This is a genomic window from Peribacillus aracenensis, from assembly GCF_025175645.1.
GTDB lineage: Bacteria > Bacillota > Bacilli > Bacillales > DSM-1321 > Peribacillus > Peribacillus aracenensis.
Genome location: NZ_JANZMJ010000033.1, coordinates 1 through 57,671, shown reverse-complemented (window position 1 = coordinate 57,671; position 57,671 = coordinate 1). Strand labels below are relative to the sequence as shown.

60 protein-coding genes, 1 pseudogene and 2 riboswitches (1 of these 63 running past the window's edge) are annotated in these 57,671 nt (G+C 40.5%); of the genes and pseudogenes, 52 read left to right on the top strand and 9 right to left on the bottom strand.

Features of this window, described 5'->3' with window-relative positions; all coding sequences use genetic code 11:
- The 5 genes from N0M92_RS23745 to N0M92_RS23725 all read left to right on the top strand — a co-directional run.
- Nucleotides 1-933: the final stretch of an ABC-F family ATP-binding cassette domain-containing protein gene (locus N0M92_RS23745; RefSeq protein ID WP_260288167.1), read on the top strand. The gene continues 945 nt to the left of window position 1, outside the view; 933 of the gene's 1,878 nt are visible here — the last part of the coding sequence; its start codon lies beyond the left edge, outside the window; it ends in the stop codon at nucleotides 931-933.
- Between the two features lie 130 nt (nucleotides 934-1,063).
- Entirely contained in the window at nucleotides 1,064-2,200 is a 1,137-nt protein-coding gene (locus N0M92_RS23740; RefSeq protein WP_260288166.1) for a conserved virulence factor C family protein, read from the top strand.
- 358 nt (nucleotides 2,201-2,558) lie between these two features.
- Nucleotides 2,559-4,229 (top strand): dihydroxy-acid dehydratase, encoded by a 1,671-nt coding sequence (gene ilvD, locus N0M92_RS23735; RefSeq protein ID WP_260288177.1) that lies wholly within the window; start codon nucleotides 2,559-2,561, stop codon nucleotides 4,227-4,229.
- Nucleotides 4,230-4,404: 175 nt separating this feature from the next.
- Nucleotides 4,405-4,833 (top strand): BrxA/BrxB family bacilliredoxin, encoded by a 429-nt coding sequence (locus N0M92_RS23730; protein WP_260288165.1) that lies wholly within the window; start codon nucleotides 4,405-4,407, stop codon nucleotides 4,831-4,833.
- Between the two features lie 75 nt (nucleotides 4,834-4,908).
- A complete protein-coding gene (locus N0M92_RS23725; RefSeq protein ID WP_260288164.1) occupies nucleotides 4,909-5,700 on the top strand; it encodes a class I SAM-dependent methyltransferase in 792 nt (263 codons plus the stop codon).
- Here the strand turns inward: N0M92_RS23725 and ggt are convergent.
- On the bottom strand, nucleotides 5,688-7,376 hold the full coding sequence (ggt, locus tag N0M92_RS23720; RefSeq protein WP_260288163.1) for a gamma-glutamyltransferase: 1,689 nt from the start codon (nucleotides 7,374-7,376) through the stop codon (nucleotides 5,688-5,690). The genes N0M92_RS23725 and ggt overlap by 13 nt on opposite strands.
- Nucleotides 7,377-7,813: 437 nt before the next feature.
- On the opposite strand from ggt, the gene N0M92_RS23715 reads away from it, so the two are divergent.
- Together N0M92_RS23715 and N0M92_RS23710 are read left to right on the top strand one after the other, a co-directional pair.
- The gene (locus tag N0M92_RS23715) at nucleotides 7,814-8,431 is read left to right on the top strand and encodes a YpjP family protein (protein WP_260288162.1); all 618 of its coding nucleotides are present in this window, start codon (nucleotides 7,814-7,816) and stop codon (nucleotides 8,429-8,431) included.
- 204 nt (nucleotides 8,432-8,635) lie between these two features.
- A complete protein-coding gene (locus tag N0M92_RS23710) occupies nucleotides 8,636-9,403 on the top strand; it encodes a TerC family protein (RefSeq protein ID WP_260288161.1) in 768 nt (255 codons plus the stop codon).
- 34 nt (nucleotides 9,404-9,437) lie between these two features.
- On the opposite strand, the gene N0M92_RS23705 is transcribed toward N0M92_RS23710, so the two are convergent.
- Entirely contained in the window at nucleotides 9,438-9,680 is a 243-nt protein-coding gene (locus N0M92_RS23705) for a hypothetical protein (protein ID WP_260288160.1), read from the bottom strand.
- A gap of 223 nt (nucleotides 9,681-9,903) precedes the next feature.
- Between N0M92_RS23705 and N0M92_RS23700 the strand changes: the two genes are divergently transcribed.
- The 12 genes and pseudogenes from N0M92_RS23700 (at nucleotide 9,904) to N0M92_RS23645 (ending at nucleotide 20,067) form a co-directional block, all read left to right on the top strand.
- Complete coding sequence (locus N0M92_RS23700; RefSeq protein WP_260288159.1) at nucleotides 9,904-10,614, top strand: anthrax toxin lethal factor-related metalloendopeptidase; 711 nt, start codon at nucleotides 9,904-9,906, stop codon at nucleotides 10,612-10,614.
- Between the two features lie 57 nt (nucleotides 10,615-10,671).
- Nucleotides 10,672-11,466, top strand: coding sequence for a thymidylate synthase (locus N0M92_RS23695; RefSeq protein WP_260288158.1), 795 nt, complete (start codon nucleotides 10,672-10,674; stop codon nucleotides 11,464-11,466).
- Nucleotides 11,463-11,948 carry a dihydrofolate reductase gene (locus N0M92_RS23690; RefSeq protein ID WP_260288157.1) on the top strand — a complete coding sequence of 162 codons (486 nt, stop codon included), beginning with the start codon at nucleotides 11,463-11,465 and terminating at the stop codon, nucleotides 11,946-11,948. Before N0M92_RS23695 ends, N0M92_RS23690 begins: the two co-directional genes overlap by 4 nt.
- A 151-nt stretch (nucleotides 11,949-12,099) precedes the next feature.
- Nucleotides 12,100-13,368, top strand: a complete 1,269-nt coding sequence (gene ilvA, locus N0M92_RS23685) for a threonine ammonia-lyase IlvA (protein WP_141994643.1) — start codon at nucleotides 12,100-12,102, stop codon at nucleotides 13,366-13,368.
- A 195-nt stretch (nucleotides 13,369-13,563) separates the two neighbouring features.
- Nucleotides 13,564-13,755, top strand: a complete 192-nt coding sequence (gene tatA, locus N0M92_RS23680) for a twin-arginine translocase TatA/TatE family subunit (protein ID WP_192205184.1) — start codon at nucleotides 13,564-13,566, stop codon at nucleotides 13,753-13,755.
- A gap of 85 nt (nucleotides 13,756-13,840) precedes the next feature.
- Entirely contained in the window at nucleotides 13,841-14,587 is a 747-nt protein-coding gene (tatC, locus tag N0M92_RS23675; RefSeq protein ID WP_260288156.1) for a twin-arginine translocase subunit TatC, read from the top strand.
- A gap of 361 nt (nucleotides 14,588-14,948) precedes the next feature.
- The gene (locus N0M92_RS23670) at nucleotides 14,949-15,212 is read left to right on the top strand and encodes a DUF2535 family protein (RefSeq protein ID WP_306804680.1); all 264 of its coding nucleotides are present in this window, start codon (nucleotides 14,949-14,951) and stop codon (nucleotides 15,210-15,212) included.
- 225 nt (nucleotides 15,213-15,437) lie between these two features.
- Entirely contained in the window at nucleotides 15,438-16,280 is an 843-nt protein-coding gene (locus N0M92_RS23665; RefSeq protein WP_260288155.1) for a DegV family protein, read from the top strand.
- Nucleotides 16,281-16,432: 152 nt separating this feature from the next.
- The gene (locus N0M92_RS23660) at nucleotides 16,433-17,023 is read left to right on the top strand and encodes an SCO family protein (protein WP_260288154.1); all 591 of its coding nucleotides are present in this window, start codon (nucleotides 16,433-16,435) and stop codon (nucleotides 17,021-17,023) included.
- A gap of 296 nt (nucleotides 17,024-17,319) precedes the next feature.
- Nucleotides 17,320-18,162 carry an SGNH/GDSL hydrolase family protein gene (locus N0M92_RS23655; RefSeq protein WP_260288153.1) on the top strand — a complete coding sequence of 281 codons (843 nt, stop codon included), beginning with the start codon at nucleotides 17,320-17,322 and terminating at the stop codon, nucleotides 18,160-18,162.
- Nucleotides 18,159-18,743 (top strand): YpmS family protein, encoded by a 585-nt coding sequence (locus N0M92_RS23650; protein ID WP_260288152.1) that lies wholly within the window; start codon nucleotides 18,159-18,161, stop codon nucleotides 18,741-18,743. Before N0M92_RS23655 ends, N0M92_RS23650 begins: the two co-directional genes overlap by 4 nt.
- 254 nt (nucleotides 18,744-18,997) lie before the next feature.
- A pseudogene (locus N0M92_RS23645) lies at nucleotides 18,998-20,067 on the top strand (helix-turn-helix domain-containing protein).
- 672 nt (nucleotides 20,068-20,739) lie between these two features.
- Here the strand turns inward: N0M92_RS23645 and N0M92_RS23640 are convergent.
- A complete protein-coding gene (locus N0M92_RS23640) occupies nucleotides 20,740-21,489 on the bottom strand; it encodes a DUF4397 domain-containing protein (protein WP_260288151.1) in 750 nt (249 codons plus the stop codon).
- A gap of 237 nt (nucleotides 21,490-21,726) precedes the next feature.
- Here N0M92_RS23640 and msrA point away from each other — a divergent pair, with 237 nt between their 5' ends.
- Together msrA and msrB are read left to right on the top strand one after the other, a co-directional pair.
- Nucleotides 21,727-22,218: a peptide-methionine (S)-S-oxide reductase MsrA gene (msrA, locus tag N0M92_RS23635; protein WP_397443918.1), complete on the top strand. Its 492-nt coding sequence runs from the start codon at nucleotides 21,727-21,729 to the stop codon at nucleotides 22,216-22,218.
- On the top strand, nucleotides 22,208-22,636 hold the full coding sequence (gene msrB / locus N0M92_RS23630; protein ID WP_260288149.1) for a peptide-methionine (R)-S-oxide reductase MsrB: 429 nt from the start codon (nucleotides 22,208-22,210) through the stop codon (nucleotides 22,634-22,636). The genes msrA and msrB overlap by 11 nt, the downstream gene beginning before the upstream one ends.
- A gap of 55 nt (nucleotides 22,637-22,691) precedes the next feature.
- On the opposite strand, the gene N0M92_RS23625 is transcribed toward msrB, so the two are convergent.
- The gene (locus N0M92_RS23625; protein ID WP_260288148.1) at nucleotides 22,692-23,780 is read right to left on the bottom strand and encodes an SGNH/GDSL hydrolase family protein; all 1,089 of its coding nucleotides are present in this window, start codon (nucleotides 23,778-23,780) and stop codon (nucleotides 22,692-22,694) included.
- A 307-nt stretch (nucleotides 23,781-24,087) separates the two neighbouring features.
- Here N0M92_RS23625 and N0M92_RS23620 point away from each other — a divergent pair, with 307 nt between their 5' ends.
- From N0M92_RS23620 to N0M92_RS23510, 23 genes are all read left to right on the top strand, one after another.
- Nucleotides 24,088-24,261 carry a YjcZ family sporulation protein gene (locus N0M92_RS23620; RefSeq protein ID WP_260288147.1) on the top strand — a complete coding sequence of 58 codons (174 nt, stop codon included), beginning with the start codon at nucleotides 24,088-24,090 and terminating at the stop codon, nucleotides 24,259-24,261.
- A gap of 321 nt (nucleotides 24,262-24,582) precedes the next feature.
- Nucleotides 24,583-25,557, top strand: a complete 975-nt coding sequence (locus N0M92_RS23615) for a S66 family peptidase (protein WP_260288145.1) — start codon at nucleotides 24,583-24,585, stop codon at nucleotides 25,555-25,557.
- A 221-nt stretch (nucleotides 25,558-25,778) separates the two neighbouring features.
- A complete protein-coding gene (locus N0M92_RS23610) occupies nucleotides 25,779-26,108 on the top strand; it encodes a hypothetical protein (protein ID WP_076366028.1) in 330 nt (109 codons plus the stop codon).
- A 181-nt stretch (nucleotides 26,109-26,289) separates the two neighbouring features.
- On the top strand, nucleotides 26,290-27,654 hold the full coding sequence (locus tag N0M92_RS23605; protein ID WP_260288143.1) for an aspartate aminotransferase family protein: 1,365 nt from the start codon (nucleotides 26,290-26,292) through the stop codon (nucleotides 27,652-27,654).
- A gap of 2 nt (nucleotides 27,655-27,656) precedes the next feature.
- On the top strand, nucleotides 27,657-28,367 hold the full coding sequence (locus tag N0M92_RS23600; RefSeq protein WP_260288176.1) for a CoA transferase subunit A: 711 nt from the start codon (nucleotides 27,657-27,659) through the stop codon (nucleotides 28,365-28,367).
- The gene (locus N0M92_RS23595) at nucleotides 28,334-28,999 is read left to right on the top strand and encodes a 3-oxoacid CoA-transferase subunit B (protein WP_260288142.1); all 666 of its coding nucleotides are present in this window, start codon (nucleotides 28,334-28,336) and stop codon (nucleotides 28,997-28,999) included. The genes N0M92_RS23600 and N0M92_RS23595 overlap by 34 nt, the downstream gene beginning before the upstream one ends.
- A 9-nt stretch (nucleotides 29,000-29,008) precedes the next feature.
- Nucleotides 29,009-30,280, top strand: a complete 1,272-nt coding sequence (locus tag N0M92_RS23590) for a peptidase (protein WP_260288141.1) — start codon at nucleotides 29,009-29,011, stop codon at nucleotides 30,278-30,280.
- Between the two features lie 78 nt (nucleotides 30,281-30,358).
- A complete protein-coding gene (ablB, locus tag N0M92_RS23585; RefSeq protein ID WP_260288140.1) occupies nucleotides 30,359-31,207 on the top strand; it encodes a putative beta-lysine N-acetyltransferase in 849 nt (282 codons plus the stop codon).
- Between the two features lie 83 nt (nucleotides 31,208-31,290).
- Nucleotides 31,291-32,670 (top strand): sigma-54 interaction domain-containing protein, encoded by a 1,380-nt coding sequence (locus N0M92_RS23580; RefSeq protein WP_260288139.1) that lies wholly within the window; start codon nucleotides 31,291-31,293, stop codon nucleotides 32,668-32,670.
- 118 nt (nucleotides 32,671-32,788) lie between these two features.
- Nucleotides 32,789-34,192 carry a lysine 2,3-aminomutase gene (gene kamA, locus N0M92_RS23575; protein WP_260288138.1) on the top strand — a complete coding sequence of 468 codons (1,404 nt, stop codon included), beginning with the start codon at nucleotides 32,789-32,791 and terminating at the stop codon, nucleotides 34,190-34,192.
- Between the two features lies 1 nt (nucleotide 34,193).
- Nucleotides 34,194-34,475: a YokU family protein gene (locus N0M92_RS23570; RefSeq protein WP_260288137.1), complete on the top strand. Its 282-nt coding sequence runs from the start codon at nucleotides 34,194-34,196 to the stop codon at nucleotides 34,473-34,475.
- Nucleotides 34,476-34,800: 325 nt separating this feature from the next.
- Nucleotides 34,801-35,742, top strand: a complete 942-nt coding sequence (gene qoxA, locus N0M92_RS23565) for a cytochrome aa3 quinol oxidase subunit II (RefSeq protein WP_260288136.1) — start codon at nucleotides 34,801-34,803, stop codon at nucleotides 35,740-35,742.
- Between the two features lie 50 nt (nucleotides 35,743-35,792).
- A complete protein-coding gene (gene qoxB, locus N0M92_RS23560; protein ID WP_260288134.1) occupies nucleotides 35,793-37,748 on the top strand; it encodes a cytochrome aa3 quinol oxidase subunit I in 1,956 nt (651 codons plus the stop codon).
- Entirely contained in the window at nucleotides 37,739-38,335 is a 597-nt protein-coding gene (qoxC, locus tag N0M92_RS23555; RefSeq protein WP_098369342.1) for a cytochrome aa3 quinol oxidase subunit III, read from the top strand. The genes qoxB and qoxC overlap by 10 nt, the downstream gene beginning before the upstream one ends.
- 2 nt (nucleotides 38,336-38,337) lie before the next feature.
- Nucleotides 38,338-38,622 carry a cytochrome aa3 quinol oxidase subunit IV gene (gene qoxD / locus N0M92_RS23550; protein WP_192205165.1) on the top strand — a complete coding sequence of 95 codons (285 nt, stop codon included), beginning with the start codon at nucleotides 38,338-38,340 and terminating at the stop codon, nucleotides 38,620-38,622.
- A 335-nt stretch (nucleotides 38,623-38,957) separates the two neighbouring features.
- Entirely contained in the window at nucleotides 38,958-39,158 is a 201-nt protein-coding gene (locus N0M92_RS23545; protein ID WP_260288133.1) for a hypothetical protein, read from the top strand.
- Between the two features lie 873 nt (nucleotides 39,159-40,031).
- Complete coding sequence (locus N0M92_RS23540) at nucleotides 40,032-40,274, top strand: YozE family protein (protein WP_260288131.1); 243 nt, start codon at nucleotides 40,032-40,034, stop codon at nucleotides 40,272-40,274.
- A gap of 14 nt (nucleotides 40,275-40,288) precedes the next feature.
- Nucleotides 40,289-42,055, top strand: a complete 1,767-nt coding sequence (locus tag N0M92_RS23535) for an ATP-binding protein (protein ID WP_260288129.1) — start codon at nucleotides 40,289-40,291, stop codon at nucleotides 42,053-42,055.
- 135 nt (nucleotides 42,056-42,190) lie between these two features.
- Nucleotides 42,191-42,898, top strand: coding sequence for a hypothetical protein (locus N0M92_RS23530; RefSeq protein WP_260288127.1), 708 nt, complete (start codon nucleotides 42,191-42,193; stop codon nucleotides 42,896-42,898).
- Nucleotides 42,899-43,073: 175 nt separating this feature from the next.
- Entirely contained in the window at nucleotides 43,074-43,244 is a 171-nt protein-coding gene (locus N0M92_RS23525) for a YozD family protein (RefSeq protein ID WP_192205160.1), read from the top strand.
- Nucleotides 43,245-43,477: 233 nt separating this feature from the next.
- Nucleotides 43,478-44,182 carry a purine-nucleoside phosphorylase gene (gene deoD, locus N0M92_RS23520; protein WP_076366058.1) on the top strand — a complete coding sequence of 235 codons (705 nt, stop codon included), beginning with the start codon at nucleotides 43,478-43,480 and terminating at the stop codon, nucleotides 44,180-44,182.
- Nucleotides 44,183-44,456: 274 nt separating this feature from the next.
- Entirely contained in the window at nucleotides 44,457-45,914 is a 1,458-nt protein-coding gene (locus N0M92_RS23515) for a lmo1851 family serine protease (RefSeq protein WP_260288126.1), read from the top strand.
- A gap of 117 nt (nucleotides 45,915-46,031) precedes the next feature.
- On the top strand, nucleotides 46,032-46,919 hold the full coding sequence (locus N0M92_RS23510) for an LCP family protein (RefSeq protein WP_260288125.1): 888 nt from the start codon (nucleotides 46,032-46,034) through the stop codon (nucleotides 46,917-46,919).
- Between the two features lie 157 nt (nucleotides 46,920-47,076).
- Here N0M92_RS23510 and mtnA read toward each other — a convergent pair whose 3' ends face one another.
- The 3 genes from mtnA to N0M92_RS23495 form a co-directional block, all read right to left on the bottom strand.
- Nucleotides 47,077-48,123, bottom strand: a complete 1,047-nt coding sequence (mtnA, locus tag N0M92_RS23505) for an S-methyl-5-thioribose-1-phosphate isomerase (protein WP_260288124.1) — start codon at nucleotides 48,121-48,123, stop codon at nucleotides 47,077-47,079.
- 14 nt (nucleotides 48,124-48,137) lie between these two features.
- Nucleotides 48,138-49,340 (bottom strand): S-methyl-5-thioribose kinase, encoded by a 1,203-nt coding sequence (mtnK, locus tag N0M92_RS23500; RefSeq protein ID WP_260288123.1) that lies wholly within the window; start codon nucleotides 49,338-49,340, stop codon nucleotides 48,138-48,140.
- Between the two features lie 77 nt (nucleotides 49,341-49,417).
- Nucleotides 49,418-49,571, bottom strand: a riboswitch (SAM riboswitch).
- 71 nt (nucleotides 49,572-49,642) lie between these two features.
- Nucleotides 49,643-50,425: a carbon-nitrogen family hydrolase gene (locus N0M92_RS23495; RefSeq protein ID WP_260288122.1), complete on the bottom strand. Its 783-nt coding sequence runs from the start codon at nucleotides 50,423-50,425 to the stop codon at nucleotides 49,643-49,645.
- 99 nt (nucleotides 50,426-50,524) lie between these two features.
- On the opposite strand from N0M92_RS23495, the gene N0M92_RS23490 reads away from it, so the two are divergent.
- The 7 genes from N0M92_RS23490 (at nucleotide 50,525) to N0M92_RS23460 (ending at nucleotide 56,767) form a co-directional block, all read left to right on the top strand.
- The gene (locus N0M92_RS23490; RefSeq protein WP_311202595.1) at nucleotides 50,525-51,697 is read left to right on the top strand and encodes a pyridoxal phosphate-dependent aminotransferase; all 1,173 of its coding nucleotides are present in this window, start codon (nucleotides 50,525-50,527) and stop codon (nucleotides 51,695-51,697) included.
- A gap of 133 nt (nucleotides 51,698-51,830) precedes the next feature.
- Nucleotides 51,831-51,982: riboswitch (SAM riboswitch) on the top strand.
- A gap of 105 nt (nucleotides 51,983-52,087) precedes the next feature.
- Nucleotides 52,088-53,320: a 2,3-diketo-5-methylthiopentyl-1-phosphate enolase gene (gene mtnW, locus N0M92_RS23485; protein ID WP_260288121.1), complete on the top strand. Its 1,233-nt coding sequence runs from the start codon at nucleotides 52,088-52,090 to the stop codon at nucleotides 53,318-53,320.
- Between the two features lie 5 nt (nucleotides 53,321-53,325).
- A complete protein-coding gene (locus N0M92_RS23480; RefSeq protein ID WP_260288120.1) occupies nucleotides 53,326-53,985 on the top strand; it encodes a 2-hydroxy-3-keto-5-methylthiopentenyl-1-phosphate phosphatase in 660 nt (219 codons plus the stop codon).
- Nucleotides 53,982-54,611, top strand: coding sequence for a methylthioribulose 1-phosphate dehydratase (locus N0M92_RS23475; RefSeq protein WP_260288119.1), 630 nt, complete (start codon nucleotides 53,982-53,984; stop codon nucleotides 54,609-54,611). Before N0M92_RS23480 ends, N0M92_RS23475 begins: the two co-directional genes overlap by 4 nt.
- A 24-nt stretch (nucleotides 54,612-54,635) precedes the next feature.
- Nucleotides 54,636-55,169: a cupin domain-containing protein gene (locus N0M92_RS23470; protein WP_260288118.1), complete on the top strand. Its 534-nt coding sequence runs from the start codon at nucleotides 54,636-54,638 to the stop codon at nucleotides 55,167-55,169.
- 437 nt (nucleotides 55,170-55,606) lie between these two features.
- Complete coding sequence (locus tag N0M92_RS23465) at nucleotides 55,607-56,533, top strand: CobW family GTP-binding protein (RefSeq protein WP_260288117.1); 927 nt, start codon at nucleotides 55,607-55,609, stop codon at nucleotides 56,531-56,533.
- Between the two features lie 66 nt (nucleotides 56,534-56,599).
- Entirely contained in the window at nucleotides 56,600-56,767 is a 168-nt protein-coding gene (locus N0M92_RS23460; protein ID WP_260288178.1) for a DUF2188 domain-containing protein, read from the top strand.
- 36 nt (nucleotides 56,768-56,803) lie between these two features.
- On the opposite strand, the gene N0M92_RS23455 is transcribed toward N0M92_RS23460, so the two are convergent.
- Nucleotides 56,804-57,046: a DNA alkylation repair protein gene (locus N0M92_RS23455; RefSeq protein ID WP_260288116.1), complete on the bottom strand. Its 243-nt coding sequence runs from the start codon at nucleotides 57,044-57,046 to the stop codon at nucleotides 56,804-56,806.
- Between the two features lie 109 nt (nucleotides 57,047-57,155).
- Between N0M92_RS23455 and N0M92_RS23450 the strand changes: the two genes are divergently transcribed.
- Entirely contained in the window at nucleotides 57,156-57,422 is a 267-nt protein-coding gene (locus tag N0M92_RS23450; protein ID WP_260288115.1) for a hypothetical protein, read from the top strand.
- An 11-nt stretch (nucleotides 57,423-57,433) separates the two neighbouring features.
- Here the strand turns inward: N0M92_RS23450 and N0M92_RS23445 are convergent.
- The coding region (locus N0M92_RS23445; RefSeq protein ID WP_260288114.1) for a hypothetical protein at nucleotides 57,434-57,671 on the bottom strand (238 nt) is incomplete at its 5' end.

Genomic DNA, 57,671 nt, shown 5'->3' with positions numbered 1-57,671 from the left:
GGGAAAAAGGTCCTCGAGATGCAGGATGTTTCTAAATCCTTCGGTGATAAAACCATCATCAACCATTTTTCCTTCCTCTTCAAACCGGGTGATCGAATTGGGATCGTCGGTAATAATGGCAGTGGAAAATCAACCTTGTTAAATATCCTGGCCGGACGGGAATCGATTGATGAAGGAAACCTGGAAAAAGGGCAAACCGTGAAAATAGGGTACTATACGCAAGAAAGCGTCGATATGGATGAGAATTTGCGCATGATCGAGTATATTCGGGAAACGGCGGATTCAATCGCCCTTAAAGATGGTAGTTTCATATCGGCTGCACAGATGCTTGAAAGGTTCTTGTTTCCAATGGGTTCTCATGGGACGCCTATTCGCAAGCTTTCCGGTGGGGAGAAAAGGCGTTTATATCTTCTTAACATTTTGATGTCGGCACCTAATGTCCTGCTTTTGGATGAACCGACGAATGATCTGGACACGCAAACCTTGACCGTTCTGGAGGATTATTTAGAAACGTTTTCAGGTGTAGTCATTACTGTTTCACATGATAGGTATTTCCTGGATAAGACGTGCCATCAGCTTCTTGTTTTCAAGAATAAAGCTGAAATTGATTTCTATTACGGCAGTTATTCAGAGTTCTTGGAAGAAAAGACTGAAGAGTCCGTGACAGTAAAAGCACCAGAACCTCAGATGAACCGGACCGAAAAGAAAAAGAAAAAACTAACTTATGCGGAAAGTAAGGAATGGGAAGAGATAGAAGGGAACATGGAAAGGGTCGAGTTGCGCCTGAAAGACATAACATCAGAAATGTCTGCAGCGGGAAGCGACTTTGAAAAAGTCCGCCTGCTGCTTGAAGAAGAAAAGGAACTAACGGATAAATTAGACCATTTGATGGAAAGATGGACGTATTTAGCGGAAAAATTGGAAGAGGAATGAGCGGGATGACCGGTCCAAGGGAACAAACCTGGACCGGTCTTTTTTTTGCCAATCTCAATTGCATGAGAATCTGTTCCCGATGTGATAATATCTAGTACATGGAAACGTCTTGTTAAAGGAGAGAAATGCATTGAAAATTAAGTCGATAGAACCTACACCAAGTCCGAATACAATGAAAATCAATTTAACTGAAGAGCTATTAGCTGGTAAAAGCAATAATTATAAGAAAGATCAAGCTGACCAAGCACCCCAGCTGATTAGAGATTTATTTACGATCGAGGGAGTGAAAGGGGTATATCATGTTGCGGACTTCTTAGCCGTTGAGCGAAATGCGAAATATGATTGGAAAGATATCTTGGTCCAAATCCGTCAGGTTTTCGGGGAAAAAACCGAAGAACAAAATCAACAAACGGCATTAAATGAACATTACGGTGAAGTAACAGTTGCCATTCAACAATTCAAGGGCATTCCGATGCAAATTAAAGCAAGTGATAGCCAACACGAAAAACGTTTTGCCTTACCGGATTATTTCTTAAAGGGCATTTCAGCGGCCCAAAAAGAAGATGACAATGTAGTCCTGCTTCGAAAATGGAAGGATTATGGCGTAAGATATGGTGATATGGAAGATATCGTGAAGGAAGTATCCGATGAGTTGATTGCAGCTTACCCGGAAGAACGAATTAATCGGCTGGTAGCCGCTGCAAAAGAAATGGTGGATGCGAAGGAAGCAATTTTGAAACGACCAAAAATTAAACTGACTGCAGAAATGCTGAATGACGAAAGCTGGGAAAAGCGATACCAGGCTTTAGAACAAATGGAAGATCCAACGGTTGATGATATACCCGTATTGGACATGGCACTCTCCGATGGTAAGGTCTCGATTCGACGGCTCGCGGTAGTATACTTGGGTATGATTGAAGATAGAAAAGTGCTTCCGAGCTTGTATAAAGCCTTGAAAGATAAAAGTGCAGCCGTAAGACGTACGGCTGGGGATTGTTTATCCGATCTTGGCTTTGAAGAAGCGATGGGAGAAATGTCTCAATCACTTTCGGATAAAAATAAATTGGTTAGATGGAGGGCGGCGATGTTTTTATATGAAGTGGGAAATGAAACGACCCTCCCTTATCTTAAGCAAGCGGAACAGGACCCTGAATTCGAAGTGGCCCTGCAGGTCAAGATGGCCATTGACCGTATAGAAAATGGGGAAGAAGCAAAAGGTTCGGTTTGGAAGCAAATGACAGAATCAAGACAAGTGAATGACAAGTGAGATTTAATGGGGAATAACTTAATGGAACCTGTAAAGGTTACAGGCAAAAGGCATGCGGATGATTTAATCCGTATGCCTTTTTATTATTGAAGCGGATCTTCAAGTCACTTGACAATCGTTCCCCTAGGTCGAAATCCAAAGCATTCAAAATGGCTAATATCTCGTTATACAGAAGTTTTTCTGATATAAATTTGATCGCTATTATTTTAGAAAAATGATTTTTGTAGATTTTTTGTATTGAATGGTTGCATTTGGATGTAAATATGTTAGAATTTTTAGAGTATACTAAAAATTATATTATATTGAATCATTAAACATTTAGTGGAAATTGGGGGTACAACAAATGTCTACATCAAATATGAGAAGTGACATGATTACAAAAGGGGTCGATCGAGCTCCACATAGAAGTCTGCTGCGGGCAGCAGGGGTTAAAGAAGAAGATTTCGGTAAACCGTTCATCGCGGTTTGTAATTCTTACATCGACATCGTTCCAGGTCATGTCCACCTTCAGGAATTCGGAAAAATAGTGAAGGAAGCGATTCGCGAGGCTGGCGGTGTTCCTTTCGAATTTAATACGATTGGGGTGGATGATGGAATTGCAATGGGTCATATTGGTATGCGCTATTCTTTGCCAAGTCGTGAAATCATCGCGGATTCCGTGGAAACTGTTGTATCAGCACATTGGTTTGACGGGATGGTTTGCATTCCAAACTGTGACAAGATAACGCCGGGAATGATGATGGCAGCACTTCGTGTCAATATTCCAACAATATTCGTAAGTGGCGGACCCATGAAAGCAGGTAAAGACAAAAACGGTAAATCTCTTTCACTAACATCCGTGTTTGAAGGTGTGGGCGCTTATCAAGCAGGTAATATCAATGAAGAAGATTTGCAGGAAATCGAGCAAGTTGCTTGCCCTACTTGCGGTTCTTGTTCAGGAATGTTCACGGCGAACTCCATGAACTGCCTGGCGGAAGGCTTAGGACTTGCACTTCCGGGAAATGGAACGATTTTGGCGGTAGCCGAAGAACGTAAGGAATTCGTTAAGAAATCCGCTAAACAGTTGATGGAGTTAATCAAACAGGATATCAAGCCTCGTGATATCGTAACGATTGATGCTATTGATAATGCCTTTGCCTTGGATATGGCGATGGGCGGTTCGACCAACACCGTTCTTCATACACTTGCATTGGCACATGAAGCAGGTTTTGAATATCCAATGGAACGCATAAATGAAATAGCTAACCGAGTACCGCATCTAGCGAAAATCGCACCGGCATCCGATTATCATATTGAAGATGTACATAATGCCGGTGGTGTAAGTGCCGTCATTAATGAGTTACTCAAAAAACCAGGTGCCTTTAATGGGGACTGCCTTTCTGTCTCAGGCAAAACGCTCCGTGAAAATGTTGCCGGTTGTGAAATATTGGACAAGGACGTTATCCATCCGTTAGATAATCCGCATTCTGAGCGTGGCGGGCTTGCGGTATTATTTGGTAACCTTGCTCCACAAGGCTCCATCGTAAAAGTAGGGGCGGTTGACGAATCAGTTGGTGGCTACCACAGGGGACCTGCCATTTGTTTCGATTCCCAGGAAGATGCACTTTCAGGAATCATTACTGGAAAAGTAAAAGAGGGGAATGTAGTGGTCATTCGTTACGAAGGACCTAAAGGAGGGCCGGGTATGCCGGAAATGTTGGCACCTACTTCTCAAATCGTCGGGAGGGGACTTGGAGCGAAAGTCGGTTTGATTACCGACGGCCGTTTTTCAGGCGCATCTCGAGGCATCAGCATTGGTCATATATCCCCCGAAGCAGCTGAGGGAGGCCCGATTGCCTTTGTTGAAGATGGAGATATCATCGAATTGGATTTGAATAATCGTAAAATAGAATTGGAAATTTCCGATGAAGAATTCGAAAAACGCAAAGCCAAATGGAAAGGCTTCGAATCAAAAGTCAGGACAGGCTATTTAGCACGTTATTCCAAGCTTGTGACGAATGCCAGCTCAGGCGGCGTGATGAAAGTTTAAGTTAAAAGGAAGATTAAAACAACATGGAGGCAGAATGAAAGTGGATTCTGTCACCATGTTGTTTTTTTGAAGAACAATGAAATTTTACAAAGCTTTAAGCGTCATTTTTGCATATGCGCTCAAGAATATAGTATGATTATACTAATTGAAGAATTGTAACCAAGGAGGTTTTTTTATGTCGATGGCATATGATGAATATATGAAACAAATGGTGAAACCAATGCGCGCGGAACTGGTGCAAGCAGGTTTTGATGAGCTGGAATCCGCTGAAGCGGTTGAAAGCTTTATGGAATCGGTAGATGGTACGACACTTGTGGTCGTGAATTCAGTGTGCGGCTGTGCAGCCGGGTTAGCTCGTCCAGCTGCTACTCAAGCCGTACTCCAAGCAGAGAATAAGCCAGATCATTTGGTAACTGTTTTTGCCGGTCAAGATAAGGAAGCGACAGCTAAAATGCGGGAATACTTCGATGGAATAGAACCTTCTTCACCATCCATGGCTCTTTTAAAGGGCAAAGAGGTCGTACATTTCATTCCACGCCATGATATAGAAGGACAGCCAATGGAAGCTATCATGGAAAATTTATTGGCAGCGTTCAGCAAATAAATAAGTGATGAAGCGGAATGCCCTGGAAACAGGGCATTCTTTTCAAATTTTAGAGAGTATGAAGGGGTAGGATACATGTTTGTCACAACAGTAGGAAGAGCCGGTAAAGAAACGATGATATTAGCCAAAAGTTTAGCTGAAGAATTAAAAATCCCCTTTATAGCCAGAAGAAAAAGATCGGTCAGAGATATCCAAGCGGAACAGAATGAAGATGATTGCCTTGTTTTTGGGAATAAGCGGATGGAGTTATATCGATACCAGGAAAAAGAACCATTCTTTTTTCATCCGAACCTGGCGATGATCCGTATAAAAAGAATAATGCGCGGCGAGAGTGACCCATTTCTCGTTGCCGGAGATATAAATGAAGGGAACGCTGTGCTTGATTGTACAATGGGCTTGGGCTCGGATGCGATAGTCTCAAGTTTCGCAGTGGGTGAACATGGACAGGTTGTCGCATTGGAAGGAAATCAATATTTGGCATTGCTCGTGGGACATGGGATGAAGACATGGGAGAATGCAGAAGAAAAGATGGTTTCTGCGATGCGAAGAGTTGAGGTCATGCACGGTGATCATTACGAAATATTGAAAACATTGCCGGATAATCATTTTGATGTCGTATATTTCGATCCCATGTTTGAAGAAACGATTCAGGAATCGAATGGAATCAGGGGACTTACTCATTTTGCGGTAGGTAAGGAGTTATCTGTGGAAATAATGGATGAAGCCAAGCGGGTTGCACGCAAGAGAGTCGTGTTGAAAGACCATTTTCGCAGCTCCCGCTTTGAGGAATTTGGATTTGAGGTAATAAAGAGAAAAACATCCAAATTCCATTTTGGCTTCATTCAATCCAGTGATTACGATTTATAATCTGTTTCATCAAGACCAATGGCACAGCCTTCTCGGCTTGAATCGGCAGCACCATAGTTCGAGCCATCAGGGTTGATTTGAATCGCTTGGACATTCCCTATAGAGTGGGGAACTTCATTAAAGGCGAAGCCCATCGCTTCCAAGTGGCCTTTGCTAGTAATATCCATTCCAGGCTCCCATTCAATATGAGGGCCCATTGGAGTGAAAATTCTAGGTTCCTCGATGGCTGCTTTCAAATCCATTTTTAAATCGAGTACATTAATGATCGTTTGTACGACTGAACTGATGATGGTCGGTCCACCTGGTGAACCTAACGTCAAGATCGGCTCGCCATCTTTAAAGATGATGGTCGGGCTTTTACAGCTGACGGGGCGTTTATTGGGCTGCACTTCATTCATGCCGCCTGGAATGGAATCGAAATCAGTCAGTTCGTTATTCAGCATGAAACCATAATCGGAAACCATGATCCCTGATCCGAATGGATGTTCCACTGTAGAAGTGCATGCTGCGATATTCCCCCATCTGTCACGGACAGTGAAGTGTGTCGTTTCACTGATATCTTCTTCATTAGGCTGCGGAACGACTTCCCTTTGTTTTACGGAATCATAAATCCAAGGGTTTCCAAAGTCAATGGAATTATTTCTTGTTTTGAAATTAATGAATGAGCGGCGTTTAGCTATATACTCATCATGCATGAGACCCGCCAATGGCAATTCGGCAAATTCAGGATCAGCGAGGAATGCCTTTTTATCTGTAAATGCCAGCCGCATCGCTTCTGCTATTAAATAATATTTTTCCCAAGAACGGACATCATATTGTTCTATATGGAAGCTCTCCAATATTTTCAGGATTTGGATGACAGTGAATCCGCCAGCACTTGGGGCATTCGATGATGCAATTTGATAATCCTTATAAGTCCCATATATGGGAACATCGATGGTAGCTTTATAGTCCTTTAAATCAGAAAGCTCCATGAACCCTCCAAGTTCCTGTATGCAGGAAATGATGCCTTCTCCGATTTCACCTTCATAAAAAGCGGAAATGCCTTCACGCTGTAATATCCGATAGGTATTCGCCAGTTTTTCTTTTTTGAGCAGATCGCCATCTTGATACGCTTTTCCGTTTGGCATAAAGAACTTACGCGCTTCATCACCCAATCGATATTCAAAATTTTTAAGTGCATCGCAAAGAACCCAATTGACGGGAACTCCTTTTTCAGCAAATTCAATGGATGGCTCGATGAGGTCCGCTAATGGCTTGCTGCCATTTTCGGCGAGTGCTTCATCCATAGCTTTCAGGATTCCGGGAATGCCAACCGCTGTAGCTTTGATTGACCTTTCTTTAAAAGGGATGACTTCCCCTTTATCATCAAGAAACATGTCTCGATGTGCGGCTTTAGGTGCCCTTACATGGCCATCGTATATTTTCGTTTCTTTATGTTTAGCGTTATATACCATAAGGAAACCACTTCCGCCGATACCAGTCATCATGGGTTCCACAATATTTAAGGCAAATTGGATGGCAACAGCCGCATCGACAGCATTTCCACCTTCACGTAATATTTTTTCCCCGATGGAAGTGGCTACAGGATGGGCTGTAACGACCATTCCAGCGTTCCCTTTATCTGTTTCCCTTTTGTAATCCTTATCTTTAATGATTTCATTGTTGTTTTCCAAAATGATTCCTCCATTATTCAGTCCTTTTATCTGCCAAAAGGTTAGGCTTATGTTTGATTGAAAAGAAAACCTTGTCATTGAAGAAAAATGACAAGGAGATTTTTCGTAGGTATTCATTTATTCTTAATCAGCAAATGATAAATATACGAAAAATGCTAATGTGACAAGACATAAAGCCAACATGGCAGTCGAAGCCATATAAGACCCCTCCTTAAAAAGACTTGAATCTAATTAATTTCTCCAATAATCGTCAAAATCCTTCATTAAAAAGTAAAATTGTTTAAATTTACTAAAAAAGTTCGGGTTCATGAAGTTTATATAGGTATTTATCCTTTTTTTTGATTTTCAAAACATAGGTAACTATATATTCGTAATTACCAAAAAATAAAAGTATACTAAATATAAAGACAATACAAAAAAAGGAGGGGGAGTGTGATTTGAAAGCAGCGGTTTGGTTCAGGAAAAGTCTCGTCATTTTAGTATCCGTTTTGACGTTTGGTCTTGTCACTCCTTCAGATCTGTCGTGGCTAGCGGAAGCCGATTCGTTAAAGGATACTAAAAAGGGATTAGTGGAAGAAGAGGGATTAGCCTATCTTCCTTCGCAGAATTCAACTGAACTTAAGGAAGAATTCAACCGGGAAGAATTTTTATCGGGGATTCTGAATAAGGCAGAGGAAAATGCATTTATGAAGTTTGGCGAAAAGATCAATCCTAAAATTGGCGATGAGTTCAAAATGGCCATCTTACCAAAAATGGAAGAAGCCATTACAGAAATGGCTGAACAATTTCCAGATGAAAAATTACAGCAATTAACCATCACTGAGCAGCCGAGTGCTGGCAGGGCCGAAAAGATATTTCATATTTATGATTCAATCAGCGGGAAGGATATCATCAGATTCCATGTCAGGCAGGAAAATCCTCCACTGGAAGGATATTGGTTTGATTTTCACTATCATACCCATCATGATTCATTTGCCACCCATTATAATATCGGGAAAATATATTGGGATAAAAATACGCCGCCAGAGTGGACGAGTAAACAAAGGCTCTCATAGTGGTTGGTTTCGTTGATTTTATTTAATTGGAAGAGTATGATGAATTGTAAATGGATTACTAATAATCATCGAAATGATACGTTGTAAATGCAACGTATTTATTTTGTGTTTAAATAAAAGTAGAGTTTTTATCATAACGGGGAACAATGTTATTTTTAGAAGGTTTTCTAATTTTGCTGTTATAGTAGCAGAGGAGTCTTTATCATGTCAGAGTTGTTAAATAACATCACGCAAACGTATGCCCAATTTTTTGATTGGCATATGTGGGTGGAGGTTTTATCCGACCCGGTGAGCTGGGGATTGATTGGAACGCTCGTATTGATGGAAGGATTACTATCAGCGGATAACGCTCTTGTATTAGCTGTAATGGTCAGGCACCTTCCTGAAAAACAACGGAAAAAAGCCCTTTTTTATGGTTTATTAGGTGCTTACGCTTTTAGATTCTTTGCGATAGGAATCGGTGTATTCCTCATTAAGCTTTGGTGGGTGAAGGTGATTGGAGCCGCCTACCTTGGCTGGCTTTCGTTTAAATACTTTAGAAATAAAAAAAAGCAAGCTGGGATTGACGAAGATATCCAGGGAATGAGTAAAAACAGCATTCTGATTCGTATGTTTGGTACATTATGGGGAACGGTTGCGGCAGTGGAATTAATGGATATAGCATTTTCCGTCGATAGTGTCTTGGCCGCATTCGGGGTGAGTGAAAAAGTCTGGGTCCTTTTGACAGGCGGTATGATTGGTGTCTTGATGATGCGGGGAGTGGCGGGGGTATTTCTAAAATTAATAGATAAGGTTCCTGAATTGGAAACTGCTGCATATGTCCTTATCGAATTCATTGCTATAAAAATGCTAATGGCCGTTGCAGGGATCGAAATCCCGGCTGCAATCTTTTTTGCCTTTATTTTGCTGATTTTCGGCACCACGATTGTATCTCATTTGAAGAAAGGGAAAAAGCTCAAGGAACATGGTTGAGCACAATAAAAAAAAGCTGACATCAAAAATGATGTCAGCTTTTTTTAAGGAAAATATCAAGTAAGTGAAGAAGGCCGGTAAATGTAGTGAAGAAAAGCAAAGGCAATAAAAAGTTAAGCCAGAGAGAAGACATTAGCGGATGCAGCAGTATGCCAAAGAAAATGGAGAATAGAAAAAGGTCGAGAATGATGAATACTTTTAAACTATAGATATCAAGGACTTCTTCTGCAAGTTCACGGTTTTCATCCAAAATGGCTTTTTTATTGTTGGTTTCCATACGATCACCTTAAACCTTTTACGATTATATATTGTTGATATATGAAAAGACCGGGTCGATTGTTCTTCTTCGAATGAATGTGCAACCGAAAATACCAAAAAAACATAGATTTTTTACACTAAGTCAATATGCTATACTAATATAATAGTATGTAAGGTTTAGAGATTGTAAATAACCTATATTTTCTTAACGATAATGAGAAATGAAAAAAGGGGAGAAGAGTGTGAAAAGGAAGAAATGGTTATCCATACTTGCATTATTTGTCTTTTTACTCTCCATGCTCTCCTATACGTTAGCGAAGGATGATGGGGTAAAATGGCGCAATTTAAACAAAGATAATCTTTTAAGACAAGCTGAACTTTTTAAGGGGAATAAAGAATTACAAAGGATATTTTTATTTCCGGAAGAGGAGTTCGATGAAAAGGAAGCACTCAAAATTGCTGGAACCATTAATAAACTGCCTCATTCCCTTTTGGTGAAAACTGCAGAAAGTGGTGTGAGGATCAAACTATTTGATGGTGATATAACAGAAAATCAATCCGCGGCCAAATTAAAGGGGAAAACTCCGCGTGGTTATTTGAATAAAGAAACAACTTGGGATGATGTGCCTGGTATGGGCGGATCACATACGGTATTGGTTAAAATCGGAGCAAGTGACAAGGGCAACGGGCATGGCTCCGTTAATTTGGAACTGCATGAGCTAGGGCATTCAATTGATAATATAGTGTTTGGTGGAATCCGTAAAGACATGGATTATTTGAAGATTTGGGGTAAGGAAGTGGATGGACTGTTTCCGGGGATTACGTATTATTCCAATTATCCTGAGGAATACTTTGCAGAAACGTTTGCCATGTTTTATGTGAACAATGAACAAAATCAATTGCTTAGACAAAAAGCGCCCGAGACTTATAATTTTATTAAACAATTAGATTAAACATTGGGCAATAATACGTTAAAATAAGGAGAATGAAAGTAGAAAAGGTGGTTTATCATGAAGCAATATTTAGATTTATGTAAGCATGTACTTGAAAATGGAACGCAAAAAGGCGATCGTACGGGAACAGGGACGATCAGCACCTTTGGATATCAAATGAGATTCAATTTAAAAGATGGATTCCCTGTACTTACAACGAAAAAGGTTAGTTTAAAAGCGATTATCCATGAATTATTATGGTTTTTGAAGGGTGATACAAACGTTGGCTACCTTCAGGAAAACAGCGTGCGGATTTGGAATGAATGGGCTGATGAAAATGGGGAATTAGGTCCGATTTATGGTCATCAATGGCGTTCTTGGGGAACGGCCGATGGAAGGCAAATCGACCAAATCAGTGAATTGATCGAACAAATAAAAACGAATCCAAATTCAAGAAGATTGATAGTCAGTGCTTGGAATGTTGGGGAACTGGACGAAATGGCCTTGCCGCCTTGCCATGCTTTCTTTCAATTCTATGTCGCTGATGGAAAGCTTTCATGCCAACTATACCAACGTTCAGCGGACGTCTTTTTAGGTGTTCCATTTAATATAGCCTCGTATGCGCTCTTAACGATGATGATCGCCCAGGTATGTGATCTGGAAGTTGGCGAATTTGTACATACTTTCGGGGATGTCCACATCTACTCTAACCACCTTGAACAAGTGGAACTGCAGTTGACCCGTGATCCCAAACCATTGCCAATCATGAAAATCAATCCAGATGTGAATAATATCTTTGATTTTAGCTTCGAGGACTTCGTTTTGGAAAATTACGAAGCCCATCCCCATATAAAAGGTGAGGTTAGCATATGATATCGTTGATAGTGGCAATGGATCAAAATCGTGTAATAGGTAAAAACAATGAACTGCCATGGCATTTACCGGCAGATTTGCAGTATTTTAAAAAAGTGACGATGGGCCATCCGATCGTAATGGGCCGAAAAACATTTGAATCGATCGGCAGGGTCCTGCCTGGCCGGGAAAATGTCATCGTTACCCGCAATCAGGGTTTTAAAGCGGAAGGCTGCGTAGTTTTACATGATATTGCACAAATCAAAACGTTTGCAGATAACCGTGATGAGGAAGTTTTCGTTATCGGCGGAGCCGAAATCTTCAAAGAAATCCTTCCTGTTACCGATCGCTTGTATATAACGGAAATTCATGAAACCTTTGAAGGGGATACTTTCTTTCCCGTGATTGATGAAAATCAATGGGATAAAATCTCATCAAATCCAGGCAGCATCGATGAAAAAAATCGTTATGCACATGATTTTATTATTCTACAAAAAAAATAAAGTGTTAATCCGATTATGGGGAAATGACCATAATCGGATTTTTTTGGTATGGAACGAACAAAAGAAAGAATTTTTAGAAAAATCAATTACATTAATAACAGTAAAGTGCTATAATGATTGAATTCATTAAGGAAGGAAATGAGGGATTGTTATGAATCAGACTGCATCTAAGAATAGGGGGATTCAATTGGAAGATATTCTAATTGCCTATAGAGAACTGAAAGAAATCGTTTTGCATACTCCTTTACAAAAAAATCAGAGGCTCTCTGAAAAATATGATTGTAATGTTTATTTAAAACGTGAGGACCTACAACACGTACGTTCCTTTAAATTAAGAGGGGCTTACTATAAAATGAAAAGCCTGACCGAGGAAGAGACGAAGAATGGAGTCGTTTGTGCCAGTGCAGGAAACCATGCACAAGGAGTAGCTTTTTCCTGCAGCCAATTAGGTATCCATGGGAAAATTTATATGCCTGCTACAACTCCAAGGCAAAAAGTCGATCAAGTGCAGTTATTCGGCAGGGATAATGTGGAAATCATCCTTGTCGGGGATACTTTCGATGATGCATTTGCCATGGCGATGGAATGCTGTGAAAAAGAAGAGCGTTCCTTTATCCATCCATTTGACGATGAAAAGGTAATCGCCGGGCAGGGTACAACGGCTGTAGAAATCCTGAATGATTGTGAAGATGGAATCGACTATGTATTTGCCGCTATGGGCGGTGGAGGTTTAATGGCCGGAGTATCTAGCTATTTCAAATCGGTTTCCCCAAATACGAAATGCATTGGTGTTGAGCCGCAAGGTGCTGCTTCGATGGAGTACTCCTTCAAGGAAGGAAAAGTTTCTGAACTTGAAAACATAGATACATTTGTTGACGGGGCAGCGGTCAAGTGTGTGGGACAGTTGACATATCAGCTTTGTAAGGAAAACCTGGAAGATATCGTTGTCGTTCCTTCGGGCCAAATCTGTACGACGATTCTCGATTTATATAATCAGCATGCGATTGTCGCTGAACCGGCAGGGGCTATATCTGTAGCTGCGTTGGATTTATACAAGGAACAAATCAAAGGCAAAACGGTTGTATGCATGGTCAGCGGAGGGAATAACGACATTGGGCGTATGCAGGAAATTAAGGAGAAATCCTTATTATATGAAGGGCTGCTTTATTATTTTATCGTGAATTTTCCACAACGTGCTGGAGCTTTAAGGGAATTCCTTGATGAAGTGTTAGGACCGAATGACGATATAAGCCGTTTTGAATATACGAAGAAAAATAATAAAGAAAGCGGTCCGGCCCTGGTTGGCGTAGAACTGAAAGATAAAAATGATTATGAAGGGCTCATTCAGAGGATGAACAAGAAAGGATTCTCTTTCGTAGAGGTCAATAAAGACAGTAATTTATTTCACTTATTGATTTAATCATGTATTAAATGTTAAATTAGGATAGAATAAAACCTATGTTTTTTACATTTTATTCTGCCGGCTCAGGCGTATATGGGCAAACTGTCGATAATTGTTACCATTTTATGACGAATTGCCAGTTCCCTTTCAATTGGTTGGAAATGGTATTATAATCGGAGTAGGTCTAATTACAACACCAAAGGGGATGTATCCATGTCGAACATTGGAGTACCTGGTCTAATTCTCATCTTAATATTGGCTTTAATTATCTTTGGTCCGAAGAAACTTCCGGAAATTGGACGTGCTTTTGGACAAACACTTCGTGAGTTTAAAAAGTCCACGAGTGATTTAACAAAAGGTGATTATGAAGAAGATAAGAAGATACAACAAAAAAATCATGAATGATTGAATGCTGGGCGTAAGATGCAATCGTCTTGCGCCTTTATGCTGGAACAAAGATACGGATTTTCAGATGAAGGCGTGATCAACTTTGGAAGATAAAGAATTAAATATCATCGATCATCTCGATGAATTGAGAAAACGGCTCATCATTACTGCTGTTGCTTTTTTGATCTTTTTTATCGCCAGTTTTATTTATGTAGAGGAGATCTATAATTGGTTCGTGAAAGATCTTGATTTTGACCTGATGGTATTGGGACCGAGTGATATTATCTGGGTTTACTTTATGCTCTCAGGTGTCGTAGCCATTGCGGCAACCATACCTGTAATTGCTCTGCAAATCTGGTTATTCATCAAACCCGCTTTGATGCCAAATGAAGTAAGGGCGACCCTTGCTTATATTCCAGCACTTTTCCTGCTTTTTATCGGAGGGCTGGCTTTCGGGTATTTTGTCATCTTCCCGACCATTCTTCAATTTTTGATTGAACTGGGCGATGGGATGTTCATAACCAGTTTTACAGCGGATAAGTACTTTTCGTTCGTATTTAATATGACGATACCTTTTGCTGTTTTATTCGAGCTTCCTGTCGTTACCATGTTTTTGACTTCCCTTGGCATAATAAATCCTTATGTGCTTCAAAAGTTAAGGAAGTATGCATACTTTGTACTGGTTGTCATAGCGATATCGATTACGCCGCCTGACTTTATGTCAGACTTTATGGTGATGATTCCATTGCTGTTATTATACGAAATCAGTATTTCGTTATCAAAACTCGTCTATAAACGAAGGGTGAAACGCGAAAGCTTGCGGGAAGACACCAATGAGGAAGTTTTATAAGAAGAGGCCCATAATGGCATTTTGCCCTTATGGGTCTTTTTTCAGGCTGTTTTCGCATACTTTGTTGCTATTTACCAAGTAGTGCGGTGTGGTTGATTTCCCCTCCAGATGCTCGCTTACCGCGGGGCGGGCGGTGAGCCTCCTCGGCGTAAACGCCTGTGGGGTCTCACCTGTCCCGCTGCTCCCGCAGGAGTCTCGCACTTCCGCTCCAATCAACCTTAAATCGTTTCATTTTAAAAACAACAATCTTTACGAAAAGAGCCTTTTTTTATGAAAGTCAATCTGAATTCTCTTTTTTTTTACACATTTGAATATTTATACTTTTGGATTTATTGTGTATAATGTAAGCAATCGGTTAAAAATGAGGATTGATATTTTGATGTTCAAATGCTTGGAATTCAAAGATTGTTTTGGACATAAGGTCACAATTTCAGAAATACCTGTCTTACTGCCTAGTGATCCGAATTTTTTTATGTTGACCGTGCGTTTGGAAGTGTTTGTTAAAAAGGTTTTTGCCAATAAAGATCATAAAGAAAATTACTCATTTAAGCATTATTTAGCATCCGTACTCAAATGGCCCGTCTATAACAAGCTTTTTTTTGGAAGTTTACTTAATAATGCTTAATGCGGACTATTCCATAGCTAACTTCTCTGTTAAAAGAGATGACACAATGCCATGCAATATCGAATAAATCGGCATGTGTTCAGGTTAGCTCATGGAACGGTCTTTTTTTGTGTATTCATTTCAATAGAAAAGTATCACTTCATTTGAAAAGGATGACCTTTGGTTTGAATGCGTACCTTGAATAGGTATAATACAATAGATATGTTAATTTAGGGATGTGTAATGATGAATAAAGTAAAGATAGTAACAGATTCGACAGTAGATATGACACCTGAGGAACTGAACTTTTATGATATAACAATGGTCCCATTATCCATCTTTATAGATGGGGAGACCTTTTTGGATAAGGTTGAAATTGAACAAGAAGAATTCCTGAAAAGGATGAACCAGTCAAAAGAACTGCCAAAAAGCTCACAACCAGCCGTAGGTAAATTTGTGGAGGTATATGATGAACTCGGAAAAGACGGCAGCGAGATTATTTCCATACATATGACAGGCGGCATGAGCGGCACAGTTCGCTCAGCGGAAAGCGCAGCTAGCATGTCTGAAGCGAAAGTTACCGTTCTTGACTCGAAATTCATTTCTAAAGCGATGTCATTTCAGGTGATAGAGGCAGCGAAGATGGCGAAGGAAGGGAAATCCGTAGCCGAGATAATTGAACGATTGGAACATATTAAAAAACAGTCAAGTTTAATCATTGTCATAGAAACTCTTGATAACCTCGTTAAGGGTGGAAGGATTGGCAAAGTTTCTGCTTTTATCGGTTCATTGCTGCACATAAAGCCGATTGCACTTCTGGATGATGGTGTACTGAATCCTGTATCCAAAGCAAGGAGCCAGTCACAGGTCGTGAAGTTCATCATCAAGAAATTCAAAGAAGATACACAAGGAAAAAAAATTAGTGGCATTGGTTTTGTACATGCGAATGGACTTGAAATAGCGGATAAGGTTCGACAGGCCATTGCAGACTTAACAGGATATCAGGATATAAAGATAGAAGCAACAACGGCCGTCGTCAGTACTCATACAGGTGAAGGCGCCATGGCAATCATGTATTATTGGGACTGATATGGATGAAACATATGAAACTGCGTATGGCGGAGGTTTTGTCACTTTACAATTGTCTTTAATTCGTAGAAATAGTTGCTGTTCTCATTACGATTGGTCTGTTAGAATAAATGAAGTAACAGAATATTTTATACATAAAGGACGGGGTAGGGATGAGAAAGCTGCATTTGCTTATGGCAGCTATGGGAGCATCAATTCTTTTGCTGTTGGCAGCATGCGGTTCCAATGGTGTACCTGATGCTAAAAATTGGGACCTTGAAGATTTCAGTTACATTGATCAGGAGGGTAAACCTTTCTCAAAAAGCGATCTAAAAGGAGAGGTTTGGGTAGCGGATTTTATATTCACAAACTGCGAGACTGTCTGCCTCCCCATGACTTCTAATATGACGAAGCTGCAGCAGCAATTGAAGGATGAAGGTATTACGGATGTTGAGTTCGTTTCATTTTCCGTGGACCCGGAAATTGACAAACCTGATGTTTTAAAAAGGTATGGCGACCAATTTAATGTGGATTACGGAAATTGGCACTTTCTGACCGGTTATGGTCAGGAAGAAATCGAGCAGTTTGCATTGGATAACTTTAAAACGATCGTCAAAAAACCAGAAGCAGAAGATCAGGTGATTCATGGGACCAGCTTTTTTCTAATTGATCAAGAAGGAAAGATCATCATGGATTATACGGGTCTGCAAGATATTCCCTTTGATGAAATCATTAAGCATATTAAAATTTTACAGAATTATTGAACAGGTTAAATGACCTGTTCTTTCTGTTTTCATCCATCATTTTACAATGGCTTCATTAGGGCTTAAGCGATGGTGAAAATATGGGAATTTGTTTTTGAAGAAACAGCGGAAGTGAAGAATGATTTTGCATGCTCAGTACATGCTAATTTTTATAGGACTAGCTTTAATTCACTGCATTTTTCATATGGTATAGTAAGGAAGGCTCAAGCTAAAAGTACAATGAAAAAGAAGGTATATATTGTTTGCAATCATTCGTTTTCTGCATGATATAATATATGGGTAGGAAGGTGAGGGTCATGAGGTACAGAATCACCTGTCTTTTCATATGCCTAGTTTGGATCTCGGGCTGCGGCCAAAGTGAAACAGCGTCACATCAGCCATCTGTTCAGCAGAAAAGCATAGTTGAGCTGAGTAAAAAGGAAACCATTCCTGCCAGCTTTTTTCCGGACCCTGTGAAAATCGTATCGATTGGCGATTCCTTGACTCAAGGTGTCGGCGATAGTAAAGATAATGGCGGGTATCTGCCTTATTTACAAAATAAGCTGGAAAAAGAACCATCGATTACTTCCGTTGAGATGATTAATCATGGCATACGTGGAAATAGGACCGACCAACTATTGAAAAGACTGGATAAAGCTGGGATTAAAGAAGACATAAAGCAAGCTGATTCGGTTGTCGTCACAATCGGTGGAAATGATATCATGAAGGTTTTTAAGCAGAATTTCTCGGACTTGGAACTGAATCAGTTTGATTCTGCAAAAATAGGGTATGAAAAAAGATTAAGGCAGATACTTGATAAGGTTCGTTCCGAAAATGATCATGCGCAAATTTATCTTGTGGGCGTCTATAATCCATTTTCCAAATGGTTCGCAGATTTTTATGAACTTGATATGATCATGAATGATTGGAATGAAAGCGGGAAAGAGATTATCGAAGAATATGATTCAGCCTATTTTATTGATATAGCAGACATTTTCGAGAATTCCGAAGAAGATTTGCTGTATGCCGAGGATTATTTTCACCCAAATGACCGCGGCTATGAATTAATCGCGACAAGAATCTATAATGATATGGATATTACCACTATCGGAAAGGACACATTGGAAGCGAGTGCCAAAGGAGATGATGACCAAGAATGACAAATGTCAAATGGAAGACTTTGTTTATTTCCCTATTAGCCCTAAACATCCTGGTCATCCTGTTTGTAACGATTTTAGTTAATCTGCCGACTAAAGATAAACAGCTGATACCGAAAGTAAGCCATGAAGAAGATATCCAATTTCAAGTTCACACGAATCGGGAAGATTTGACAAGATTAATCAACCAGTATTTGGATAAAGAGGGGCTGACGGGATCCATTCACTATGAAGTGTATTTGACGGATGAAGTCGAGTTATATGGAACGATGCCATTTTTCAACCGTGAAGTGGAAATGAAATTGACTTTTGAACCAATTGCCCAAAAAAATGGGGATTTGATCTTAAAGCAAAAATCAATTGCAGTCGGAAAAATGAACCTTCCTGTTTCATATGTAATGAATTTAATAAATGAGCGTTATAACATGCCGGATTGGGTTAGCATCAGTCCCAATGACAAAAGTATTTATGTGTCATTACAGGATATGGAACTGAAAAGTGATATTAGGGTGAAGGCGAAAGAATTCGACCTTAAAAATGATGACATTTCATTTTTATTGACCATCCCATCATCTTTACAGTGATAGCGACTAAATGGAAGAAAGACCAGGTTAATGTATTAAGTATTTGATGATAAAAGGACCACGCATTTTAGATATGTCTAAAATGTGTGGTTTTTTTTTACGCCCCCTTTGGTTGAAAAAACCTTAAACCTTGATTATTTAGATGACTTATCAATTTCTGAGATAAAGTAAGAGATAAGAGAAGACTTGTAAAGTTTATTTAAATCACAAGAAATATCGGATCCCACTTATAATTACAGGTAGAGGTGAATTATATGAATATACAAATTATGATTGAATGGATTGAAAACCATATAAAATATAAATTTTCTTTAGATGAACTTGCCGATGATCTGGGATACCCGCCTTATTATTGCTCGTTTAAATTCCACCAAATTACAGGTATAAGTATTAGGCGCTATGTGCTCCTTAGAAGGCTTTACTTATCAACAAATGATTTATAATTGGTAAGAGAATAATTGATACTGCTTTTGATTATGATTATTCTTCGCAAGAAGCATACAGTAGGGCGTTTAATACTGTTTTTGGCATTAGTCCTAGAGAATTTCAACTTAACAGGATGCCGTTTCAATCATTCAATAAGCTCACTATTCATAAAAATAAAGGGTGGTGCAGAATGGATTTTCCGAGAAAAATCGAGGTTGATCAAATACACGGCCAACAAAGAGAGTTGTTTGACGAATATGTACTCAATATATTGAATGGCCAAGCTATGTATGATGAGTTTAAAGATAAAAAACTAATGAGGAATACAGACTATGCTCCATTTAACGAAGCTATGTGTGTAAATACAACTACTAAGAACATTTTTAATGAGGAATTCATAAAAACAAGGGCGATAGGACACCATGAACTAGTTGAAAATTATATCGACAAGGTAATTAATCCATTAAATAATCTATTTAACAAAGATTATGAATGCATCGTTTTGTGGTTTGGTGAAGATATGTTTTGCCAAATGAATCTTCTTACAATCCTTGCTTACCTTGAACAGGCCGATTATAGCGGTAGAGTGTTCTTGAACAGTTTTAGAGAGGATGAATTTAAAGTAAGGCAAACTGAACTTAGATTAGGCAACTATTTAACGGTATATGAAGATGTATTATTAAATCATACAAAAACATCAATTGAAGTATTGCCAGTAATGTATCAGGCAATAGACATATATTTAGAAATGTTAAATGAAGATAATCCAGTTACAAATTATATATCTAAAAATAAAGGCATGCCAGAACCACAATTGATTAACAGGTTATTTATCCACTTCCCAACAATAGGATATGGTGATTTACAGTATAAAAAACTTATTAGTGAAATTAAATAACAGCCCTCTCCTAGAAGGAACGCGTATCTGTTCTTATGAATCATCATGTACATTAAATACAGGGGACTTGGGGATTCGATTAAAATGCTAAATATTGGTTGTGGACAAATGGTGAGTTACCTTACTATTTCCATATGGCTGTTTTCGCATACTTTGTTGCTATTTACCAAGTAAAGCGGTGTGGTTGATTTTCCCTCCAGATGCTCGCTTTCCGCGGGGCGGGCGGTGAGCCTCCTCGGCGTAAACGCCTGTGGGGTCTCACCTGTCCCGCCGCTCCCGCAGGAGTCTCGCACTTGCGCTCCAATCAACCTTAAATCGTTTATTTAAAACAACAATCTTTACGAAAGGCTGTTTACGCATACTTTGTTGCTATTTACCAAGTAAAGCGGTGTGGTTGATTTCCCCTCCGGATGCTCGCTTTCCGCGGGGCGGGCGGTGAGCCTCCTCGGCGTAAACGCAGGAGTCTCGCACTTGCGCTCCAATCAACCTTAAATCGTTTAGTTTTAAAAAAACAATCTTTAAGAAAAGAGCCTTCCATATCAATTCTTTTTATCCATATTGATTAGCAATATTATTTGGTGGAATATGAAAAAAGGATGATTAGCCCTTATAGACTAACTATCCTATGTTTTGTTATCTAAGTATTTCGATGCACCCTGTTTTTCTATCCATTTATGGAGAGAGCATTAGGGATTCTAGTGAAGATGATTCCCGACTCGATCCGATTATATAAATGGTGGAGGGTGTATTATCTTGGAAAGCCTTGTTTGGCAAAGGGAGTGCGATCTCTTTTGTTCCAGATATCCTCACTTCGAAGTCTATTATCATTGGATGAATATTAAGATATTCGCTTGCTTTCCTGAAATGGAGTTGATCAAAAACGACATCTCCATCTTTGACGGCAATATCCACCGAGAGTAAATCATGTGAAAGCTGGATGAATCGAACCTTCGCTTCATTCGGGGGAACAAATGGATTATCCTCGAAAGGTAACATTTTCAACGATTCATTAGCCTGTGGAGGCGCTAGAGCAATGGTATAGGAGCTCCCGCTTTCGAAAGTCAATTTACGGCTTAAAAGAGGTAAGGTGCTTTGGCCGCTGCGGTATATATCCAATTGGTGCTTGCCAGGAGGCAGTGGTAAATAACCATTGTTCTCTTTATATGAGAAACTTTTGAGGATAAGCATTTCATTTGCATAAACATCAAATGAGGGAGCTGTCGGGACGGCATGTAAAAAGCGAACTTGTGCCGGCAGTGTGATATCCAGTTGTTCAAATCCCAATTGTTGTGTTGCTTTTTCGGGATTTTTCAAATGCTTATGGTAATAATAATCTTGGAATTGCGGATCGCTGTTTTTATTATAAGACGATAGTAAATCATATGTTACCGATTTTTGTGAATATGATTGTTTATCGCTCATTTCCAACACCTCTCATTTTTCCATTATGTTTTTAACATATGTAATTATGCTTGGGCATGTGTCTCCTTTTTCAAAGGGAATGGACCATTTTCGTAAAAAGGTTCGATCGGCATATTATTTTACAGGGTAAAATAAAAGCGTTAAAATGCATTCAATGGATGGTTTGTAAAAAAGGAGGATTTTCATTTGACAAAGCAATTAGAGAAAGCAACATTCGCAGGTGGATGTTTCTGGTGCATGGTGAAGCCGTTCGATGAACAGCCTGGCATCGAATCCGTTATCTCTGGCTATACAGGCGGGACTACGAAAAATCCCACATACAAAGAAGTTTGTTCTGAAACCACGGGACATTATGAAGCCGTTCAGATCACCTTTGATCCAAGCGTATATCCATATGAGAAGATTATCGAGTTGTTTTGGCAGCAAATTGACCCGACAGATGCTGGCGGGCAATTTTATGACCGGGGAAGTTCCTATCAAACGGCGATCTTTTATCATGACGAAAACCAACGTGAAATTGCAGAAGCATCCAAAGCCAAGCTGCAGGAGAGCGGGAAATTTTCTGGACCGATCGTAACTCCGATAATACCAGCCAAAACATTCTATCCAGCTGAGACATACCACCAGCATTATTATAAAAAGCAACCTGAGCATTATGAAAGATATTCGATCGGCTCAGGACGCAAAGCATTCATACAACATCACTGGGGGGGAAAAAATGAAAAGTAAAGAAGAATTAAAAAAGAAACTCACTCCGATTCAATATGAAGTTACACAAAATTCTGGAACGGAACCCGCCTTTAACAATGAATATTGGAATATGAAGGAGGAAGGATTATATGTCGATATCGTTTCAGGTAATCCTCTTTTCACTTCAAAGGAAAAGTTCGATTCAGGCTGCGGTTGGCCAAGCTTCACTAAACCGCTTAAAGAAGAGGAAGTGGTGGAAAACCTCGATACGAGTTATGGTATGAGAAGGATCGAAGTTCGATCAAAAACGGCTGATTCCCATCTGGGTCATGTTTTCAATGATGGGCCGGGACCGTCGGGATTACGTTATTGCATCAATTCTGCTTCATTAAGGTTCATACCGCTCCAAGATCTTGAAAGAGAAGGATACGGAGAATACAAAAAGCTTTTTGATTGATTGGAAAACCCCCTATCAGAAATGGATAGGGGGTTATTTTAATATTGGGTGGGATTCAATCGGTGATGATTGATGCGATCCGGACAAATGGAATGGTGGTAAGTTCCATTGCCTTAGTCCTGCCAGTCACCTCAAACCGGACAGTATGTGAACCGGGACGGAGCCCATTCGTGACAAATAAATATCTTTCACGGGCAAATGGCCACCACGTATTCAAAGTCGTGATTTCATTTCCATCGATCCATACATTCACTTCCCCACCATCAGGACTTCTAAGCAGTTTCACACCAAGCATACTCCCTTTGAAGGTATATTCAATCACACTGCCCTTTTCACTGCTAGTGAAATAGCCTCCCCTTGGACGGAACCCGCTCATTTTTTCATAGTGGTCAATTTCCGATAATTCAAATTCAGAACGGGCATGCAGCTTAGATGGAAGGCCTGCTACAGCCTTTTCCCGTTTGATGTTATCAAGGAACCGTTCATAAATTGCATCAGCATATAATTTATAACCAAGCCCATTTGGATGAATCAAATCTCTGGTCAGCTGTTTTTCCGTATATCCTGAATTTTTGAATATTGGTCGCATATCCACATTCGTTGCACCGTAGTGTTTGGATAAAAGTCCGATGGCTGAAGCAAATTCCTCATATTTCAAGGAACTCTCTGTTATTGTGAATAATTCAGCATTAGGGTGGAGGCGTTTTGCCTTCCTCATTAACGCTTCATATGTCATGGTAAAATCATCGACATTCATATATTTGCGGTCATTTTCACCAAAAACGAAGAAAATCAGATCTTTATGATCATGCTCCCTTCTTTGGGAGAGCTTGAATAGCCCTTCAAAAGCAGTGGATCCGCTTTGGACCACATAGTCACCGTGTAAAGGTATATCATCGGCATCATTCATCTTATTTTCCAACTGTTTGAACCATGTTAGATTAGGATTTTCAGCTCCGGACCCTCTTCCGATACTGTCACCAATGACAAGATACTGAATGGTCTGGCCTGATTGGAATTTTTGATAAACATTTATCGAATCATCTGATCCATATGTTTTAGGGACTTTTTGAAGGATATAGCTGAGTAGAAGGATCGTGGCAATTGCAGCGAAAGGGATGAAGGGTTTTGCGTTCGTTTTCAATTATGTTCCCCCGTATTGCCTTTTATGTATCCATGTAGGTATGGTGATAGCTTAAAAAGGCTAAGAATTGTTTTTTTTCTTATTATATCCCAATTTTGAAGTAACACAATAAATATAAAACGTTTTTTTGACATTTTTCATGGTTAATCGTGGTATTTCAGACATTGAATGATTAGCGGTGAAGATGGTGCTGATTGAAGTTTTTTCTAAAATCCAGAAAAATAGGCAAATGCACAGACCGAGGCGGGCGTATTGACATATGGTAAGGTGTAAAGAGAAATCAGAATTCTAAAAGGAGTGAAACTTTATGTACGGATATGGTGGAAATGTTGCAGGACCAGGGTACGGTTATGGTGGAGGTGGCTACGGCGGCGGTGGATACGGATATGGCGGCGGTTGCTGCGGATTTGGATCAGGCTTCGCATTAATCGTTGTCTTGTTCATTCTATTGATCATCATCGGCGCTTCATTCTGCTGCTAAGACAATAACCCAAAGACCAGTTGATAGCTGGTCTTTTCTTTATGTAAGGAAATTGGTGGGGGACGGTGGGTCTTTTAGATTCAAGGTCTCTGACTGAAAAAACATGTAATCCAAATGAGACAGGGGATGCATAACCATTCCTTTTTCCAATCCTGATAATGGCACGTCGGGAATGACGAGAGAATCTCATTGAGGAGGGAAATCAGGCCAACCAGGAAGTAAAATGAGTTGTGTGAATGCCATTAAGGGTCATGGTTTTTCTTTGTCCACCATTTCTGCTAAAATAACGACAGAATGTAATTAATTTAGGGGGATAAAGATATGAAACCTTCCCGTTTAAAAGCAGGGGATGAAATACGCGTAATCGCTCCTTCAAGAAGCTTGGCGATTGTCAAAGGGGAACAACGCAGATTGGCAGAAGAAAGGTTGACTGAACTTGGTTTTAAAGTGACATATGGTGAAACGGCTTTGTTCCATGATGACTTTTTCTCGAATTCGATCGAAGACCGGATCGAGGATTTGCATGATGCGTTCAGGGATCCGAATGTGAAGGGGATTTTTACAGCCATCGGGGGATATAATGCTAACCAATTGTTACGGTATATCGACTATGATTTGATTAAGGAAAACCCAAAAGTGTTGATGGGGTATAGTGATATAACCGCAATTTTATTGGCCATATATAATAAAACAGGCTTAACTACATATTCAGGTCCTCATTTCTCGACGTTCGGGATGAAGGCTGGTCTGGAATATACGATGGAATATTTTAAAAAGGCTGTAATTGAAAGTGATGGCTTTTATCTTGATCCAAGTGAAACGTGGAGTGATGATTCATGGCATTTAGAACAGGATGAGCGCACCTTCCACCCGAATGCTGGATACATGGTCATTCAAGAAGGTGAAGCTGCTGGGACAATAATTGGGGGAAATCTTTGTACACTCAATCTATTACAAGGTACAGAGTACATGCCATCTTTAAAGGACAGTATTCTTTTCATAGAAGATGACGAAGAAAGCCACCCATTCAGTTTTGACCGGGATTTACAATCCTTGCTCCATCAGCCAGGTGCAAGTGGGATTAAAGGAATCGTCATCGGCCGTTTCCAAAAGGATTCAGGAATGACGGAATATGCGTTGCAAGAAATCATCGCCGCCAAAAAGGAGATAAATGGCATTCCCGTGATCGCTAATGCCAACTTTGGTCATGTTCATCCATTTGTAACGGTGCCGGTTGGTTCAGGGGCAGTAATGAAGGTGAAGAACGGAAAAGCGACGATCCAAATCCATCCATGACACAGTGTGAAGACGCCGTTCAAAAGTGGACGGTGTTTTAATCTGTTCGGGATATGCATGAAAATATTTTGCATTAGGGTGTATTTTAGGAGTCTTTCCTCTTGTCAGCCCTGGAAATAGTCCTATTTTACAAGCATTATTAGGGAATATGAGTCTAATAGTTCAAATTCTATATTTTTCTGATATAATACTAAGAGATTTAAAATAGAAAAGGTGATTATGTGTTATTAACAATTCCAGCATCCATTCGTTTAGAGGGGGCTTTGGCCGAGTATAATAAAAAAGGCCGTGTGAGCCATACATGTTTCGTTTGTAACGAAGATACTTCAAATGGGGATGCAAGTAACTTGAACTATTATAAGTTAGGAACTAAAAAAGTTTGTCATTCCTGCATGAAAAATGTTTTACGTCATCCGTCTTTAAAAGAGTATGAATATGTGCATACTTCAGTTATCGATAAAACTGCTTTTTATAAAAATGTGCTGGCTGTTTTAAAGGATGAAAGTTTTTTGGAGTCAATTCGTGAAGAAAAACTAAATAGCGCATTGTAAGAAAAAAGTGTATCTCTCGCGGATACACTTTTTTTGTCGCCATTTTTGGACGATCACCCATGAAAGCAAGAAATTTATCCGTTAACATGCTTAGGCCAATTTCTTTAGCAAGATTGCTTTCATCTGGACATACACTTTACTATATTGCATTTGTTTTTAATGAGAAGGAGTGTGTGGGCTTATGGAGCAGTCTTCATTGATCAAACCGGTCCTGGGAGGAGCCTACCCGACTATCAGTCATGGTCAGGGAGTGTTTTTATACGACAAAGATGGAAAGGAATACCTTGATGCTTCTTCCGGTGCAGTTACAGCCAATATTGGCCATGGAGTCCAGGAAATCATTGAAGCGATGATAAAACAGGCCAAACAGGTTTCATTTGTGTATCGTTCCCAATTTACCAGCGATGCTGCAGAGAAACTTGCCGGAAAAATTGCGGAATTGACCAAAGGGGAACTGACATACAGCTTTTTTGTAAACAGCGGCTCCGAAGCGACTGAAACGGCATTGAAAATTGCCATCCAGCATTGGCAGGAAAAAGGGAAGCCCAAAAAACAAAAAATCATATCGAGATGGATGAGCTACCATGGCATCACGATGGGAGCTCTTTCAATGTCTGGACATCCGATTCGCCGGGAAAGATTTACTCCTATGCTTGAATCATATCCTTCTGTATCTCCTCCATATTGTTACCGATGTCCACTTCAACTTGATCCACATACGTGTGGAATGTCCTGTGCTTCGGAATTGGAAGCATCAATCCGGCGTATTGGCAGTGAAAATATAGCGGCTTTCATTGCAGAACCTGTTATCGGCGCAGCCGGAGGGGCCATTGTTCCTCCTGATGGTTATTTTCGAAAACTAAAGAAAATCTGCGAAGAGAATGATATTTTATTCATTGCGGATGAAGTAATGACCGGATTTGGACGCACCGGTAAGATGCTTGCTTCTGAATATTGGAATGTGGAGCCTGATATCGTAACATTTGGTAAAGGTATGAGCGGAGGGTATACACCGATCGCGGCCGCAGTAATGACCAAAAACGTGATGGAGCCCATAATGAAAGGGTCGAAGTTAATTATAGGAGGCCATACTCTAAGTGCAAATCCCTTATCGTGTGCGGTGTCTTTGGCCGTTTTAGAATATGTCGAAAGAAATGAACTTGTCGAAAAATCAGCCGACAGAGGGAATTACCTGATTAGGGGCCTGAAAAAGTTGGCAGGGAAGTATTCCTTTATCGGTGATATACGCGGGAGAGGTTTATTGATTGGCATCGAATTTGTCCAGGATAAAGCAACGAAGGCCCCATATCCGAAAGAGGCAGACGTGACTAATGAAATCATTGAATTGGGAATGAGGAATGGAATACTTCTTTATCCCGCAGCTGCAGGCCTTGACGGTGTAACAGGATCAGCGATCATCATCTCCCCGCCGTTAACGATATCGGAAGAGGAGTGTGCTGAACTGTTAATGAGGGTCGATATAACTTTTAGGAAATTTAATGAATCGATAGGTAAACGGCAATTACAACAAGGAAGTGAGTCATAGTGGTGGAAAATACATTCCAGAAGATTTGTCGTTTGGAGGATGTCCGCCATCACTTTAAAGATAAACAGTCCATCCTGTTTGGGGGGTTCGGCGGCATAGGGACGCCTCCGGGATTGATCAACCTGATTTTGGAATCAGGTATTAAGGATTTAACCTTGATTGGGAACGATACAGGTTTCCCCGATATCGGAATCGGAAAACTGGTCACCCAACGCCGTGCGAAAAAAATCATCGTTTCCCATATCGGTTCGAATCCAAATGCAGGACTATTAATGAACAATGGAGAACTCGAAGTGGAGTTCTCTCCGCAAGGGACACTTGTCGAACGCATCCGGGCCGGAGGGATGGGACTCGGCGGGATATTGACTGATATTGGAATTGACGCCGATATCGTCCGGGACGGCAAGCAAACCGTAAAGATAGGTAAGACAAATTATCTGGTGGAACCGGCATTAACTGCGGATATCGCCATTGTTTACGCAGAAATGGCAGATTCTTATGGAAATCTTATATTTGATAAAAGTGCCAGGAACACGAATCCAATCGTTGCTGCGGCCGGTCAAATCACTATAGTAGAAGCCATGCAAATCGTTCCGCTTGGCACTTTGGATCCAGAGGACATCATTGTACCCGGTGCCTTTGTGGATTATATCATTCCATCAAAAGGAGTCGATTGGAAATGGGTTTGGCAACCGGAGATAGAAACAGAATAGCGAAACGGGCAGCAGCAGAAATAAGCGATGGGATGCTTGTCAATTTGGGAATTGGCATTCCATCACTTGTACCGAATCATCTTTTGAATGATCATAAAGTTATGTTTCATGCAGAAAATGGCCTTGTGGGAATTGGCAGTACTCCTGAAATGGGGAAGGAAGATCCGCATCTTTGCAATGCCGGGGGATTGCCGATCACCATTAGAGCCGGTGCTTCTTACTGCGACAGTACTGTTGCATTTGGGATGATACGGCGAGGCAGGGTGGATATCACGATTCTAGGAGCCCTTCAAGTAAGTCAAGCGGGGGACCTCGCTAATTGGATTGTCCCGGGAAAGCGGGTGCCAGGCATGGGCGGTGCAATGGAACTGGCTGCGAAGGCAAAAAAGGTCATTGTCTTGATGGAACATAACGATAAAGCGGGCATGTCTAAATTAGTCAAAAAATGTACGTTGCCGTTAACTGCCAAGAAATGCGTACATATGATCATCACCGAATTAGGCGTGTTTTCCGTAACTTCGGAGGGTCTTCTATTAACTGATGTATTTGATACGTCCAGCATTCAGGAAATCAGGAATCGGACCGAAGCCTCGTTTACCGTCTCTGAAAACATCCATATTTTAAAAGAATGAGAGAGGAGAATGGATATGTATGAAGAAAAAATAAGAACATGGTTAAAGGAACATCGGATGAATGGGGTTCAGCTTTTGCAAAAACTGGTTCAGGAACCGAGCAAAAGGGGGCAAGAAGGAAGTGCACAAGCAATAGTGGTCGAGAAGTGCAGACAACTTGGACTAGAAATTGATCTTTGGGAAATCGGGGATGAACACTTAAGAAAACATCCCCATTTTTATTGCGACCGCAGGAATTTTAAAGGAAATCCGAACCTTGTGGCTATTAAAAGAGGAACAGGCAATGGGAAATCCCTTATTTTAAACGGGCATATTGATGTAGTTCCTGAAGGAGATCATGCAGCATGGCACGATGAACCATATAGCGGCAAGTTGATAGACGGGAAAGTTTTCGGGCGGGGAACGACGGATATGAAAGGCGGCAATGTATCTTTATTGCTCGCAATCGAGGCGATCGTCGAATCTGGAATCCAATTGAAGGGAGATGTGATATTCCAGAGTGTGATTGAAGAAGAAAGTGGTGGTGCCGGCACACTTGCGGCAGTCATACGGGGGTACAATGCTGATGGTGCAATCATTCCAGAGCCTACAAATATGAAACTATTCCCTTTACAACAAGGTTCGATGTGGTTTCGACTGAGAATAAAAGGCAAGTCTGCACATGGAGGCACGAGGTATGAAGGAGTCAGTGCAATAGATAAAGCGGTTGGTGTAATGAATGAAATCAAGTTGCTTGAACAAGAACGAAATGAGTTACTCCGTCATTCACTCTATAAAAATGTCCCTATCCCGATTCCAATCAATATAGGTAGCATTCAAAGCGGGAACTGGCCTTCCTCCGTACCGGATACAGCCGTTCTAGAAGGTAGATTCGGCATCGCCCCGACAGAAACCATGGAAGAGGCACAAAAGTCGCTGAAGGAGCGGATTGATGCTTTAAACCGGACTGATGCATGGTTCAAAGAAAAACCTATTGAATTAGAATGGTTTGGGGCCAGATGGCTGCCTGGCAATCTCGAAATAAATCACCCGCTTATGAAGGCAATTGGCACATACTATGAAAAAGTGGTAGGGGAAGAACCGCTTGTCGAAGCGTCCCCTTGGGCGACGGATGGAGGGTATCTTTCATCGGTTGGCTCTACCCCAGTAGTTGTGTTTGGACCAGGGGAAACAAAGATGGCCCATGATTCGAACGAATATATAGAGGTGGATAAAATGATGGAGGTAGCGGAAATCATCGCATTGACCATTATTGAATGGTGTGGGGTGGAACAGGAATAATCATTTTTCCCAAGGTCTGATTCCAGGAAGGGTCAGACCTTTCGCAACAATTTTCGAAGCTGTGAAAGGAGCGGACAAATGGAGGCTAAAATCATTGAAAAAAGAATTCAAAAGCCAAGGTGCACCATACATATTACGATCGACCATTTTAATAAGCGAATCAGGGTTGATGATTATCTAGGTCATTTTCAAGATTGTTTGGAGGAATCTTTGAAGGTGGCTAAAGGCGTATCAGCAGAAAAAATCATCTTCAAATCACGCAGGGAAAACGTTATGGCATTGCTTGCTCAAGGCTTTCTATATGAAGGAAGCATCGATAAATTCTTCTTGGGAAGCGATTGTTTCTTCCTTGTTAAATATAACCGGAATGAAAGGCGCAACAGTGCAGAATGGGAGAAGGAAGATCAAATCCTTACCGATGTTCAGAGTCTGCCGACAAAACCCGGTCTGGAAGATCCGCCGCCAGCCTATCAAGACCGTAAAGCAGAAGTTACCGATGCACTTCAGCTGGCCCAATTGTATGATAAGGTTTTCGAAGTGTATCCCACACCGATGAATGATCCGGTATATGTGAAAAAGTGCATGGAAATGGGAACGGTTTTTTATGTTTTTGTCCATGAAGGGAGGATCGTCAGTGCTGCTTCCGCAGAAATTAATTCCTTTTACCATAATGCAGAAATCACCGATTGTGCGACATTGCCGGAACATCGGCAGTACGGCTTGATGAAACACTTGATTTCCGCGCTTGAAGACTATCTTATTTCACATGGCATTTATTGTATCTATTCGATTGCCAGGTCGCTCTCATTCGGCATGAATGCTGCATTGCATCAGCATGGTTACTCGTACCGCGGACGTTTGGCTAATAATTGTTATATCTTCGATAAACTGGAAGATATGAACCTTTGGGTGAAAAATTTAACTTGAATGATCATTTTTAGGCGGTTGATGACAAGTTTTTGGCATTTCCTCATATACATTTAGCAAGAAGGGCTTTTAGGGGGGATATTTTGCCAAGTGAATTTTTTAATACAAGTGAAGTGTTGGAAGCGATATTAGAAACCATTGATGAAGGCATTCATGTGATAGATCCAAAAGGAATGACCATCTTTTATAACGGAGTGGCAGCCAATCATGATGGGATGAAAAGAAGTGAGGTAGTTGGGAAACCGTTGCTTGAAGCCTTTCCTTCGTTGAATCACAAATCATCGACCTTACTCCGGGTCATTAAATCTGAAAAACCAATCTACAACTATAGTCAATCGTATGTAAATGCACATGGACGAATCATAGAGACGCTAAATACGACGCTCCCCATATATGTTGACGGGTTTATGATAGGTGCAATAGAAATTGCCAAGGATTATTCAAGCTTGAAGCAATTATCTGAAAGGTTAGCTGATCTGGAAAGCTCGCTCAAGACGATCAAAAGTCCTGAAAGGAAAACGCCTGCAAACGGCGGATTGTATTCCTTTGCGGAAATCCTGACAAAAGATAATGGGTTTAAAGCTTTGATATCACAAGGGAAAAAGGCTGCCCGCTCCTCCTCATCGGTATTGGTTTATGGGGAAAGCGGTGTAGGAAAAGAGCTTTTTGTTCAAAGCATCCACCAAGATTCGAGCCGCAGTAAACAACCGTTCATCGCGCAAAATTGTGCTGCCCTACCAGAAAGTTTATTGGAATCGCTTCTATTCGGTACGGCAAAAGGAAGCTACACTGGTGCTGTTGAACGTCAGGGATTGTTTGAATTAGCCAACGGCGGAACTTTGTTTTTGGATGAATTGCAATCGATGCCGATTGACTTGCAGGCAAAGCTTCTGCGTGTACTAGAAGATGGGTTCATCAGGAGGATAGGCGGCACAAAGAGTGTACAGGTGGATGTCAGGATCATGGCTGCGATGAATATGGATCCGAAAAAGGAGGTATCGGAAAACAGGCTAAGGCCGGATTTGTTTTACCGATTGAACGTATTGAGCTACGAGTTGCCTCCGTTAAGGGAGCGGATTGATGATATAGAGCTTCTTTCTCAACATTTCATATCCATATTTAACAGTAAACTAGGACTGTCGATAAAAGGCATGGATGAGAAGACTAAGGCTTTTTTTCGGAAATATCATTGGCCAGGAAACGTAAGGGAGCTTAAACATACGATAGAGTTCATGATGAACCATACGGAGAATGATGTTTTGAATCTTGAAGATTTGCCCCAATTTTTAAAAAAGCCCACCCCATCAGAAAAAATCCTTCCGCTTCGTGAGGCCATGATTGAGATGGAAACAAAATTGATTACCGAGGCGCTGCTTCAAACGAACGGTAACGTTTTCCGGGCATCGAAACTATTGCAAATTCCAAGACAGACCTTGCAATATAAAATAAAAAAGCATATTTGAATGGAAAAAACCGGATGCACCCAGCAATCCGGTTTTTTTTATGGGCATTCAAATTTTTGGGTCATTTTGGCACCCTTCTTGCATTTAATACTACTATCATAACTCAGGAGGTATAACCATGTTATTTGACTTATATAAGCCAGATCGAAATTGGAAAGATATAGAGCTTTGGAAAGATGTAACCGAAGAACAATGGAACAACTGGCTGTGGCAGCTTACGAATACGATCCGGACTGTTGATGATTTGAAAAAAGTGATAAACCTGACTCCGGATGAAGAGGAAGGTGTGAGGATTTCCACAAAAACCATTCCATTGAATATCACCCCATACTATGCTTCGTTAATGAATAAAGATGACCCAAGGTGTCCAATCAGAATGCAATCGGTCCCAATCTCGGAAGAAATGCATAAAACCAAATATGACATGGAAGACCCCCTTCATGAGGATGAGGACTCCCCAGTACCGGGACTGACCCATAGATATCCGGATCGTGTTCTTTTTTTGGTGACGAATCAATGCTCCATGTATTGCCGTTATTGTACGCGAAGACGCTTTTCAGGCCAAATTGGCATGGGCGTGCCCAAAAAACAATTGGACGCTGCAATCGGTTATATACGTGACACGCCGGCAGTTCGGGATGTCCTTATTTCCGGCGGGGACGGATTATTGATCAATGACACGATCCTTGAATATATCCTCAAAAACTTAAGGGAAATTCCCCATGTTGAAATAATCAGGATAGGTACGCGGGCTCCGGTTGTTTTTCCTCAAAGAATCACTGAAAATTTATGTGCCATTTTAAAAAAATATCATCCGGTTTGGCTGAATACTCATTTCAATACCTCGATAGAAATTACCGAAGAGTCAAAGAAAGCATGTGAGATGCTTACCGATGCAGGTGTACCTGTGGGCAATCAGGCAGTTATTTTAGCGGGGATAAATGACAGTGTCGCAATCATGAAAAAGCTGATGCATGATCTTGTTAAGATCCGTGTCCGCCCTTACTATATTTATCAGTGCGATCTCTCGGAGGGCATCGGCCATTTCAGGGCGCCCATTTCAAAAGGGATTGAAATCATCGAGGGGCTCCGAGGCCATACATCCGGGTATGCTGTCCCTACCTTCGTCGTCGATGCTCCAGGAGGGGGAGGGAAGATCACACTGCAGCCGAATTATATCCTTTCACAATCTCCAACAAAAACGGTGCTGCGCAATTTTGAAGGTGTGATAACCACATATCCTGAACCTGAGAAATATACACCAGGACTTGCCGATGATTATTTCAAAGGGGTATATCCTGATATGGAAGGAAAACCGTCAGATATAGGTGTATCGGGTTTAATGAACGACAAACAATTCAATTTAGTGCCTGAAGGGCTGAGGCGAATGAATAGACGGGAAAATTACGTGACCAACCCAGAGCATGCTTCATTGAAAAACCAACGTGAAAAGCGAGATCTGTTAAAAGAAAAGAAATTCCAGGCACAGCAAAAAAAGGGCACTCAAAAGGGGGATGAATAGCATGGAGACGTGTCCATGGTGTGAGAAAGGGAAGCTTGCATCAGTAAAGGGGACTGTGTATTGGGAATTGCCGGATGGTACGAGGGCAGTTGAAATTACGGAAACCCCTTCATCCCATTGTGAGAGTTGCGATGCCTTTTTTCAAAGTGATGAAATAGTGAAGGAAATTGAAAATCAACTATTTTTAATTGATTCGAAACAGCTAGGGAAACAGACGACGTATGACGAGTTATTGAAGATGAAGCGGGTGTTAAAGCGGAATTATTTTGATTTTGGGAAATAACAAAATGATTAGAAGTTGCCTCATCAACTTTTTTGGTGAGGTTTTTCTGTGCGCCCGGAGGTGAGGTCCGCCATGTTAAATTTTCATCTTCACTACCCTTTCTTAGACTACTAGGATTAAAAAAATCCATGGAGTATATCCTCACATATTCAAATTCCTTTTCAAAGCAAGTAGGTATTTAGATAACCTGTTTCTCTGAACATTCCCCAAATGAATTCATACATATTCATCCCCCCTCTAAAAAGTGATTGTGAGAAATTACCACTATTAATAAACATTATTTGGGATAACTTAGAAATAAAATCTTAAAAGAAAGGATAAATATATGAAAACAAAATGGGTTTCATTAGCCATTCTTTCTACCATAGTCAATGTGCTTTCTGGCTGTGAATCATTAGCGGTCTTAGATCCTAAAGGACCTCAAGCCCAAACGCAAGCCAATGTGATTTGGCTATCAATTGCGATCATGGCGGTTATTGTTATTGTTGTTTGTGCTATTTTAGTCTTTGTGTTAACGAAATACCGTGATTCTAAACTACCTAAAGAATATGAACCACCCTACATTGAAGGGAATCACGTTGTTGAAACGATTATTGTTGGGGTGCCGATTTTAATCGTCATTTTCTTCTCCGTAGTTACTGTAATTTCCAACAATAAAGTGGAAGCCACTCCGGAAGGGTACAAAGGACAAGATCCATTAGTTATTTACGCTTCGTCATCTGACTGGAAGTGGCATTTTAGTTATCCAGAAAACGATATCGAGACAGTAAACTACTTGTATATTCCAACAAATCGACCACTCGAATTTAAACTTTATTCATTCGGGCCTATCACGAGTTTCTGGATTCCACAACTTGGCGGTCAAAAATATGCCATGTCTAACATGGTGACCACATTACACTTAGCAGCGGACGAATCAGGGGAAATGATGGGACGAAATGCAAACTTTAGTGGGAAAGGATTCGCTGAAAATACGTTCCACGTCGAAGCGATGTCTCAAGATAAGTTTGATGAATGGGTAAAAGAAGTTAAAGAAACTGCGAAACCTATTACTGAAGTAAGATTCAATGAATTATTAAAACCGGGTCATGAGGGACAGTTAACGTTTACTGGCAATCATTTAGACTTCTCACCAGCTCCAGAAGGTGAAAATGCTGGACATCATCATGGTTCAAGTGACTCTAACGCGGATTCAAAAGGTGAACATATGGAGCATGATCATAAGTCAAGTAATAGTAAAGAAAAATCAGCACACAATCATGAATAATTTCTTAGTCTATCTCAAGAAAAATATTTTCAGGAAGGAAACACAAAAGTATGGGTTTTTTCTCTAGATTTCTTATACCTAATCCTAGTCCCGTCATTTACTCATCAATGGTGGCCATTGGTGTTACTGTTCTCTTGATCATTGTTGGTTTAACCCACTTTAAAAAATGGTTTTATTTATGGAGTGGCTGGCTAACAACAGTCGACCATAAAAGAATAGGTATTATGTATCTAATATCTGCTTTGTTGATGCTATTTCGTGGTGGGGTAGATGCTGTGATGATGCGTGCGCAACTTGCCGTACCGGATAACAAATTATTAGATTCACAGCACTATAATGAAATTTTTTCAACACACGGGGTTGTGATGATTATCTTTATGGCGATGCCGTACATTATGGCCTTAATGAATTTCGTAGTGCCATTACAAATTGGAGCGCGTGATGTAGCATTCCCACGTCTAAATGCCATAAGTTTCTGGTTATTTTTTATGGGTGCGATGCTATTCAACATCTCTTTTGTAATTGGTGGATCGCCTGATGCAGGGTGGTCATCTTATTTCCCGCTTGCAGGAAATGAATTTAGCCCGCATGTTGGAACGAATTATTATATGATTGGCATTCAGATAGCCGGAATAGGTACATTAATGACGGGGATTAACTTTTTGACGACTATTCTTAAAATGAGAGCACCCGGTATGACATTAATGAAAATGCCAATGTTTACATGGTCTTCTTTAGTCACAAGCGTTATTATCATTTTCGCATTCCCTGTATTAACAGTGGCGCTGATCATGGGAACAATGGATCGACTATTCGCAACCAAGTTTTTCACAATGACTGATGGCGGTATGGATATGCTTTGGGCTAACCTGTTCTGGGTTTGGGGACATCCTGAGGTATATATCTTAATCTTGCCTGCATTTGGTCTTTTTAGTGAGATTATCCCAACCTTTTCACGACGAAACCTATATGGCTATCGATCAATGGTTGCTTCAATGGTATTTATCTCTATATATTCATTCTTCGTTTGGACGCACCATTTCTTTACAATGGGGCAAGCAGCATATGTTAATAGTATTTTCTCGATTACAACGATGGTAATTGCTATTCCAACTGGAATCAAGATCTTTAACTGGTTGTTCACGATGTGGAAAGGTAGAATCAGATTTACCGTACCTATGCTTTATTCAATAGGTTTCATACCTCTTTTCACAATCGGTGGAGTTACCGGGGTTATGCTTGCAATGTCAGCGGCGGATTATCAATACCATAATACAATGTTTTTAGTAGCTCACTTCCACAATGTCATTATTCCGGGTGTAGTATTTGCTGTGCTTGGTGCCGGAACTTACTACTGGCCGAAAATGTTTGGTTTCATGTTGAATGAAAGGATTGGGAAATGGGCGTTCTGGTTTCTAACCATTGGTTTTTGCTTAGCATTCTTCCCTATGTATATCACTGGTTTAGATGGTCAAGCACGTCGTATATACACATACTCTGAATCGACTGGATTTGGACCATTGAATATGATTTCGTTTATCGGGGCAGCTTTTATGGCAATCAGCTTTGTATTAATCGTATATACGATTTACTATAGCATTCGCCATGCTTCAAAAGAAGTTGGTGATGATCCGTGGGATGCACGTTCCCTTGAATGGGCTACTCATAATCCAGTACCAGAATATAACTTTGCTATTATTCCACAAGTGAATTCAAGGGAAACGTTTTGGGATGCTAAATATAAAGGTCATGAATTATTCAAGGGTGAGTATGAAAAAATTCATATGCCCAATAACAGCGGCGTACCGTTTATCATGTCCTGTATCTTCTTTGTCTTTGGATTTGCGTTAGTATTCAGCATATGGTTTCTTGCGATTATTGGGTTAATCGGTATCTTTGTTTGCATGGCTCATCGTTCATTCGAAATAGATCATGGTCATTACATTTCTGTAGAAGAAATTAAAGAGACAGAAGCAAAATTTAGGGGTGTTAATAAATGGAAATAGATCACTCGCAACCTCTTGAATATAGTACGGAACAAAATCGTCTGAATATTTTAGGCTTCTGGATTTTCCTTGGAGCCGAAATAATGCTTTTTGCAACACTCTTTGCATCATATTTTACATTAGTTGATCGTACGGGTAACGGTCCTACTGGAGCAGAAATTTTTGAAATCACTCCAGTACTTGCTGAAACATTCTTGCTCTTAACAAGCAGTTTTGTCATCGGGCTTGGAATTCATGCCATGCGACTTGGCAACAAGAAAGCCATGTTGACATTCTTCGTAATCACTCTTCTTCTTGGATTAGGATTCTTAGGATTTGAAATTACTGAGTTCATTACCTATTATCGCGAAGGAGCTACACTGCAAACTAGTGCATTTACATCGATGCTATTTACAACATTAGGGACACATGGAGCACATGTTACATTAGGGCTTTTCTGGGGGTTATTTATTATCCTTCAAGTGAAAAAACGCGGGTTGACACCTGAAACAGCCAATAAATCCTTCATTTTCTCTCTTTACTGGCATTTCTTAGATATCGTTTGGATCTTCATCTTCACCTTTATCTACATGAAAGGAATGACATAAACATGAAGGAATTATTCCCGGCTAAACAAATATGGGGTTTTGTATTTTCATTGATTTTGACATTTGTAGCTCTTTTGGTTTACTTCTTCAATATGTCAAAAGCAACAGGCATGACGATTTTTATATTGACAGCATTCATACAAGCAGCTGTTCAACTTGTTGTATTTATGCATGCTCGTGAAACTGATGATAGCAAATCAATTTTTATGACACTATATTGCGCTATATTACTGGCTCTAATAACTGTCTTCGGTACAATACTATGTATGGTCTGGGGTTTTTATTGATATGAAACAGCTCGGGAATCAGTAGGCGTATGATGAGTAATTGAAGTTGAAGTAGGGACAATGAACTATGAATAGGGAAAAGCTTATAATGCTCTATCGCAATATAACTGCTGATAAATTCCAATTTTAAAAAGCGACCTACATTTAAGGGGTACGGATTTTGTCATTCCCTTTTAAGATTAATTCCAACCCAATGAGAATTCAGTCTTAGCTATTGGATCTCCACGTTTTAACATTCTCACTATTCATATTAAATAATATACTTTACTCTAATGGATTTATTGTTTTGTCAGAAGTACCTCTTATAAATCTAACTAATGAGTGGTAAAAGTAAAATGATTCATTCATTTTCTAACGGAGAAATCGATTCTTTAGTGACAGATACAAGCGAATTGCTGGGGGAAATAGCCACTGATAGTGCGGATTCAGATGGCCATCTAAGTGAAAAAATGTTTAATAAACCATTAAGGAAAAGTAATGGCAGGGTGTTTGATGGGTGGGAAGAGTACCAAAAAGAAATTTCCTATTTCTCCTGATGCAATGAAAGCTTATTAAGAGCTTCATCGTGAAAATCCTACTCGTGTTCTTCATATTAATCGTAAGAACCCCAATATCATTGAAAATATGGATAGGTGTAAGTCGATAGTGAAAAGACCGGATTTTTTACATGCAAATAAAAGCAAAAAATAATAAAACTAACAATAGAGTTCAATTGAAAGGAAGTAGAGATGATTATTCTTTACTTGCTTTTTCATTTATTTTTTGATTATTAAAGTGAGCTAGCAAAATAACTAAGTAGTCAGTGGAACAACCATGTGTCCACTGGCTTCTTTTCGAATGTTTTCTATAGAAACGACTACAATAAAAACGACGTCCTACCTTTGTAAAGTGAGCTAATGAACATGAAAAGACTGTTGAAACGTAATTACTTTAATTTTTAGCGGCAGGGTGCATTCCCCTCATTTTAGACAGTGAAAACCACTATTTCTTTCTTAGTTGAAGGAGATTTTTCCCTTTTGCAAAAAAAAGCCTGCTGGTAAATTGGATAATGAGGTTTTGGAGAAATTCCACCATCCTTCAAGCGGCATGACAGTACATGCTTAGCGTATTTGTTAAGGGACTGGGCATTAGGTTAAACAAGATTGAAGCACTTCGTTTCCTTTATCGAATCATGAAGAACTAAAGTCCTTAAAGTAAAAAAATTCTTTAAAAGGATGTAATCAATATGGAATGAGTACGATATCTAAGTGTAATTCCGTAATATACCGATTGCATTTTGTGTTGAAAAATCATGAACTTCTTAAAATGAGGAAGAAAAAACCAAATTGATTTTTAAAAAAGTGGACGGAAGCGAAAGTTTCCGATATATTAAAGCAGAAATCATAGTTATTTTAGGGGGGCTCGACATCATGAGACCATTTTATTTATATTTAATGAAATTTCGACAACCGAAGGAAATGGATGCTATCACTAAATTTGCCAATCATGCCTATGAGGATCATGGTTTCCCAAAACAATCGACAGATTATAATGAACTGAGCAGTTATTTAGAATTGAATGCAGACTATCTCGAAAGTATGTCTGTATTCGATCAAGCGTGGGAACAGTATGTCCAAATAGAAGAAGGGCTCTTATTGGGAGATCAGGAATAGGGAGGATCGGAAGGATGTTTAAAAGCCTTCAAACCCGAATTTTGCTTTTTTCTTTACTTATTGCAAGTGTGCCTCTTCTGATATTGGGAATCATATCCTATGGATCACAACGTTCCCTTCTGGAGAAGGAAGCAAGAAATGCCCTGAATGCAGGTTCACTGAATATGGTAAATGAAACATATAGCTATTTGAACGAACGGGTCAGTGATGTGAAGTTTATGAGTGCAAATTCGGTAATCATCAATCCTGGCCATTCAAGAGAAGAGAAGTCAGATGAACTAAGAAAGTTTATTGATGCAAAAGGAAATTATTATGGTGTTTTGCATTTGGATATGGAAGGCAATGTCATTGCAGATACATCAAATAAAATGATCGGGGACAACCTCGCGAAGAGAATATGGTTCAAAGAGGCCATAGAAGGTCATGAATTCCTTTCAGACGTTTATAAAACCAGGGCATTCTCAGAACCCATAATGGTTCTAAGTGCGCCAGTATATGATGATGCAGGGAAAATGATCGGAGTCGTATCTCCAGCTTTCCGATTAAAAGGGCTTTGGGAGATGATGGAGAAAAAGGCTAATGAAATTAGCGATAAATACCCAGTGAACTTTTTCATGATCAATCAAGAAGGCATCTTGATTTCGAAAAAAGACCCGCATGGCCTCATGCAGGGTTCTGCCTTGAAAGAATTGGGATTAACGAAAGGGAAGCTGATGGAAGCTTCGTTATCGGATGATTTGTACAGTTCAGAGAATGGTGAAAAAATATATTCCATCCAGCCTGTCCATTCGATTGCAGAAACGGAGAATGAATGGTTTGTTGTTGTGGGTGCTGATAAGAAACAGGTGTTTCAACCTTTGAATGACCTATTAACACGGTACCTGACAATCTACAGCATTGTTTTAGTTTCTATCATTCTGGCTGTCTATTTACTAACAAAGACCATTGTACGGCCAGTTCAAGAACTTGTAGAAGCGACAGAGGATTTCGTTGGAGGAAAGGAATTCATCATTTCCGACAAAAGAAGCTTCGAGGAAATGGAAAAATTGAACCTTGCCTTTCTAAGAATGATGGAAACGATAGAAGATCGTGAGAAGGAAATCGTCCGAACGGAAAAATTGAAATATGTTGGCCAGCTTGCTGCCGGTGTCGCCCATGAAATCAGGAACCCGTTGACGACAATAAAGGGCTTTTTCCAATTATTAAAGAGCCAGGATCATGATACAACATTAATAGAAAAATATAGTGATGTCATGCTTCATGAAGTGGATCGGGTCAATGTATTCGTGACACAACTTCTTGATTTGGCAAAACCGCATCAACTGGAATGGGAGAAATTCGATTTAAAGGATTTCCTTGAAGAAATTTTAGATACATATACCCCCTCAAATCCGAGTTATCATGTAAGAATAATTAATGAAGTGACACAATCCATCTTTGTTTATTCGGACAGAAACCGGTTAAGGCAGGTTCTCTTGAATGTCTTGAATAATTCTTGTGAAGCCATCGAAGCAAGGGGGCAGATTGAACTGCAACAGACTTCCGTGTCCCAATATATGAAATTAGTGATCAGCGATGATGGAAAAGGCATCAGTCCCGAGGATTTAAAAAATATCGGTATGCCCTTTTACACCACCAAACCGGATGGTAACGGATTAGGTGTGGCGACGTGTATTCAGATAATGGAGGAATTAAAAGGTAAATTCCAAATGGAGAGCGTTCGCGACGAAGGAACGAAAGTGACCCTCATCATCCCCACTACGAACCGTCTCATTAAATGAGGCGGTTTTTGGTTGGTTGCAGTGCCCTTTAAGCTAATTGAGCAAAATGCCCTCGCATTTCCATTAACCTCCATGTTTGTTTGTGCATATAATTTACTAATCAAACGATAAGGACCATATTGGGGGATGTCTCTTATGGGCAAAAAAAAACAGCCGAAATTTAAATTAGGCGATACAGTCGTAATAACAATGTATGGGACAGTCGGGAATATAACCGATGTGAAATTTCTCGATGGTGCTTATGTGTATGAAGTGAACTATAGTGAAGGCCTATATATCGAAAAAACATTGCAATCGATAAATGAATATGAAGGAGAAATCCTTTATCCAAAAGAACAGATCGATATTGAATATAAATTTTTATTAGGTGACTTGGTCCAAGTGGATGGATATGAACAGGATTATTTCAAGATTATCGGCTATCGAACGGAAATTTGGCGCTATAAGGAAAATGCCTGGGAGGATGTAATCTATGAGTTATCAAGAATCTCAGATGGTGAATGGCTTGAAGCGCATGAAGAAGAACTGACTTTGATAGCCGATGCTAAACGTGCAGATGGAATTATAAAAAAGTTGGGTCTGTTACTTCCTATAAAGAAAAATGAGCTTGCTATCATTGCTAAACAAAACAACCCTGGTAAAGGTGAGCGAGATATGACAATGACAAAAAATGAAAAAAAGGAAATGATTGATGGACTGTTGGATTTATATAATGATTATTGTAAGCTCTACGAACATTTTGGCGATGATGAATACCGCCATATCATGAAGATTGCCCTTGCGAAAATTGAAAAAGCGGCAGAGGAAATTTATCCAGATCATAAAAAGAAGCAAACGAAGTGAAAGGTATCCCAAACTTTTAAAGGGCAAATTCCAAATTCCCTATAGAAGCTTCCATTCAAATTGAACAGAAATGGATGATATTTTTAGGCACTTCATATGATTTTCCATTATGGGTTGCCTTATTGGTATATTTGTCTCTACACATTCATAGACCTTTAAATAAGGGGGCGATGATTTGCGAGAAATTGAGGTTTTTATTGATACAGAAGAGATAGCGGAATTCTTTTTTCAAGAATTGATAAGACGGGGCTATCTTCCATCAGAAGCTGAAGTTGAAGATCTTGCTGACATCACATTCGAATATCTTCTAGAAAAATGCATAATTGATGAAGAAGTCGATGAGTAACCGGTCATAAGACGGTTAGCAGCTTCCTTTCCCTTAATTTTATTAACGATTAAAAAAAGACGGCGGACCTCCGCCGTTTTGTTTGCGGTTTAGAGTAAGGGTGCCATAAGTCATTTCGTGATTTCCAGTTTTTCAAGTTCTAGGATAAGGTTCAATTTTCCTAACTTGTGGTTGATATGGTATAGTAGTTTTTGAATATCATTTCAACCACAAGTTAAGGAGGACATAGTCGTATGAGCGTACATATTGGTGCAAAAGAAAATGAAATTGCGGAAACGGTCTTACTGCCAGGGGACCCATTGCGTGCAAAATATATTGCTGAAACATTTTTAGAGGATGCTAAACTTTATAATGAAGTTCGAAACATGTTTGGATATACAGGGACATATAAAGGGAAACGAATTTCAGTACAAGGTACTGGCATGGGTGTTCCATCCATTTCCATTTACGTGAATGAATTGATGAATAGCTATAATGTCCAGAAGCTGATTCGTGTGGGAACTGCAGGAGCGATTCAAAAAGATGTAAAAGTCAGGGATGTGATCCTTGCCATGAGTGCTTCGACTGATTCCCAAATGAACCGCATGACTTTCGGCGGAGTGGACTTTGCCCCAACCGCAGATTTCGAATTATTAAGAAAAGCTTATGACGCCGGGACGGCTAAGGGCTTGCAATTGAAGGTCGGTAATGTTTTTACGGCCGATCAGTTTTATAACGATAATAGTGAATTGGAAAAATGGGCAAAATACCAAATACTTGCAATAGAAATGGAATCAGCTGCCCTATACACGCTTGCCGCTAAATTTGGCCGCCAAGCTTTATCTGTATTAACCATTTCCGATCACATTTTAACCGGTGAGGAAACGACGTCGGATGAGCGCCAGTCAACTTTTAACGAAATGGTTGAGGTGGCATTGGAAGCAGCTATCAAGGATTGATAAGTCAGGCGGGTTACCAGGAATAAGCGATGCCGTATAATGACGGTTGTAATAAGGCTCAATTATTCCTTGGTATCCGTATTTTTATTATGTCGGGAGCTGGCTGTTGCCCTTGGAGCTTTCACTATATTAACGTTTGCGAAGTGGTAAAAAAATACATATGGTCATAAATTGTTATTTTTGATAACTATTATTTTTCGATTGGCATGAAAGCTGATAAAATAGGAATGAAATCGTTTATATCGTCATGAAGAATGAAAGTGGTGAGGCTTCAGTGGAAGAAGAAAATCAAAAACAGCCAAAAGAGGCAGGGAAATTCATTAAAATAAAGAAGTTTACATTCATTATGGGGATTTTCTTAGTCATATTTCTAACTGCAGGGATTACTACAATAGCCTTGACCTTTGGAGATGAAAAAGTAGAGTCATTAGCACCGGATAAACATTCGGAATTTGAAAAGCTGTATTCTACATACGATACGATAAAAGACAACTATTATGAAGAGATTGATCAAGATAAGCTGGTTGATGGGGCAATTAATGGAATGATCAAAGCATTGGATGATCCCTATTCTGCTTATATGGATAAAAAGGAAGCATCGAGTTTCCATGAGAGCATCTCTTCATCTTTTGAAGGAATCGGTGCCGAGATTCAGGAGCAGGATGGACAAATCATGGTCGTCTCACCGATAAAAGGGTCCCCAGCAGAAAAAGCAGGGGTAAAACCGAATGATATCATTTTAAGTGTGAACGGTAAAAGCGTTGAAGGACTAAGCTCTTCTGAAGCTGTCTTGAAAATCAGGGGCAAAAAGGGAACGAAAGTGAATTTATCCATCTCAAGAGCTGGTGAGCCGGAACCGATGGAGCTCACCATTAAACGGGATACAATTCCGATTGAAACGGTATATGCGGAAATGCTTGATGATGGAGTTGCAAAAATTCAAGTGACCAGTTTTTCCGAACATACAGTCCAAGAGCTGAAAACGGCGCTTGAAGAAATGTCGAAGAAGGATATGAAGGGTCTCGTATTGGATTTGCGCGGAAACCCAGGGGGACTTCTTGACCAAGCAATAGAAATGGCGAGCCTGTTCATACCTAATGGGAAAGTGGTCCTTCAAGTTGAGGAGCGCAGCGGGAAAAAAGATGTCTATAAATCGAAGAATGAAGGGGAACTGAAAATCCCGGTAGTCGTGTTGATTGATGACGGAAGTGCCAGTGCTTCTGAAATCGTTGCAGCGGCTGTCAGTGAGTCTGCGGACATTCCATTGATCGGTGTCAAGTCATTTGGGAAAGGGACAGTTCAGACTGCCCAAGACTTTGAGGATGGATCTAACTTTAAATATACGGCAGCTAAATGGTTGACTCCTGAAGGCAATTGGATTCATAAAAAAGGGATCAAGCCGGATATTAATGTGAAGCTTCCTGATTATGCCAGCCTTCCGTACATTTCACCTGATAAGGAATTGAAAGCATCCGATTCTTCGAGTGAAGTGAAAGCGGCTGAAGAGATGCTGAAGGTAGCAGGCCATGATCCAGGAAAGATAGATGGATTTTTTGATGAAGCAACCACGAATGCGGTCATAGCGTTCCAGAAGGAACAAAAAATTAAAGAAACTGGGACAATTAAAGATGATACTACCGTGAAATTAATGCAGGTCATCCGCGAGAAGATCCTTAAAAACGACACACAAGTGAAAAAGGCAGTCGAAGTATTAAAGAAAGAAATTAAATAAATGATTATGCCCGAAAAGCCTGTCAGCGATTATCGTTGGCAGGCTTTTTTGTCGTTAAATGCATAAAATTCCATTATTGTACAGATAATAGGGATAATTTTCCGATGAGGTGAGGCAATGAAAGAAAAGGTATTCTTCATATATCTATTGATCTTGATTCTGGCAGGCTGCACCTATGCCCCTTTACCCAAACAAAATGGAAATGCAGGTACGGATAAAAAACTAACCAAAGAAGACGACCAGGAAAGCGTGAAAACATTTCTGTTAATTGGTGTTGATACAAGGGGAGAGCAAAAATCTCGATCAGATGCGCTTATCCTGGCAAAATACTTTCCTGAGCAGGAGAAACTGAAGCTGGCTTCCATCATGCGTGATAGTTATGTGAAAATGCCCGGGAATAAGTCAGGATATAACAAAATAAATGCAGCTTATTATTATGGTGGAAGGGAACTGCTTAAGAAAACCATACAGGAGAACTTCGATATCAAGGTCGATCATGTAGCGGTAATCGACTTCCAGGGATTTGTGAAAATGGTCGATTTACTTGCCCCTGAGGGGGTAGCGGTGAATGTAGATCAGGAAATCATTGATGATATGAGCATTCAAGCAAGTGTTGGCAAAAATGTTTTACATGGTGAGGAAATATTGAAATATGTCCGTTTTAGGCATGACGATGAAAGTGATTTTGGAAGGGTGGAGCGTCAACAAGAAGTCATGGTTCAATTAAAAACAGCTTTCGTAAATCAAATCTCATCCTTCGAAGGGATGGCAGCCCTTCCTAGTATCATCGAACAAGGACTCTCGTACCTGGATACAGATATTGGTCTGAAAACATTAATGGAAATGGGTCCAAAAGCCTTCTTCCATACACCGGACACCGTCGAAACCTTAAGGGTTCCAGTGGAAGGGAGCTTTAAAGATGAAATATATCCCCAGTCCGGAGCGGTTTTGCAAATAGATTTCACTAAAAATAAAAAGGCACTTCAGGAGTTCTTTTCAAAATAATAAGAACTATTATGGAAACAACCTTATATTAAGTGAATATGTTCGAATTCACTTGAATTATTGTATAATAGACCTCGTAAGAATATTTGTAATCATCTATAAAAAACGAGAGGGATAAAAATCCTTCTCGTTTTTTTCACCAATAAAGGAACCTGGATCAATTAACAAAATGCGGAATGTTTTTATTGAAATCCGGTGTTATGATGCCGTTTTCGGTAATGATGCTCGTAATAAGATGATTTGGTGTAACGTCAAAGGCTGGATTGAAAGTCTTCACGTTTTCCGGAGCGATCCTTACACCTTGAATGGAGGTGATTTCCGCTTCATTCCGTTCTTCGATCGGGATGGATGTGCCTGATTCGATGGAAAGGTCGAATGTGCTTGATGGTGCGGCCACATAAAAGGGGATGCCAAAGTGCTTGGCTAATATGGCCAATCCCAATGTCCCGATTTTATTGGCTGTATCTCCATTAGCCGCAATCCTGTCGGCCCCGACGATAATTCCATTTATTCGTTTCTGGTGAATCGTATGTGCAGCCATGTTATCTGAAATTAAGGTGACATCAACCCCCGCTTGCATCAATTCCCAAGCCGTCAAACGCGCACCTTGCAGGACAGGCCTGGTTTCACATGCGTATACTTTTAACGGAAAGTCCCTTTCTTTAGCCAGGTGGAAAGGAGCCAAGGCTGTGCCATACCGAGCTGTGGCAATTCCCCCAGCATTGCAATGGGTTAGTATGGAATCTCCTCTAGTGAATAAGGATAAACCATGTTCCCCGATTTTCCTGCACATTTCTTCATCTTCAGCAAAGATGGCTTTAGCCTCCGATACAAGTGCTTCCTTTGCAGCTGAAATGCTTTGCGCAGCATGCAAGGTGTTCTCCATCCTCCTTAACGCCCAAAAAAGGTTTACTGCAGTTGGCCTTGAAGAGGCGAGTTTTTCAATATGCCTCGTTACATTTCTCTTGAAATCCCCTAATTCAGCGGTTGTTTCCTGTTTGGCACCAAGTGCAACACCAAATGCTGCCGTCAGTCCAATTGCTGGCGCACCGCGAACTTTTAATGTCAAAATGCTGTCATATACATCATTAACTGAATGAAGTTCAATAAATTCAGTTATGGAAGGTAGGGCTTGTTGATTTAATAATGTAATATGGGTATCATCCCAGTGTACCGAATAGGGTAAGGGTGCTAGTGTAGTCATGTGCAGGGCTCCTTTTAAATGGTTGAATAAGATGGCAGTGTACGTTGCTTCAACGCTTCAATGACAGCTGGAACATCTAATTCATCCCGTTTTTTAATTAAAAATGCACCAATTTCCAACGTTGCCGTTTTGGCAGCAATCCTTATCTCTTTATTTTCAATGACGTTTAAATCGGCAACATGGGAAAGGCCAATGGTTCGCCGAATCAGTTCACAGCCGGCAAAACCGAAGGCATCTTTTTTGAATTTTGTCAGTAAGTAAGGCAGATAACCTTTCACATGGCGGAATGGGCTTTTATTTTGACCTTCCCATAAGTCGGTATAAGTTTCTTCAAAGGCATTCCAAAATTCATGAAGGTGTGTGAAAATCTCTTCCTTTCCAGCGCCATTGCGTGTGACTGCCTGGAAAAGAATGTTGGCTGTGTATTGACCAAGGTCAAAACCAACGGGTCCATAAAAAGCAAATTCCGGATCAATAACCTTTGTTTCAGTTTCACTTGCAAATATACTTCCAGTATGTAAATCTCCATGAAGTAAGGCTTCCTGCTCGGTTTCAAAGCTTTGTTTCAGCTTAGCGACCTCAAGTATCACTTCTTGATCATTCCAGATAATTTTGGCGGCATCAGTCAATTCCACCTCGAAGTCTCCTGGGAGTTCCTCAAAAAATGGATCCGTGAAAATGAAGACCTCAGTGATTTTGCAGAGTTCTGGATTCGTGAAATGTCGGGCCACTTCCTTTTTCGCAGATGGTTCTAGATGATAATCGGATGTATAAAATGCCGTCTTCGCAACAAACTCACCAATATGCTGTGAAAGCAATGGATATGAATCGCCATCGATCAATCCTGTTCTAACGATTTTCAAGTGAGATAAATCCTCCATGACCGTGATGGCAAGCTGTTCATCCGAATAATAGACTTGCGGTACGAATTCAGGGCAATAACTTCTGAAATGAATCAGCGCATTCGCTTCAATGGAAGCCCTTTTCAATGTCAGCGGCCAGCTTTCACCAAGTACCTTGGCATAAGGGACCGCTTGTTTGATGATTATTCCTGTATTTGTGTGCATGTCTGTAACATGAAAAACATAATTTAAGTTTCCATCGCCGATTTCTTTACACTTTAAACTTGCATCCGCATTGACCAACCCAAGTTTTTTTGCAAGGGTTATAGCTGTTTCGTTTGTCAATCTCTTAAAATTTGAATGGTTTTGAGTCATTTTTTTCCCTCCAGAATCAAAATAAGAATAAAAAAGCCTCTTTCATATAGAAAGAGGCAGAAGTTTTGGCTTCGGACCTCTTATCTTCCAGAAAATGAATTCTGGTGGAATTAGCACCGTGCTCTGTGGATTTTATAATCCGGCGGTGAATCCGCCCCATTTCACAATGGTATTACAGTCGGTTGCTGGGCTTCATAGGGCCTTTATCCCTCAGCCTGCTCTTGATAAGAGTGAATGTTTTCTGAAATTTTAATCTTCGGGAAAATAATAACAACCTTTTGAATAGTTTGTCAATGGGTAAATTAATAAAAATCAGGGCGGCGATCTTCAAATACAGGTATTTTGTTTCGGGCTTCCGTAACTTTATTGAAATCCAAGGTGCCTGTCAAGAGTTCGTTTCCTTCTCCGGCTTCACTAATGAGATTCCCCCATGGATCAATAATCAAGGAATGACCAGCAAATGTATTATTGACATCCGAACCTGAACGATTAACGGCTACAACATAGGCTTGGTTCTCGATGGCACGGCTAATCAATAAGGCTCTCCAGTGATCGAGTCTCGGCTTTGGCCATTCCGCCGTTACGAATAGAACTTCGGCGCCTTGAGCGGTATGGGCACGCTGCCATTCAGGGAAACGGATGTCATAACAAATGAATCCAGCACATATTTTTTCATCAAGAGTAAATAAACCATCTTTTTCTCCTGGCTGCAGGAAATGATGTTCATCCATTAACTGAAATAAGTGAAGCTTATCATATTCTTTAATGAGATTCCCATGTTTATCGATGATGATCATCGTGTTATAGATTCCCTTGCTTGTCTTTTTCGCGATGGAACCGCCTATGATGTGAATCTGGTGTTTTTGTGCCTGTGTTTTTAAAAATTCAATCGTTTTTTCTGCCTCCTGATCAGCAATCTCATTTAACCTGGTCAAGTCGTATCCTGTTGTCCAAAGCTCCGGTAAAATGACGATATCGGGTTCTGACCGTGTTGCTTTTTCCAACCATTGTTCTGCAACCTGAAAATTGATATCCGGTTGACCAAAGGCTATATCCATTTGAATACAAGCTATTTTCCATTTCATCGATTAAAACCTCCACATGTAAAAAATGCTTTACAAGACTATGATAAACATATATCATTTGTGACTAGAATTTCAAGAAATTTCAGAGAAGGTGTATAAATGTTGCAATTCGAAAAATCCGGCCAGCTTCAGGACCTGCCCAAGCAGTTTTTTGCTTCACTAGTCGCAAAAGTCAATGCAATCACGGAGCAAGGACATGATGTCATTAATTTAGGCCAGGGAAACCCTGATCAGCCGACGCCAGAACATATCGTGAAAAGTTTGCAGTCGGCTGCTGAAAAAACGATTAATCATAAATATTCGCCATTCCGGGGACATCAATATTTGAAAGATGCTGCCGCCGTCTTTTATGAACGAGAATACGGTGTCAAGCTGGATCCGAATAGCGAAGTGGCGATTCTCTTCGGGGGGAAGGCAGGTCTTGTCGAACTGCCGCAGTGTTTATTGAATCCAGGTGATACAATCCTTGTTCCAGATCCCGGCTATCCCGATTATCTTTCCGGAGTTGTTTTAGCCCGGGCAAAGACCGAACTCATGCCTCTGACAGAAGAAAATGATTTTCTTCCGAAATATGATGACATACATAAAGAAGTACTTGATAAAGCCAAAATGATGTTCTTGAACTATCCGAATAATCCCACAGGTGCTTCTGCAACTGATAGTTTCTTTGATGAAACCGTCTCCTTCGCAAAAGAGCATTCCATTTGTGTGGTCCACGATTTCGCTTATGGCGCGATCGGATTCGACGGAAAAAAACCGATAAGCTTTCTCCAATCGGAGGGAGCGAAGGATGTAGGAATAGAAATATACACACTATCGAAAACATACAATATGGCAGGATGGAGAGTAGGCTTCGCAGTGGGGAATAAGAGTGTAATAGAAGCTCTTGAACTATTACAAGACCATCTTTATGTGAGTCTTTTCCCGGCGATACAAGAAGCTGCGGCAAGTGCTTTGCTTGATTCGCAGAGCTGTGTAGAGCAGTTAGTGCAGATGTACGAAGGTCGAAGGAATGTTTTCATTGAGGGATTGAGGGCAATCGGCTGGGATGTCAAAGCGCCTGCGGCATCGTTTTTTGCCTGGCTCAAGGTACCTAAAGGTTTTACGTCAGAGAGTTTTGCAGACTATTTATTAGCGCATGCCCACGTAGCTGTTGCCGCAGGGAATGGATTCGGTGAATTTGGCGAAGGTTACGTCAGGGTAGGGCTGCTGACCTCGGAAGAACGGCTTGAAGAGGCTGTGGAACGAATACGTACATTAAACTTATTTTAACGATGGATTGAGGTATCCGACTTATTCACCGTTAAAATAGTTAAAACTTATTGACAAAGTAGGGATTACCTGTCAGAATACAAAATAAATTCTTAATCTTTCGATACTTGAATGCAATTTATATATCAGCGTTTTCTTATTTTGAGCAGGTGGAGGGACTAGCCCTATGAAGCCCAGCAACCGACCGTAATTCCATTGTAAAATGGGGCGGAATTCTTCGCCGGATTTCCTGAAATCCACAAGGCACGGTGCTAATTCTTGCAGCCAATGGCTGGGAGATAAGAAGATGGCTTTTTAAAGCCTCTTCTTTATGAAGGGGCTTTTGCCATTTTGAGACCATTTCAGTTTAATGACATCGAGAGTTTACTAACGTGTTATAGGAGTGATCAGATGAGCGAGATAGTCGCTACTTATTTAATTCATGACTTCACTGGAAATCATGAGAAAAAAGCAGAGAGCATTGCCCTAGGTTTGACTGTCGGGACATGGACGGACCTGCCACATTTAGTCCAGAAACAACTGGAAAAACATAAGGGGCGCGTTGTATCGGTGACACCACTTTTGGAAGAAGAGAGGGCAAACAGCTACTTTAATCGTAAAGTATACCGTTCGCTTATTAAAATTGCCTATCCGGCAGGGAATTTTTCCCTTGATTTACCTGCAATCCTCACGACTGTCTTCGGCAAACTTTCATTGGACGGAGAAATAAAACTCATAGACCTGGATTTTGTCGGTGATATTCAAAACGCTTTTCCCGGACCGCAATTTGGCATTGGAGGCATAAGGGAAAAGATTGGCGTATTTAACCGTCCTCTGGTGATGAGCATCTTTAAAGGTGTATTAGGAAGAGACCTGGCATTCCATAATGAGCAACTGAGGCAACAAGCATTAGGGGGCGTCGACCTAGTTAAAGATGATGAGATCCTCTTCGACCAGGAACTGACTCCATTTTTCGATAGAATAAAAACGGGAAAAAGAATATTGAATGAAGTCCATGAAACCACTGGCCACCGTACTTTATATGCTGTCAATCTATCAGGGAAAACATTTGAATTACTGGATAAGGCAGAGCAGGCGGCTGAAGCAGGGGCAGATGCTTTATTGTTCAACGTTCATACATATGGTTTGGATGTATTGCAGGCCTTGAGTGAACATGATCGTATCAAGTTGCCGATCATGGCGCACCCCGCCTATAGCGGGGCATTGGCAGCTTCATCATTTTACGGGATCGGCTATCCATTATTACTTGGTAAATTAGTAAGGTTATCAGGTGCGGATTTATCTTTGTTCCCATCCCCTTATGGAAATGTCGCACTGGAAAAAAAGGAGACCTTGGCGATTGCTGAAGCTCTGACAAAGGATGAACTTTCATGGAAAAAAGCCTTCCCTGTTCCTTCTGCAGGCATTCATCCGGGCATGGTTCCGGACCTGATCAAGGATTTTGGGCTCGATAGCGTGATTAATGCTGGAGGGGGAGTTCACGGGCACCCCGACGGAGCAGAAGGCGGGGCCAAGGCTTTCCGTTCTGCTGTGGAAGCCGTTCTAGCAGGAAAGGATCTATCTGAAGCGGCTGCTGAGGAAGAAACGCTAAAAAAAGCTCTTGTGTTATGGGGAGGCCTATAAGAATAATGAAACCGATCATCTTTTGTGACTTTGACGGAACGATCACCAACACGGATAATATCATTTCCATCATGAAAAAATTTGCTCCTCCGGAATGGGAAGCGTTGAAAGACGATGTCCTTCAGCAAAAAATCAGTATATCTTCAGGAGTTGGGGAGATGTTTTCACTGCTTGATAGTGGCTTGAAGGATGATATCATCCAATATGTAAGAAATACGGCCGGCATTCGTCCTGGGTTTTATGAATTCGTTGAGTATACGAAACAAGCCAACATCCCTTTATATATAGTAAGCGGGGGAATGGATTTTTTCATTGCACCGCTTTTAAATGATATCTTGCCAACAGAGTCCGTTTATTGCAACCATGCATTTTTTGATAAGGAAAAGATTTATATTGAGTGGCCGCATGATTGTGATGATCAATGTAATAATGATTGCGGTTGCTGCAAGCCATCCATTATGAGGGAAATAGCGGGTGCGGAAAGTTTTAAATTCGTTATTGGAGATTCAGTAACGGATTTTGAAGCGGCCAAACAGGCCGATTTTGTCATAGCCCGTGACATACTGCTTGAAAAATGCGAAAGGGAAGGAATTCCACATCAAGGATTTGAAACATTTTTTGATGTAATTGACATTTTAAAGCGGCAGGAGGCGGTTAAAGCGTGAACAATCATTCTAAAGAATGGCGGGAGTTGGCAGATATTAAAGCTGAACTGGCCGAAAGGGATTGGTTTATGGGAACGAGCGGGAACTTGTCCATCCGCGAGCCCAAAAGCGCTTTCTTCTATATTACGGCAAGCGGTAAGGATAAAAGGAAGCAAACGGATTCGGACTTTTTACTGGTGGATTTAAAAGGAAAACCAGTTGAAGAAACGAACCTAAGACCATCGGCCGAAACTTTACTTCATACAGTCATTTACCGGAAAACCAATGCGAACTGTGTACTCCATGTCCATACTGTTGAAAATAATGTGATATCAGAATTGTACGGAGATGAAGGCCAGGTTTCCTTCCGTAACCATGAAATCATTAAAGCGACCGATCGATGGGAGGAGGATTCGGAGCTTCGGATTCCAATCATATATAATCACGCTGACATTCCGTTGTTATCTGATAAGTTTAAGCTACATGTCGAAGCAGACTCTGGCGCCGTGCTGATTCGCAATCATGGCATTACGGTTTGGGGTAAAAGCGGACTCGAAGCAAAAAGAATACTTGAAGCTTGCGAATTTTTATTTCAATACCAACTATTGCTTAATCAACAAAAGGCGTTTGCAGTTTCTTTAAGATAAACACTCATAGAGGAGGAATGAATGATGGCGACGATCAGATTCCATGAAACAAACGAGGTTCTTGAAAACGGTGAACAGGTAAAAGGATTTTTAGAAACACAAGGGGTTATTTATGAACAATGGGACATTTCTAAATTACCGGCCCATCTTGTGGAAAAATACGATCTAACAGATGCTGACAAGGAGGAAATCCTTGTAACATTCCAATCAGAGATAGCGGAAATCTCTGAAAGAAGAGGTTATAAAGCGCATGATATCATCACATTATCAGATGCAAATCCGAACTTGGATCAAATGCTTGAAAACTTTAAGCAGGAACATCACCATGAAGATGATGAAGTGCGTTTCATAGCAGGTGGTACTAGTATCTTCGCCATAGAAGGCAATGATAAACAGTGGTTTGATGTACGTCTTAATCCAGGAGATCTTATTAGTGTACCAGAATCAACAAGACATTATTTCACACTCGCAGAAGATCGGAAAACTGTTGCTGTCCGTATTTTCGTTACAGCGGCAGGATGGGTGCCGATTTACGAAAAAGACGAAGTTCAAGCATAATCATTGTTGCAAAACCAGCTTACGGGCTGGTTTCTGTTTGCAGACAAAAGGGAAGACGGAAAGGTCTCACCTAACCTTGATTTTTTAAAAAAACATGATTAATCCTTTATGGTTTTTCTATTTTTCAGGAAAGAAATCTCGCAAGATTGAAGAAATTTGCGACACTCCAGCCGAATAGCTGGCTAGCCGAGATTCCACAGATGCTTGCGCCGATGAGGCCTGTCAGACAGTCGGCGGAAAGAGAGCGGATTTCTGAAATCGACTGGACGTTTTTAAATAAAAAACTACAGTCGAACTCGCTTTTCTTCGAATTTGTCTATGTTTGAAACCAGCTTACGGGCTGTTTTTTTTATGTCGATCCGGCAAGTGCTTTAGTAAGATAAGTATGATAAAATTTAATGGAATCGAATTTACCCGGATCATAGGAGCAGATAAGAATGAAAACAACCGAAGTGTACATATTGGGCGGCTTTCTCGGCAGCGGGAAAACGACGCTTCTTCGAAATATTTTAAAACAGGAAAGTGAAGCGGGTAGAAAAGTGGCCGTGCTGTTAAATGAGCTCGGCAGTGTATCGGTTGACAGCGGACTCATTGGTGATGGAGTGCCTCTTAAGGAGCTGTTTGACGGGTGCATTTGCTGCACAATTCAAGATAAACTGGAGGTTCAGCTTCATGAATTGCTAACGGAAAATGAACTGGATGCGGTTTATATTGAAACGACGGGCGCAGCTCATCCAGTTGAAGTATTGGATGGCATCATGTCGCCGATCTTCGCCAAAAGGCTGGAGTATAAAGGGATTATCACTGTCGTCGATTTATTAAGGTGGCGCGATCGGGAGGAACTGTCTCCACAGCTTCGGCAGTTGCTTGCCGAGCAAATCCACCATGCCGATTTCATATTATTGAATAAAGTGGATTTGGTAAGTGAGATGGATGCCGCACAGCTGATATATACGATACAAGCGCTGAATCCGGATGCTGTATGTTTATTGACGGAGTATGCAGCCGTATCCTTGGCATCATTGCAGCAAATGCAAAGAAAACGGCATAATGGCCATCAAAAGCTTGATGTACAGGACCATTTGCATTTAACTGCAGTCGTTCATACATTCGAAGGTGCCGTGGCACAAACCGACTTTGAAGAGTGGCTTAGGGCTCTGCCGGAAACGGTCTATCGGATGAAAGGATACATTTCCTTTACACATTCACAATACCCCCATTTATTCCAATACTCATACGGAATGCCAATGTATATGAATGAAATGATGAAAATGCCATTGAATATCGTCATGATCGGGGAAAAGTTGGATAAGGAAATGTTGATCGGTCAGTTGAAAGCTTTGGAATTGAAAGCTGCCCGATAAAAGTTTACCGCCCATTAAAGAAGGGAAACATAAAAAGGAGACATTCTTATCAAGGAGGCGGTTTTAGTGCCATGGAATAAGGACGATTACCCAAACTCGATGAAGAATCTAGATAAAGATGTAAGGGAAAAGGCTATAGAAATCGCCAATGCATTATTGGATGAAGGATATGAGGATGGAAAAGCCATTCCAATCGCCATAGACCGAGCTAAGATGTCGGTAGGAAAAGATTGAAAAAATGGTCAGACCCACAAATGGGTCTGACCATTTTTATTGTTGCATTCCAAAGGCGGCAAATGTCTTTTCGTCTTCTATCAATCCGCAAGCAGCACATTGAACCCGAACTTCAGGACCATTATAGGCTAGATGGAATGGCTGAAGGTCATCGTTCGAATATTGTTCAATGATCTCACCTGACTGCGGATCCTTTTTAATGGGGGTTGCTACTTGCTGAATGAGATTGAAGCGAGATTTATTTGTCCGGCAATTCGGGCAGCGGTATACTTGAGACATTGTACTCACTCCTTTTTTGAATTTTTAAAAGCGTGATCGTATTATTAAGATAGTCTTTACAAACTTGAACATTAATATGTATAAATTAGTAATGGATGGAAGGGATAACATGAAAGAAAATGTCAGGCAAGAAGAATTACTGATGGCTTATTTAAGCATATGGAACAATCGTAAGGTGATCGATGGAGGTGGAAGGGAAGTGTTGGCGGAACTCATCCGTCGTGAGCTTTTGGATGAAAATGCCCATCCCCGTGCCCGAAAACCAGTATTGGAGAAATTTTACCTCTGTATTAAACGCGTGATGGAATCCTCGCTTTCAGAAGAAATGAAAAATGCGATCGTCATGGCCTATATCACTGAATTGGAAAGATTATGATTCCGGGTGTGTTACGGATGCTTGTTAGCAAATATTCTTTTCAGCTTCATACTTTTTTCACAAATCATTGTTAAAATCTTTAAAAAATGGCTCTTTTCGTAAAGATTGTCATTTTTAAAACGAAACGATTTAAGGTTGAATGGAGCGCAAGTGCGAGACTCTTGCGGGAGCAGCGGGACAGGTGAGACCCCATAGGCGTTTACGCCGAGGAGGCTCACCGCCCGCCCCGCGGAAAGCGAGCATCTGGAG

What these genes read in the sequence shown, in the direction of transcription:
- tatA (WP_192205184.1), top strand. Translation starts at nt 13,564, where the DNA reads ATGTCGAACATTGGAGTACCTGGTCTAATTCTCATCTTAATATTGGCT.
- N0M92_RS23480 (WP_260288120.1), top strand. Translation starts at nt 53,326, where the DNA reads ATGAAACCGATCATCTTTTGTGACTTTGACGGAACGATCACCAACACG.
- qoxC (WP_098369342.1), top strand. Translation starts at nt 37,739, where the DNA reads ATGGAAATAGATCACTCGCAACCTCTTGAATATAGTACGGAACAAAAT.
- msrA (WP_397443918.1), top strand. Translation starts at nt 21,727, where the DNA reads ATGGTGAAGCCGTTCGATGAACAGCCTGGCATCGAATCCGTTATCTCT.
- N0M92_RS23655 (WP_260288153.1), top strand. Translation starts at nt 17,320, where the DNA reads ATGAGGTACAGAATCACCTGTCTTTTCATATGCCTAGTTTGGATCTCG.
- N0M92_RS23710 (WP_260288161.1), top strand. Translation starts at nt 8,636, where the DNA reads ATGTCAGAGTTGTTAAATAACATCACGCAAACGTATGCCCAATTTTTT.
- N0M92_RS23650 (WP_260288152.1), top strand. Translation starts at nt 18,159, where the DNA reads ATGACAAATGTCAAATGGAAGACTTTGTTTATTTCCCTATTAGCCCTA.
- N0M92_RS23690 (WP_260288157.1), top strand. Translation starts at nt 11,463, where the DNA reads ATGATATCGTTGATAGTGGCAATGGATCAAAATCGTGTAATAGGTAAA.
- N0M92_RS23530 (WP_260288127.1), top strand. Translation starts at nt 42,191, where the DNA reads ATGGGCAAAAAAAAACAGCCGAAATTTAAATTAGGCGATACAGTCGTA.
- ablB (WP_260288140.1), top strand. Translation starts at nt 30,359, where the DNA reads ATGGAGGCTAAAATCATTGAAAAAAGAATTCAAAAGCCAAGGTGCACC.
- N0M92_RS23620 (WP_260288147.1), top strand. Translation starts at nt 24,088, where the DNA reads ATGTACGGATATGGTGGAAATGTTGCAGGACCAGGGTACGGTTATGGT.
- mtnA (WP_260288124.1), bottom strand. Translation starts at nt 48,123, where the DNA reads ATGACTACACTAGCACCCTTACCCTATTCGGTACACTGGGATGATACC.
- N0M92_RS23605 (WP_260288143.1), top strand. Translation starts at nt 26,290, where the DNA reads ATGGAGCAGTCTTCATTGATCAAACCGGTCCTGGGAGGAGCCTACCCG.
- mtnW (WP_260288121.1), top strand. Translation starts at nt 52,088, where the DNA reads ATGAGCGAGATAGTCGCTACTTATTTAATTCATGACTTCACTGGAAAT.
- N0M92_RS23455 (WP_260288116.1), bottom strand. Translation starts at nt 57,046, where the DNA reads ATGTCTCAAGTATACCGCTGCCCGAATTGCCGGACAAATAAATCTCGC.
- N0M92_RS23695 (WP_260288158.1), top strand. Translation starts at nt 10,672, where the DNA reads ATGAAGCAATATTTAGATTTATGTAAGCATGTACTTGAAAATGGAACG.
- N0M92_RS23510 (WP_260288125.1), top strand. Translation starts at nt 46,032, where the DNA reads ATGAAAGAAAAGGTATTCTTCATATATCTATTGATCTTGATTCTGGCA.
- N0M92_RS23640 (WP_260288151.1), bottom strand. Translation starts at nt 21,489, where the DNA reads ATGAGCGATAAACAATCATATTCACAAAAATCGGTAACATATGATTTA.
- N0M92_RS23595 (WP_260288142.1), top strand. Translation starts at nt 28,334, where the DNA reads ATGGGTTTGGCAACCGGAGATAGAAACAGAATAGCGAAACGGGCAGCA.
- N0M92_RS23495 (WP_260288122.1), bottom strand. Translation starts at nt 50,425, where the DNA reads ATGAAATGGAAAATAGCTTGTATTCAAATGGATATAGCCTTTGGTCAA.
- kamA (WP_260288138.1), top strand. Translation starts at nt 32,789, where the DNA reads ATGTTATTTGACTTATATAAGCCAGATCGAAATTGGAAAGATATAGAG.
- N0M92_RS23545 (WP_260288133.1), top strand. Translation starts at nt 38,958, where the DNA reads ATGATTCATTCATTTTCTAACGGAGAAATCGATTCTTTAGTGACAGAT.
- N0M92_RS23465 (WP_260288117.1), top strand. Translation starts at nt 55,607, where the DNA reads ATGAAAACAACCGAAGTGTACATATTGGGCGGCTTTCTCGGCAGCGGG.
- N0M92_RS23670 (WP_306804680.1), top strand. Translation starts at nt 14,949, where the DNA reads ATGAGGATTGATATTTTGATGTTCAAATGCTTGGAATTCAAAGATTGT.
- N0M92_RS23730 (WP_260288165.1), top strand. Translation starts at nt 4,405, where the DNA reads ATGTCGATGGCATATGATGAATATATGAAACAAATGGTGAAACCAATG.
- N0M92_RS23660 (WP_260288154.1), top strand. Translation starts at nt 16,433, where the DNA reads ATGAGAAAGCTGCATTTGCTTATGGCAGCTATGGGAGCATCAATTCTT.
- msrB (WP_260288149.1), top strand. Translation starts at nt 22,208, where the DNA reads ATGAAAAGTAAAGAAGAATTAAAAAAGAAACTCACTCCGATTCAATAT.
- N0M92_RS23665 (WP_260288155.1), top strand. Translation starts at nt 15,438, where the DNA reads ATGAATAAAGTAAAGATAGTAACAGATTCGACAGTAGATATGACACCT.
- deoD (WP_076366058.1), top strand. Translation starts at nt 43,478, where the DNA reads ATGAGCGTACATATTGGTGCAAAAGAAAATGAAATTGCGGAAACGGTC.
- mtnK (WP_260288123.1), bottom strand. Translation starts at nt 49,340, where the DNA reads ATGACTCAAAACCATTCAAATTTTAAGAGATTGACAAACGAAACAGCT.
- N0M92_RS23615 (WP_260288145.1), top strand. Translation starts at nt 24,583, where the DNA reads ATGAAACCTTCCCGTTTAAAAGCAGGGGATGAAATACGCGTAATCGCT.
- N0M92_RS23705 (WP_260288160.1), bottom strand. Translation starts at nt 9,680, where the DNA reads ATGGAAACCAACAATAAAAAAGCCATTTTGGATGAAAACCGTGAACTT.
- N0M92_RS23570 (WP_260288137.1), top strand. Translation starts at nt 34,194, where the DNA reads ATGGAGACGTGTCCATGGTGTGAGAAAGGGAAGCTTGCATCAGTAAAG.
- N0M92_RS23450 (WP_260288115.1), top strand. Translation starts at nt 57,156, where the DNA reads ATGAAAGAAAATGTCAGGCAAGAAGAATTACTGATGGCTTATTTAAGC.
- ilvD (WP_260288177.1), top strand. Translation starts at nt 2,559, where the DNA reads ATGAGAAGTGACATGATTACAAAAGGGGTCGATCGAGCTCCACATAGA.
- ilvA (WP_141994643.1), top strand. Translation starts at nt 12,100, where the DNA reads ATGAATCAGACTGCATCTAAGAATAGGGGGATTCAATTGGAAGATATT.
- N0M92_RS23490 (WP_311202595.1), top strand. Translation starts at nt 50,525, where the DNA reads ATGTTGCAATTCGAAAAATCCGGCCAGCTTCAGGACCTGCCCAAGCAG.
- N0M92_RS23470 (WP_260288118.1), top strand. Translation starts at nt 54,636, where the DNA reads ATGGCGACGATCAGATTCCATGAAACAAACGAGGTTCTTGAAAACGGT.
- N0M92_RS23725 (WP_260288164.1), top strand. Translation starts at nt 4,909, where the DNA reads ATGTTTGTCACAACAGTAGGAAGAGCCGGTAAAGAAACGATGATATTA.
- qoxD (WP_192205165.1), top strand. Translation starts at nt 38,338, where the DNA reads ATGAAGGAATTATTCCCGGCTAAACAAATATGGGGTTTTGTATTTTCA.
- N0M92_RS23590 (WP_260288141.1), top strand. Translation starts at nt 29,009, where the DNA reads ATGGATATGTATGAAGAAAAAATAAGAACATGGTTAAAGGAACATCGG.
- qoxA (WP_260288136.1), top strand. Translation starts at nt 34,801, where the DNA reads ATGAAAACAAAATGGGTTTCATTAGCCATTCTTTCTACCATAGTCAAT.
- qoxB (WP_260288134.1), top strand. Translation starts at nt 35,793, where the DNA reads ATGGGTTTTTTCTCTAGATTTCTTATACCTAATCCTAGTCCCGTCATT.
- N0M92_RS23540 (WP_260288131.1), top strand. Translation starts at nt 40,032, where the DNA reads ATGAGACCATTTTATTTATATTTAATGAAATTTCGACAACCGAAGGAA.
- N0M92_RS23535 (WP_260288129.1), top strand. Translation starts at nt 40,289, where the DNA reads ATGTTTAAAAGCCTTCAAACCCGAATTTTGCTTTTTTCTTTACTTATT.